The sequence below is a fragment of the Paraburkholderia dipogonis genome (assembly GCF_042680985.1).
Taxonomy (GTDB): Bacteria; Pseudomonadota; Gammaproteobacteria; order Burkholderiales; family Burkholderiaceae; genus Paraburkholderia; species Paraburkholderia phytofirmans.
The window spans coordinates 1-57,671 of the sequence record NZ_JBHUFR010000027.1 but is presented as its reverse complement, the minus strand read 5'-3'; the positions used below and the strand labels follow the sequence as shown (position 1 = coordinate 57,671).

Genomic DNA, 57,671 nt, shown 5'->3' with positions numbered 1-57,671 from the left:
TGTCCAAATAGCCCTTCATTACATTCGGTCCCCGAACCAGCAACTCACCTTCTTCACCCACGTTGACGTCGCGCATACCGACGGGTTCAACAATGCGAGTTGCCACGCCTGGCAGGGGCAAACCACATGACCCGTAAGGACGAGTGCCGGTCGGCCAGTTCATGGTGACCATGGTGGACGTCTCCGTGATTCCGTAGCCATCAAGAAGCTTCACGCCAAACTGCTTCTCAAAGGCCTGGTTTGTAGCCGCTGGCAGGATTGCGCCGGCTGACACACAAAGTCGAATACCTGGAAGCACGTTCACGGCGTTGCCATGCGCTCCTTCCAACAGATAGTGGAACATGGTCGGAACGCCTGGCATCACGGAGAATTCGCCGCTTGCAAGGAGCTTAGGCACTTCTCTCGACGAGTACCGGTCCATCAAATATTCAGACGCGCCCACTGCCAGTATGCTAAGTACCGCAAAGTTAAGAGCATACGAATGATATAGTGGTAGGCAGTTCAGAACACGATCGTTTTGATTCAGACCGGCTATTGGTGCCCAACAGGAAGCCGTTACCCATAACATGCTGCGTGTTGTGAGGAGCACCCCCTTCGCCTTACCAGTCGTACCCGAGGTGTAGACCACAAACGCGGGCACGTCGAGCGTATCAGCATCCAAAGGTGTGCCCTGTACTTTCTCTTCAACTATTCTTCTGTATTCGGTCCCAATCACGGGTGCTGTACCCCATTGAACCGTGACGTATTCCTTGAGCGAAGGAATCCCCCTGCCGAGCTTCCTCACTTCCAGTTCTCTCGAATCGCTCGTTACGACGGCTACGCACGATGCGTCCGTCAGCCTGTACTCGATTTCAGGAATCGTGGCGTCGTGACTCACAGGCACGGCGATGCCGCCAGCTCGTACGATAGCCAGGCAACTTACAACCCATTCAACTGAATTCGGCAACAGGACGGCTACGCGATCTCCCGGCGCTACGCCAGAAACCTGAAAGTGCACGGCAAGTCGCGCCGTAACTTCCTCGAGTTGCCGGTAAGTCAGGGACGACCGTTTGTCCTCAAACGAGAGTTTCTCGGGTCTTTCTGTGGCATGCCGCTTCAGCAGTTCGTGAACTGGTGCGATTAGTTCTGTTTGAATCATGACTGTCTCCTGGGGGATGTAGCCAGCGACGATGTCGCAATGCAAACCATCCCCTGTCCTGATGGGTTCACCAGTGTGCGCTTCAGACCATGCTGAAACCGCCGCTGATGCTAATGACTTGACCGGTGATCCAGCTACCCTTATCGGAGGCTAGAAGTACGGCCATGGGCGCCACATCTCCCGGCTGCCCCAGCCTGCGCAATGGGTAAAGCTTGGTTAGCTTTTCGCGGTTGGCTTCCAGAAACTCCGGATCGTGCGCTGTCTCGATCAGGCCAAGAGCAAGCGCATTTGCAGTCGTTCCAGAACGGGTTTCACGCGCGATGGACTTCATCAATGCAATATTGGCGGCGCGCGCGGCAGCCCCAATGGCCAGTCCAGACTCGCCCACCCGCGAAGAGTCCCCCATGACGCTTATGATCCGACCACTGCCCTTTTGCGCTTCAAGATGTGGCAATGCGGCGTGGGTGCAATTCAGGGTGCCATACAGGCACACGTCAATCTGTCGGCGCCACTCCTCTGGTGTGCTGTCGGCGAAACGCTTGCGGATCACAAGGCCAGCATTGTTCACCAGGATGTTGAGTCCACCGAATGCCTCGACGGTCTGCGCAACCATGTCGTCCACCGCCCGACGGTCGGAGATATCGCAGCCAATGGCCAAAGCTTTGCCCCCTGCGGCTCTGATCTCCGCCACAACCGACTCAGCTCCGTCACGGGAGCCGTGATAGTTCACGACGACACTTGCGCCCTCGGCGGCAAGCCCGATCGCGATTTCTCTTCCAACGTCCCGAGCGCCGCCAGTGATAAGGGCGACCTTCCCGTCCAGTTCAAACTTCATTTAATTCTCCTCTTTGCGTTTAAGCGACGTTGATTGGATAAGCTGGAAGATGCGCTCTGGAGTGACAGGCAGTTCGCTGATTTCGATACCTAGCGGAGAAAGCGCGTCGGCCACTGCGTTGGCAATCGCCGCTGGGGAACCAATGGTTCCGCCCTCGCCCATTCCGCGGAACCCGCCAAGGGTGTTCGGCGCTTCGGTATGCAGGTGAACCATCTCCAGTTCTGGAACCTCAGGCGCAGACGGCAGCAGGTAGTCCACCATGCTCGCGGTAAGCAACTGACCGTCTGCGTCGTACACGACCTCCTCGAGCAGCGCGGCACCGACTCCCTGCGCAAGCGCACCCCGCGTCTGGCCTGCGACGATGAGAGGATTGATGATTCGGCCGCAGTCCTCGGCAATGACGTATCGCTGGATGTGCACCGCGTAAGTCTGCGGGTCGACCTCAACCTGCACGAGGTGCGTGGCCGAACTGGTCGTGCCGACGACCGGGTCGTAGACACGCGTGACACACATTTCTTCGCGCACATCGGCCGGGACCCTTCCCATCTGCGAGTACAGCGCACGGGCAAGTTCCGGAAAAGTGATCCGTTCGTCCCCTGCCTGCACACGAATCGAACTGTCGACGCATTCGAGATACTCGACAGGACTATCGAGTAAGTGAGCAGCGACCCGCAGCATGCGCTCGCGAAGCTCACGCGCTGCCAATATCCCCGCCCCGCTACTGATGACTGCAGTGCGGCTGGCATAGCTACCCGTACCGTGTGGCACGGTCGAGCTGTTGCCCGTAATAACGCGAAGGTCTTCGAGGCGCGCACCGAGCTCATCGGCGAGTACTTGCCCAAGTGTGGTTTCATGGCCCTGGCCATGCGAGGCACAACCGAACGAAGCAGTAATTGAGCCCGTCGAATCAAGCTGGATGACGCACGTGTCGGTTCCCGTGTTGATTGGCATCCCGGGAGATGCTGAGATGCGCGATCCGATTCCAGAGAGTTCCGCATAACAGGCAACGCCAATGCCGATCCATCGACCTTCAGCACGCGCCCTCGCCTGCGCTTCGCGGGCAGCGTCGTAGTCAAAACGCTCCATCGCGCCTTCAAGACCGCCCATGAAAGCAGACCTGTCCCACACGATGCCGACCGGCGTACGGTAAGGAAACTCCTCATCCCGGACCAGGTTCCGACGGCGAATTTCAGCCGGGTCAAGACCTAGGTGTTTAGCCGCCATATCCATGAGGCGTTCCATCGCGAAGGTGGAAGTCGGTCTGCCAACGCCGCGATAAGGCCCGGTAGGCGCCTTCGGCGTGGTAACTCCCCTGACGTGGCCGTGATATGCGGGCACGCGATATGGGCCCGGCAGAAAGCTGATTACCTGTACCGGCTCGATCCCGCAGGTCCACGGGTAAATGGAATACGCGCCCACATCACCAACCACGTCAGCACGCAGACCCAAGATCTGACCATGAGCGTCAAGCGACAACTCCGCAGTCACCAGTTCATCGAATGCCTGGCTGGTGGAAAGCAGATCTTCGAGGCGGTCGCCAGTCCACTTCACGCTTTTGCCGATTTTCCGCGCAAGAACGCATACGAGCATTTCCTCCTGGTAAAGCGACGTTTTGCCACCAAAGCCTCCGCCGACGTCGGGTGCTATCGTCGTGAGGCGGTTGCCTGGTATGTCCAGCAGGTCGGCCAGGGCGTCGCGGATGATGCCCGGCACCTGACTGGACGTGTATAAAGTGAGCGCGTCTCGCCCTGCGTCAACCTCAGCGAGATAGCAGCGCGGCTCCATGGCTGCCGATGTCTTCCTGTGAAAACGGAACCGGCCCCCGACCAGAACAGGAGGATTAGTAAACGCCTGTTCGATCTCGCCGCGAACAAAGCTGCGCTCGACGAGGACGTTGCTTTCGAATCCCTCGTGCAGCAGAGGAGCGTCCTCCAATGCGGCGGCCTCCGCATCTGTGCAGACCGGTAGAGGTTCATATTCCACCTCGATGGCGTCCCGCGCGTCCTCCGCGAGATAACGGTTCTCCGCCAGGATCGCAACGACAGGCTCACCAACGAAATGCACTTTCCCATTCGCTAGCGCATGGATTGGCGTGGGCTGATAACCACTCATACGGGATACAGCAAGCGCTGGCTTGATAAGCCGCTCGATGTCCTGCCACGTGTAGACGCCGTAGATCCCGCGCATCCCTCTGGCAGCGTCCGCGTGGATTGCAACGATTCGCGCATGCGGCTGGTCACTTCGCAGGATAGCCATATGCAAAGCGTGACCACTCGGACGGTCATCGACATACCGACCCAGTCCAGTCAGGAGTCGGGCGTCTTCAACACGCCTGACGGGCTGCCCGACCAGCTTGTCGCGGGTCCGCTCGCGCACATCTGAATCCGGCGAAACGGGTTGGGCCCACCGATCGTTACGCTCACTCATATCGATCCTCCCCTTTACGCATTTCCGCCCATTGGACCGGGTCGTGGCCAAATATGACCTTTGCTCCGGACGCGGCAATACGTTGGACTTCGCGCAGTGAAGCCATCGCCAGGTCAGGGTTCCACGTGTTGCGCGGCATCACCTCGCGGTCGAGATTGGGCCTCATGGCAACTGCGTCCGCAGCGAGCAGGAAACTGCCATCCCGGCTCAGCGTCGCGACCGCGCCAAGGCTTCCCGGTGTGTGTCCAGGCAGAGGTACCAGAACTAACCTCCCGTCGCCAAAAACGTCATGTTCACCGTCAATGGCTTCGGTCGGCATGGGATGCTCCCAGTCGGCCGGGATGTATCCTTTCTGCACCGCGTCTGGACCCTGAGCAGCCTCCAGTTCCTTGTAGTGGCAGAAGAACGTGGCGCGTTTAAAAAACCCGTTGCATCCACAATGGTCAGAGTGCAGGTGCGAGTTGACCACGACGTCAATGTTATCCGGCACTAATCCTAGCGTTGCCAACTGTGAGACAACGTTGTCCTCGGGACCGCTCAAAGGCATCATTGCCTTGGCCATCGCGCCCCAACGGCCAGTCGCATCTACCGCGGTATCCGGATGGCATCCGGTGTCGAAAAGGACGTTGCCCTGCGCATGGCGCAACAGAACGCAGGAAACCGGCAAATCGATTGTCTCGGTGCGCTCCGCTTCCGGTAGATAAACGCTCTTGCGCATACGCAGTCGACCACCGTTGAGAATATGCATTTTCATGGTGTATCGTCCTTGCCGATTTTCTGGCTTCCTGCAGCATCGCGAAGCGCGTTTCGTCCGGTCACGCAGACGCGAACCGCCTCAACGATGCCTTGATAGCCCGTACAGCGACAGAGGTTCCCCGAGAGAACATCCCTGATCTCTTCATCGCTATCGAGCGGATATTTTTGCAGCGCATCTGCACAGCTGGCCAGCATGCCTGGCGTACAGAAACCGCACTGCAAGCCGTGATGCTCCCGAAAAGCTTCCTGCAAAGGACTGAGCGCGTCGACGGTGCCCATACTCTCGACCGTGCGGACTTCACAACCATTTGCACGGATCGCGAGCATCAGACACGACCGCACGCTGTCGCCGTCAACCATCACCGTGCATGCACCGCAAACCCCGTGCTCGCAGCCAACGTGGGTTCCCGTCAGCCCAAGCGTGTGCCGCAGATAATCGGACAGTAGAAGACGTGGTTCGACATGATCCTCGTGGACTTGCCCATTGACCAGGACCCAGAGAGGTTTGAGGGGGATTTCGGTATCACTCATTGAGCTACTCCCGCGGCGCGCTGCCACGCTTTGCGTGTGACACGCTCCATCAATACGCCGGCAAGATGACGGCGGAATTCAGGCGAAGCATGCAGATCGGTATTCGGTTGCAGCGAATCGCAGGCTGCATGGACGGCATCGGCCATCACCTCGTCGGAGAGCGCTTTCCCAGTCAGAACTGCTTCGGCTTCGGGACGGCGCATCGGCGTATCACCGACACCCATCATCGCGACGCGGGCCTCGCGGATCTCACCGCCCTGCACATCGAGTAACACGCCAACAGCTGCAAGCGCGAAGTCACCTGCGCGCCGCGCAAACTCATGGAAGCACCAGCCCATGCCAGCGGGCAATCCCGGGAGTTCGACACGGACGACAATTTCGTCATCATCCAACGCGGTCGTCAGCGGCGCGACAAAGAATTCGGATGCCGGGATTTCCCGTTCTCCCCGAACCGAACGAGCAACGATCACGGCGTCGAGAAGACGGCTCAGCATCGGCAGCTCTGCGGCGGGATCAGCGTGCGACAGACTTCCGCCGATCGTGCCGCGGTTCCGAATCGCGAGATGGGCAACGTTGTGCATCGTTTCCGGAATCACAGGAAAACGGCTTGCAACCAACGCCGAAGTTTCAAGAACTCGATGCCGCGTCAGAGCGCCGATCGTGAGTCCGCCGTCTCTGCGTTCGCGGACGTACTCGAGTTCTAGCAGCCTGCTGATATCGATGATGAGCGCCGGCCGGACGACCCTGAAGTTCAACATTGGCGTCAAACTCTGCCCACCTGCCATCAGCTTGGCATCATCGACGTTAGCTGCAAGCACCTCAACAGCTTCGTCGATGGTGTCGGGACAACAGTAGTCAAAAGGAGCAGGTTTCATAGTGATCCCGTCTAGCGGCCCTGAAACTTTGGCGAACGCTTTTCACCGAATGCAGCGCGCCCTTCGCGGTAATCTTCGCTTGCAGCTGCTGCGGCAATTAGCGCCTCAGATCTGACCAGATCGAGAGCGCCCGTGCCCATCGCCATCCCGTTGAGAAGGTATTTGGCGCCTGCCATGCTCAGCGGCGCATTGCCCGCCAGCGATGTGGCAAAAGCACGGGCCTCGGCCATTGGGTCACTTTTGGCAACCTGCTGCTTCGCGCCGATAAGGCGCTCCCAAAAAGACCGGCCTGAAGCAACCACGCCAAGGCCGGCGACCTGATCTACGAAACCGATTCTCAGAGCGTGGGGGGCGCCAAACCGCTGGCCGCCATATAGAATCTTCTTTGCTTCGGAGAGCCCGACCAGGGACAGCAGCTTGCGCGTTCCCTTCACGCCGTAAATGATCGACAGACGCGCGGCAGGTATTCCCATCAACGCGTCCTGACCCGCAAAACGGAAATCGCAGGACATGGCCAGATGGGCTCCCCCTCCCAGGCAGTAGCCCCGCAGTACTGCGACCGTCGGCTTCGATATGTTTGCGATGGCATCGCAACAGGCGTCAACGGCGACTTCATACGTCGTAGCCTGCGCGACGTCAGCGCGGACCTTCTCGAATTCGGCGATGTCGGCCCCGGCACAAAAGTCCGCGCCTGCGCCAGTTAGAATCACGGCGCGCACTTCCGGGTTGCGGTCGAGTGCGGCCATGATCGACGGCATCGCAAGCCACATCCCGTAAGTCATAGCATTTCGGCTGCCAGGACGGTTTAGCGTGACGACGGCGACCTGATCAGAAATCCAGACCTTGATCTTTTCTGAAGTCAACACGTCCATCACCGCTGCCTGCGCTTCTGCGGCCGGCACTGGTGACACGGGTGTTAGTACCGGCGCAAGCTGCGCAGGATCATCCCGCGGCGCCGCAGCACGCTCGGGCGCGGTTGGCGCTGCCGCCGCCTCCAGCGTCGACGCTTTCGCATTGGCTGCAGCAGGTGCAGCAACGGCTGCCGGCGCAGCTACTGGGGCCTCCAAGGTCGCGACTTCGGCTACCGGGGCCGAGAGTTCCTGCATGAAAGCGTGCATGCCAGCCGGTTGTCCGGCAGAGACCGAAGTGGAGTCTGACGCGCGGCCGTCCACCTGCTTGCGGAACAGTTCAAAGAAGTCATCGGCAGATTTACGTGCCGCCGCATCAATCATGCGGGAGCCGAGTTGCGCCAGCTTGCCGCCCACGTTTGCCTTCACTCCGTAACGCAGGAGTGTCACCGTCGGCTCAAGAGCGTCAAGCGACACCTCAATATCGGCACGCGCGAACCCCGCCGCACCGCCTGAACCTTCCCCAGTCAACGTGTAGCTACGCGGCGGGGCAATATTCGAGAGGCTGACTTTGCCAGCGAATCGCGCTTTGATCGGCCCGACCTTTGATACGACCGTTGCTGTGAACTCATTCTCAGCTGTGCTTTCGAGGGATTCGCACCCTGGAATACTCGCTTGCAGGACCGCGGGATCATTCAGCGCTTCCCACACGACTTCGCGCGCAGCCTCCAGCCTCGCTTCGCCGACCATTTCCATTATTGACTCCTCCGTCTCACAGTATGTTTTGCGCTTGCGATGAACTGGGCTTATGCGGCTATCGATTCCAGAACAGCACGCACGGCATCCGGAATGGGCACGGAGCGATTGTTTGCGCGCTCCACATAGACGTGCACAAACTGGCCAACCGCGGAGGCCTCGTCGGACTCGTTGCGGAACAGAGCAATTTCATATCGAACGCTTGAGTTACCAAGGTGTATCACCCTTAAGCCAACGTGGACGGTGTCTGGAAACGCCACTGAAGAGAAAAACGTACATTTCGTTTCGATAACGAGGCCAACGATTTTGTTGTTAGCGATATCGAGAACGCCTTGCTCGATCAGGTGGCGGTTCACAGCGGTGTCAAAGAACGCGTAATAGACAACGTTGTTCACGTGGCCGTACACGTCGTTATCCCCCCAGCGCGTCGGCAATATCGTGAAGTGACGGTATGCTTCACGACGCGTCGGCCTGGCCTTCTCGCTCACAGGACCTCCTCGTAGATCGACTTAGCATCTTCGATGGCAATTTCTCTCGGATTGTTTACGAGGAGGCGCGTCTGACGCATCGCATCTTCGGCCAATGCGGTGATGTCGGCGGCCGCAATGCCGACGTCCCGGAGGCGGGTCGGCAACGCCAATTCTGCCGGTAAAACCGCGAGACGCTCGACGAGCGCCTGAGCCTTTTGAGCCTGGGTTCCCTGGACATTGAGAATCACAACAGGCGCCAGTTCTGCGTAAAGCGATTCAGCCGCTTCAAGGTTGAAGCGCATGACCGCGGGCAGAACAAGAGAATTCGACAAGCCGTGTGGCACGTGAAACCGAGAGCCGACCGGATATGCGAGCGCGTGAACGCCGGCAACCGGAGCATTGGCAAACGCCAAGCCCGCGAGCATTGCCCCCAGCAGCATCCCCTGACGCGCCTCGCAGTTCGTTCCATTGGAACAGGCTTCGTGAATATTTAAGCTGAGCAGGCGCAGGGCCTCTCGGGCCAGGCAATCTGACACAGGATTTTTCAAACGCTTGCTCGTGTATGCCTCAATCGCATGCACCATCGCATCAATGCCCGTCGCAGCCGTCACAGCTGCAGGAAGACCCAGCGTCAGTTCAGCGTCCAGCACGGCAATGTCGGGCAAAAGAACGGGGGACACGACGCCTTTCTTCTCGCCCTCACCTGTCGTGACGATGGAAATAGGCGTCACCTCCGACCCTGTGCCAGCGGTTGTCGGCACCAGAATGAGTGGCAACCGGGGACCTTTCGCAACGCCGACGCCGTAGATCTCGTCGAGCTTCTCCGTCCCGTGCGCCAGAAGCGCGACAAGCTTTGCTACGTCCATCGAGCTTCCGCCACCGAGCCCAATGACGCCGTCAGCACCCGATTGGACCGCGGCATCTGTCGCTGCAAGAATCACGTGCGCGGGCGGATCCGCCTGTACGTCACAGTAGATCGTTACCGCGATCTCTTCGGCAGCGAAGCTGCGCAGCGCCGACTTGGTCAAGCCGTTGTCCACCACACCTTTATCCGTCACCAGAAGAATATTCCGGCAGCCCAAACGCGTGGCAATCTGGCCCAAACGGGCGGAAGCGCCGGGTCCGACGACGGTGGAACGGGTCGACTGGAATTCAAAACTGATCACGATATCTCCTTGGCCTGACGAGCATCGTGAAAATCTCGATGCGCGCGTTAGTCACTTGCATAACAAGACTATAATTAGCCAAGACTCACTTTGCAAGCGGGTTTTCCCTCGCCCGGGAACCGTAAGACTCTCTCACATCTTCTGATCGCGCATCCGTCTGATTACTTAAGTTTCCCTCGAAACACATGCGCAGACGGGCATCAGGGCGGGGAATGGCGTCGAAGCTGCGGCTGTCAGTAGGCCCTGACAACGCATTGCTCCAGATCATGCAAAGGTAACTTGCATTACTCGTTCCAATCGTGACACCATGGAGATGCTCGCGCTATAAGGTTCGGCGAGCGGGGATCGAGGGGGACTATGCCGAATGGGCAGTATGATTGGTTCGACTCGACGGGGCGGCGGACCGGAGAGACAGAGCCGTGGCGCTTCACCTACTCGTCTAAATGGAGACCCCTATGAAGATCGTTATCAACAGGGAAGTAGGCGCGTTTAACTTGAGTGACGAGGCCGCGCGTCGCTATCTGCGGATGAGTGGGCGGAGCGGGACGCACAGTGAGTCAGGTGTGACGTTGTCGCGTCAATTCGCCCACCAATATGCGCGCCGCAGCGACCCAGTCTTAGTCGAAGTGGTAGAGAAGATGGGACCCTCGGCAAGCGGAGACGATGCTTGCCTCGAAGTCGTTGAGGTGCCTGCCACTGGTTGGCGCCTTCTCGACGTTTGCGGCATTGAGTGCGTCGTACCCGACGCTGATGCACAAAGCGCGTCGACGTCGCAAGTCCGCTAGCAGCGTCTGTGGATTGAGACTTCCCCCTCAGGTGTGTGCGCGACTGCGAGAAAGGTGCAACCCACCTGCCGATTGACAGTGGGAAGAAGCAGCAGTATTTGTCGCCAAGACATCGCATACCGCGTCGGCCCACTAATTTTTGGAAGTGCCCACGGGCGCCGACGCGCAGGGAAGGCGCGCAATCCCCGGCCGCTCTCAGCAAGACCCGGCAGAGCAAATGTCGTTGCTATGCGGCATCAAGTTCGGGAAGCATATATCGCAGGACATAGCCCATTTCTCGCGCATCCAGTTCGTTTCCACACTTGTCACAGACCACAATAGCGTGGAAATCCTGGTCGCATTCCCGGTGTCGAAGTTTGAGGGGCGGCTTACCGCCGGAGAGCCACTTATCGCCCCAATGCATCATGATGAGCATCGGACCGTACAGCGCTCGCCCCATCTCCGTGAGGCGATATTCGTAGCGCTTCGGGCCTTCCTGATAAAGCGTCTTGCTGGCGACGCCCTGCTCCACCAAGCGCTGCAACCGGTCAGCAAGTATGTTGGTAGCGATGCCCAACCGCGTCTGGAATTCGTCGAAACGTCGAACCCCGTAAAAGAACTCGCGAATGACCAGAAAGCTCCAACGATCTCCAATGATCTGAAGAGTTCGAGCTACAGAACACGGCCGCACCCGCTCTAGCACGGTGGGGTCGGAGGCACGGCGCGAACGCTTGCGGTCTTCATTTCGTGCTGCTTCACCCGCACCGGCACCATCGCGATAGTGCACCTGACGCGGATTAATCTCGCCGTGACAATGCGAACATGCCACACGCGGATGGCACTCACATCCACAAGGTTTATGGATGAGCTTCAGCGGCGGAAGTGCGTCACCGCTCAGCCATTGATCCCCGAAGGCGAGGAGTCCAATCATCGTGGCGTAGAGGTCGCGGCCCTTGTCAGTAAAGCGGTACTCATGACGAGCCCCGCCCGTCGAAGGAATCTGCTTTCGCAACAACCCGAGGCCAGTGAACTTCTTCAGTCGCTCCACAAGCGTGGTCCGTGGAACCTGCAAAAGGCTCTGGAACTGTTCAAACCGTCGCACGCCAAAAAAACACTCGCGCAAAACGAGAAATCCCCACGGATCCGAAAGGATTTCAACAGTGCGCGCGACGGACGAGTAGCGCTCGACGGAAGCGAAACGGGCGTCCGAGGCGCGGTGACTGTCAGCTTCAAGTGTTGCGGGCTTTGCCATAAAACCTATCGATATCTTCTGGACGCGGACCACCGCAATCTCATATTTTACTTCACGCTGCGTGGGCCGATTGAGCCGGACTTTCCCGCATCTGGTGCCCCTGCAGAACCGGTACGGAATGCCGCATTGCAGTCATCTCCGCAAGAATGGATACAGCAATCTCCGGGGGCGTTTGTGCGCCGATGTGAAGCCCGATTGGCCCTCGAAGTCTTGCAATGTGGTCGTCGCGAAGATCAAACAAGCGTAGCCGTGCGCGCCGCTTCGAATTGTTCGCCCGGGAACCGATGGCTCCGACGTAAAACGCGTTGGAGTTCAACGCCTCGATGAGCGCCAGATCATCCAACTTTGGGTCGTGTGTGAGTGTGACAACGGCGGTGTGCCGATCCAGTCCAACGCGAATCAACAGATCGTCCGGCATCTCACGAGTTATCTGTGTATGCGGAACGGGCCAGTCGGATGCATACCCCTCCCGCGGATCGCACACGATGACGTCATACCCAAGGGGGACAGCCATACGCGCGACGTACTCTGATAACTGACCCGCCCCTACGATTATCAGACGGTATTGAGGCCCGTAGACTGTTCGCAAGCTTTGTCCGTCGAATTGGACGTCGCGAGACCTACTGCACTCACGGACAGCAGCGCGCCCGCTGCTCATATCCAACGTGCGCCCAACGACAGCACCACGCCCGGTCAACTCCAACAGTCGCTCAAGGCCAGATGCAGGCCCGACGGGCTCCACGATCAGCTTCAACGTGCCACCGCACGGAAGCCCGAAACGATGCGCCTCATCGGCCGATACGCCATACGTCACCTCACAAGGCAACGATTTCGGCAACTCGCCCGATTTGACTCGAAGAATCAGATCGTCCTCGATACAGCCGCCTGATACCGACCCTTTGAGAATACCGTCACCTCGAATGACGACCATCGACCCGAGCGGTCGCGGCGCCGAACCCCAGGTCCGGATCACAGTTCCCAACGCGACGGCCTCGCCAGCCCGGTGCCACATGACCGCCGCACTCAGGACATCCCTATCCATACTGTCCATGATCTCCTCGCCAAAGTCTCCTCATCTGCAGTATAGTCTATTTATGCAAGTCACAGGATAGACGATGAAACTGACTTCCTCAAACGGGCGGACAATCGCGGGCGGCCACCAACAGGCCGACGATCGGGCGGACAGAGACGGCAGTGTGGAGGATGCGCAGGATTCGCTCCTCCGAACCGTCGGCAGCCGGGTTCGGGCGCTGCGCGCGCGGCATGCGCTTACCAGGAGGAGCCTCGCAGAACACGCCGGCGTATCCGAACGTTACCTGGCGAAATTGGAGGGAGGTTCGGGCAATGCTTCGATCCTGGTACTCCGCAAACTTGCGGTCGCGCTTTGTTGTGAGCCGGTCGACCTCTTGTCATCAGAAGATACAGCAGGCCAGGAGGAATGGGGCGAACTCCAATCAATGCTCCGCGGCAAAAGCAGCGAAGAGCTTCGGGCGTTCCGCCAGATTCTTGACGGTCTAACCAGTCGGTCCGTGGCGCAGGACCCGCAGCGGACCGAGCGGATCGCTTTGGTAGGCCTGCGAGGCGCCGGGAAATCTACCCTAGGGCGGATGCTTGCCGAAGAAAGAAAGTGTTGCTTTATAGAGCTTAGCCGCCTGGTAGTTGAAATAGCCGGGTGTCCGGTCCCGGAAATTTATGCGCTGTACGGCGAGGCAGCCTATCGGAGGTATGAGCGCAGAGCGCTCGAACACGCCATCGAGAAATATCCTCGCGCAGTAATCGCAGTGCCCGGCGGCCTCGTTGGCGAAAGCGAGACGTACAACCTTGTACTTAAGCATTGCTTCATCGTTTGGCTGACCGCCAGCCCAGACGATCACATGTCTCGGGTCATCTCGCAAGGCGACCTGCGTCCTATGGTCGGCTACAACGAGGCGACCGACGACCTGCGTCGTATCTTGGCGTCGAGACGCGACAAGTATGCACTAGCGGATCTTACGCACGACACCAGTAAAATGGCCCTGGTTGAAACGTATCTCGCTTTACGCGACCGAATCGAACAAACCCAGATGCGGAATTCGAAGAACACCGCGGATACATCCAAAGCGTCACACGGAGAAGAATTCCGACCGCAGCGTCAATAGAATTATGAACGCATAGTTTGAAGCAGCGCGGATGGGGCAATCAGGTGGCGCGTTGCAGTCGTAAGTCAGCCCGTTAAACAATGCGGTTCAAAAAGCGCCGATTTGGGGTAACACGTGAGCCCGAGCATCACGTGACGCAGCCAGGGCCGGGTGACCGGCAACTGGAACAGAACCTAGTCATCGGGCGCCGTCAGAGAGAACGCAACATCGAGCGCGTCGCTCGCCTTGCCCCGTAGCGCGTAGACAAACTTGCCATTCACGCCGAGCCTGGCAGACAGTTCACTGATCGTTTCCGACCCCGCCAGCGCCTGAACGGCCAGTTGCTTGCGTTCACTCTCAGGCAGCCGCTTCGCTGCCGCGCCAGCCGATTGATTCATGCATGCACCACGACTGAAAAAATGGGCTGTCATTATCGGCCGTGACAGCCCCATCAGGTGGCTCGCCTGTTACCCTGGTTTGAACCTCGCCCCCTCAATCATGTCCGGCGCGCGGCCCGGACCGCTGAATCGGCCAGCGTCCGCTCGAAGAAGCGGTTGCTCGGGATCCAAGCGTCGTCGTCCGGCGTGCGCTGGATGCAACCGGCCACTTCCAGGCGCTCCATGAGACGCTTTGAGGCGGCCTTGGAGGCAAACCCCATCACCTCGGCGATGCGTGACATGGAGAGGATGCGTCGATTGTCGGCGAAGTAGTCCTGCAGGCGGCCGAGGTACTCGGCGTCCTTGTTGGTCGGTGGCGTGGCGGCTCCCATAGTGTCCGTTCGTACACACCGATAGTGTCCGGGCGGACACTTGTCAACCAAGTTTGCGTCGGGTGGGGATAAGGAAAGTCACACAGAGAAAATAGTCAAAGCGACAATTCTGTAGCAAGCGACTCACGGCGGCCGATCTCGACGTTACGCGCGCGAGTAAGGCATGATCGCGACGAAGGTAAGTTGATAGATCGGGCTGTATCCGGCTGTCGGGCGATTGCGGGTGCTCTACTTGCCGGACAGTCTGTCTGCCAGGTTCCAGGGCAGCAATTCGTCGATGCAGTTGATCTTGTGATTAGCGATATGGGTCATGACATATTCGAGATAGGGGTGCGGATTGATGTCATTGATCTTGCAGCTTCCGATCAGACCGCGTAACCACAGACGCAACCGCGCAGCCGTGTATCTGGTTAGACAGCCGTTACGAAAGACGCGATCATCGATTGCCGCGTCTGCTACGCGCTGATGCAGATCGCGAGATCCGAGGCGCCTCATGTTGCGCGACCGGCCGCCACGTAGGGCCGGGCACGAAATGCCATCGCCGGTCGCGTGAGCCTAGCGCGTGGCGTTGCCGACGCTGAGAGGTCCGTCGACCTGATCGTCGGCAAGAATGGTCTACTCCCCGACCGAACGGCTAGATCTCGGCAGCCAGCTGCGGTAAAACGGTGAAAAGATCACCCACGATGGCGCAATCCGCCACACTGAAGATAGGTGCTTCCGGATCCTTGTTGATCGCAACGATCACCTTCGAGTCTTTCATACCCGCCAAGTGCTGGATCGCGCCGGAGATGCCCGCCGCGATATACAATTGCGGCGCAACGATCTTTCCCTTCTGGCCAACCTGATAATCGTTCGACACATAACCGAGGTCGACGGCCGCGCGTGATGCTCCGAGCGCCGCATCGAGCTTGTCCGCCAAGGGCTCCATCATCGCCGCGTAGTCCTTCGCGCTGCCCAGCCAACGACCGCCCGACACGATAGTCTTCGCACTCGTCAACTCGGGGCGGTCGGAATGCGTTAGCGCTCGGCTCACGAAGTGCGATATGCCGGCACCTTGCGTTGCGTCCACAAGTTCGATCGCCGCATTGCCGCCGTCCGGAGCGAGTGCATCGAAGGCGGTCGGACGAACGGTCACGACCTTGATCGGATCGATCGACTGCACGCTCGCGATCGCGTTGCCCGCGTGGATCGGCCGCTCGACCGTGTCAGGCGCAAGCACCGCGGTAATGTCGCTGATCTGGGCGACGTCGAGACAGGCCGCGATGCGCGGCGCGATGTTCTTGCCGTAAGCAGTCGCCGCAGCCAGGATGTGCGTGTAATTTTTCGCGATCGCAACGACCGTTCGTTCGACGTTCTCGGCGAGCCCGTCAGCGAGTTGCGGCGCATCCGCCACCAGCACTTTCACCACGCCCGCGATGTTGGCCGCAGCCTGCGCGACGCCCAGCACGCCGGAACCGGCAACGAGCAGATGCACGTCCCCGCCGATCTTTCGCGCCGCCGCCACGGTGTTCAATGTGGCCGCCCTGATAGAGCCGCCTTCGTGCTCTGCGATAACCAGTATCGTCATCCCGTTGCGAACGTGGCCTGCGGCCAACCGGCCAGAGCCGCTAACATCTGGCCGGTCTGGTTGCAGTCGGCGTCGATAGCCTGTTTGCCGAGGATGATGAGATCGGCCTTCTCCTGATCCGCCACGGCCTTCAGAATTTTCGCGACGGCCAACGGCTGCAATTCGTCCTCCGTTTCCACCAGAATCGCGCGGTCCGCGCCGATGGCCAACGCGGTGCGTAACGTTTCCTGAGATTGCGCCGTACCGCACGACACAACGACTACTTCAGCGGCAACGTCTGCTTCTCTCAGCTGGACGACCTCCTCGACGGCAATCTCGTCGAATGGGTTCATCGACATCTTCAGATTCGCGATGTCCACGCCAGTCTGGTCCTGCTTCACTCGGACCTTTACGTTGTAGTCAAGCACGCGTTTCACACAAACCACGACTTTCAAGACCCCTCCTCACTCCGGTTGATCCCAGCATCAGACGTAGATCGCGACCATTTCAGTTCAACGATACCACCTTCGCTGGGTTCATGATGTTCTCGGGATCCATCAGCCTCTTGATCTTGCGCATTAGTTCGAGCTCGACCGGATTCTTGTGGCCCGGCAGCTTGTCGCGTAGCGATACTCCGACGCCATGCTCCGCACTGATGCTGCCATGCAGCTTACGGGTGATGTCGTACACGACCGAGCTGACCTCGCTCGCTCGAACTTCGAATTCCTCGGCGCTGATGCGGTCGCGATCGAAGATCGCGACCGCATGGATATTGCCGTCGCCGAGGTGCCCGACGAAAGACAACTGCATGCCCGGCTGATCCTTCAGGGCGCGCTCCACTTGCCTAATGAACTCGGCGCACGAAGATACCGGCACCGACGTGTCGTGCGACAGCACTCGCCCGGTCGCGACATTCGCTTCTGAGACCCGGTGTCGGATCGCCCAGAACGACTCCTTCTGGCTATCCGATTGCGCGATGGCGGCATCCGCAACGATGCCGTTCTCCATCGCGTCCGAGAGAACGTTGAGCAGCAGTTCGTCGACCGGCGCGTCCTTGTCCGGATCCGTCAACTCGATCAACAGAAACCATGGCGCACTGCCGGTCAGCGGCGATTGCAGATCGGCGTGGGCGCAGACGAGATCGACCTGTAGCTTGTTAAGAATTTCGAACGTGGACAGCCGGCTGCCGCAGCGCTGCTTAACCACGGAAAGCACCAACAACGCGTCGTCGGCGGACGCAAGCGCGCAAAACGCGGTGGCTGTCACATGAGGCCGCGGATAAAGCCGCACTGCAGCCGCCGTGATGATCCCGAGCGTACCCTCGGCGCCGATGAACAGCTGCTTCAAGTCGTAACCCGTATTGTTCTTGCGTAGTTCCAGAATGTCGCCGAGGATGTCGCCGTTCGGCAGTACGACTTCCAGTCCCAGAACGTGATCGCGCATCGGACCGTAACGAACCACCTCGAGTCCTCCGGCGTTCGTCGCGATGTTGCCGCCTATCTGGCAACTTCCTTCGCTGCCGACGCTCAATGGAAAGATGCGATCGAGCTCGCTGGCAGCGGCTTGAATGTTCGCGAGAATGCAGCCGGCCTCGACGATCATCGTGTCGTTCACGACATCGACTTTGCGGACCCGGTTCATACGCGTCAAAGCAATCACGATGGCAGTTCCGGTAGCGTCGGGAATGCCGCCACCGACCAGTCCCGTGTTTCCGCCTTGCGGTACCACGGGGATCCGGTGCGTCGTCGCATACTGCAGGATCTCGCTGACTTCTTTCGCACTTCCGGGCCGAACCACGGCCGCGCAGCGGCCATTGAAACGCCCGCGCCAATCGGTCGTGAAAGAGGCGGTATCGCTTTCCTCGGTCAATACATTTTCACGACCCACGATATCGATTAGTTTTTGCAGATGCGTACTATCCACGATTGCTCCCTAGCCTGCGGCCAACAAGGTGTGTCGATCTCTCGCGTCGCCTCAGGGGTGACCCGTCTTGAAAGATTTGAAGGTACGGTCGGCCCGAGCGACGGACGTGTTCGAACGAGCTCGACCGAACGCGTTTACATGTTCGGATAATTCGGGCCGCCGCCTTCAGGCGTGACCCATACGATGTTCTGCGTCGGGTCCTTGATATCGCACGTCTTGCAGTGCACGCAGTTCTGCGCGTTGATCACGAGGCGTTCGCTGCCGTCGTCGTTCTTCACGAACTCGTACACGGCCGCCGGGCAATAGCGTGATTCAGGACCGGCATACGTTTGCCAATTCACGTTCACCGGCACCAATGGATCTTTCAGCGTCAGGTGAGCCGGCTGATTCTCTTCGTGATTCGTGTTCGAGATGAACACCGAAGACAGCCGGTCGAACGTGAGCTTGCCATCCGGCTTCGGATAGACGATCGGCTTGCATTGCGACGCGGGCTTGAGCATTTCGTGATCCGAGTGCTGGTGATGCAGCGTCCACGGCACGTTGCCGCCCAGCAGCTTCTGCTCGATGCCGACCATCAGCGTGCCGAGGTAGAGGCCCTTGCTCATCCACTGCTTGAAGTTGCGCGCGCGATGCAGTTCGGTGTGCAGCCACGACGTCTTGAAGCTCTCCGGATACGCGGTGAGTTCATCGTTCTGACGGCCAGCTTGCACAGCGTCGAAAGCCGCGTCAGCAGCCAGCATGCCGGTCTTGATCGCGGCATGCGAGCCTTTGATCCGCGATGCGTTCAGGAAGCCCGCATCGTCGCCCACCAGCGCGCCGCCTGGAAACACCAGCTTCGGCAGCGACATCAAACCGCCCGCCGTGATTGCCCGCGCGCCATACGACACGCGCTTGCCGCCTTCGAGCACGGGGCGGATCGCCGGGTGCGTCTTGTAGCGCTGGAATTCCTCGAACGGCGACAGATACGGGTTGGTGTAGCCCAAGCCCACGACGAAGCCCACCACCACCTGGTTGTTATCCATGTGATACAGGAACGAGCCGCCGTACGTGTCGTTTTCCAGCGGCCAGCCGGCGGTGTGCATCACCAGACCCGGCTTGTGTTTCGACGGATCGATTTCCCACAGTTCCTTGATGCCGATCCCGTAGACCTGCGGATCGGCGCCTTCGCGCAGCTTGAATTTATCGTTCAGCTGGCGACCGAGGTGACCGCGCGCGCCTTCGCAGAACAGCGTGTATTTGGCGTGCAGCTCCATGCCGAGCTGGAAGTTTTCGGTCGGCTCGCCGTCCTTGCCGATGCCGAGATTGCCCGTGGCCACACCTTTAACCGAACCGTCGTCGTTGTACAGGATTTCAGCCGCCGGAAAGCCCGGGAAAATCTCCACGCCCAGCGCCTCAGCCTGCTGACCCAGCCAGCGCGTGACATTCGCGAGGCTGATCACATAATTGCCGTGATTCTTGAAGTTATCCGGCAGCGCCCAGGTCGGAACGCTCTTCGAGCCGGTCTCGGTGAGGAACAGGAATTTATCTTCGGTCACATCCACCGTCAGCGGCGCGCCTTTTTCCTTCCAGTCGGGAATAAGTTCGGTGATCGCGCGCGGATCCATCACCGCGCCCGACAGGATATGCGCACCGACCTCCGAGCCTTTCTCCAGTACGCACACGCCAATCTCAGTGCCATGAGCCTGCGCCAACTGCTTTGCACGTATCGCCGTCGACAGCCCGGCCGGCCCACCTCCGACGATGACCAGGTCGTACTGCATCGATTCACGTGGTCCCGACTCTGAAACCGAAGACATGCGCATTACCCTGGAACAATGTGAACGATTCGTTGATATAACCTCGCTCGCTCTTCAAAGGTCGCACTCAGGTTGGATCAACCGAGCCACGAATAAACTCGAATTGATCGCCGAGGCGACCAAGCGAAGAGCGGCCTCCTCCATTCGTCCTGTGCGGCTTGACGGAGCCGCCACAGGACATCGCGTTACTGCGCGGTGTAGCCGCCGTCGATGTACAACTCGGTACCCGTGATGTAGCTAGCTTCATCGCTTGCGAGAAAGAGCACGCCATAGCTAATTTCCTCGGGACGGGCACCGCGTCCCATCGGCGTGGCGGCGGCGAATGCGCGGTTCGACTCTTCGCCCTCTTCGGCTGCCATCGGCGTCATGACAAGACCCGGACATACCGAATTTACCCGGATCCCGTCTTTCACGTACTGCAGCGCAGCGGCTTTAGTCATCATGCGCACCGCGCCTTTCGACGCCTGGTACGAGAAGAATCCCGCCCCGCCGACGGCACCGTTGATCGAACAGGTATTGACGATCGAGCCGCCGCCCGCTTTCCGAAGCGCGGCTACCGCGTGCTTGATGCCCAGAAAGACGCCCTGCTGGTTGATCGCCGTGATCTTGGTCCACGCGTCCACGTTTTCTTCGTGCGCGCCTTTCATCGAACCGACGATGCCGGCGTTGTTCAGCACGATGTCGAGACGTCCCCAGCGCCGCTCGACTTCTGACATCGCCGCAACCCAGCTCGCTTCGGACGTGACGTCCATGCGCATGTAGTGCACGTCATGACCCGCATCCCGCAGCTCGGCCGCCACTTTTTCGCCGGCTTCGTCGAGAACGTCGGTCATCAGAACTGCCGAACCTTCCGACGCGAAGAGCCGCGTATGAGCCTCGCCCATTCCGCGTGCAGCTCCGGTAATCAGCGTCACTTTCCCTTGCACTCGTTTCATAATTTCCTCTTGCTTGAATCTCGACATTGTTACTGAATAGCCCATCCACGACTGTCCTACGTTGGCGCACCGGGACAAACCTGTTGCCGCACAATGAGCCCGATACTCTTAATGATGGCTTCTGCCCAAGCGCTGGAATACCGCCGGTTTCGCGTATCGGAAGTACTGCGCCAACAGCATTCCGCCGGCCTGCACCGCCAGCAGACAATAGAGCATCCATACGTACTGGCCCGGCTCTCCTCCGGCCAGCAACTCGAAGTGCCGGGCGACCAGATACAGCAGCCCGATAAAGAATACCGACGAGATCGAGGGCGCCACACACGCCTTGAGAAAGCTGACGCCGAGTTCGCGGCCGGCCCGGAAAAACCAGAGCAGCGCCGAAACGTTCACGATGGTCATTAGAAGCATGACGCCCGCGGCAGCGAGTCCGGTCAACTGGCCATAGAGCAGATCCGGCTTTGCGCCCATCACGATGAACGGCACGAGCACACACAGCACCAGCAGTGAAACCGTCACCGACGCCAGATAAGGCGACGCATGCTTCCCATGTACTTTGCTGAGGTAGCGCGGAAGCGCACCGTCGGTTCCTAGGTTGTGGAGATAACGGGAAAGAACGTTTTGGGTCGACAACGCGGACGCGAAGGCAGAGGAAAGCACCAGAACCGAGACCACCAAATGAACGCGGCCGTTGACGAATTTGGAGAATGCGTCGATGAACATGGTGGCGGGCGCCTTCGTCGCGACCTCCTGCGCACTGGTGCCATAAGCCAGCACCATCGCGTAACTGCCGAACGTATAGAGAATCCCGATGAAAATCACCGAACCGTACGTCGCGACAGGAATGGTCCGGTCGGGCATGCGTACTTCGTCGCGGAAGAGCGCCGTCGCTTCGAAGCCGAGGAAGAAAGACACTGCGAACAATGTGGCGAAAGCGGCGTTGTTACGGGTGAGTTCGTGAGGGACGAAAGGCGTCATCGCGTCGACTTGATGCACGCCGCCCTTCAACGTCACGCCGAACGAAAACAGCAGACAAATTGCGACTTCGACCACCATCGCGGTAGTGAGCACCTTGGCCGACAGCTCGACATGCAGATAGCCGAGCACGCCGACCGCGGCCCAGTCCAGCAGCGTGTACATGTACCAGGGAAACGCCGAACCGGTTATCTCGCGCTGCAGGTCCGAGCAGGCAACGCCAAAAAACGAAGTCACGCCTGCGAGCAACAGGAAATACGACAATGCGGCGAGAATCCCGGAGCCCAGGCCGGTCGACTTGCCTATTCCGTAGCTGATGAAAGCGTAGAAGTCGCCGGGTCTTTTCACGACGTTGTTCAGCGTGACGTACCCGACCGAAAACAGCAACAACATGACCGTTGCAATCGCGAATGCAAGGGGCGTTCCGATTCCGCCGAACATCACGGAAATCGGAATGTACCCGGACAGTACGGTGAGCGGTGCGGAGAAGGCCAGAACGGTCAGCGCCAGTCCCACCGGACCCATATTCCCCGACAACTTCTTTGGCGCTTCGTTGGGCGCTCCATGGCCCAACACCACGTCATTCATCTTCATCGAAATCTCCTTGACCGCCATAACCTGGTGTGCGCCTCGACTTCAACGCTGCCGACAGATGCTTGTTTTGGGCTTTGGCCTGTCGGGCAGCGCTGCATGCGCGTCGCTTCCTGTCTATCTGTCGCTTCCTGTCCATCTTTATCCGATCGAGCGCGGAAGAACCGAGCCTGCGTCTTCGAGCGTGTGCATTCCGGATGCCCGTTGCTCGAAGGCTGCCCGCATGTCGCTTCACATGCCGGGCAGCCCAACGACGCGAGGTTTAGTCTTTCACGTCGACCGGACGCTTCAGTTCGGCCAGCGTTTCGGTCCTGAACTTGAGGTCCTTGATGCGAGGCAGCACTTCGGTCCCGAGCAGCTCGAAGTGACGGCGGTAGCGCGCCGCCTGATCGAGGTAGTCGAACGTGAACGTAATGACCGTGCCGAAGCCACCCGAGGCCTCCAGGTCGCGTTGCAGTTTCTTGACCACGGTATCGGGCGAGCCGACCAGCCACTTCTCGCGCGCGAGGTACTCGATCGGCACGTCTTTGGCGGTCTGCACATCCAGCTCCGGCACCATCACCGGCAGGAAGCCGCCGCGCTCGTAGCCCGGCAGCATCCACTCGCGATAAGCTTGCCCCATCGCGCCGTTCACCGCCAGATCCATCGCCTCTTCGTCAGTATCGGCGACCAGAATGTTGTGGGCAATGCGCCACTGGTTGCGGTCGGCCACGTTGTCCGCGCTCTCCGCGCCTTGCATATAGCGATACCAGTGGCCGGCCAGATATTCACGGCCCACATTGAAGCTCATCGGGATGTAGCCGAGCTTGCCCGCCTGCGTAAGCGTCTTCGACGCCGGGCTCAGGCCGGCCATGGCCAGCGGCGGGTGAGGCTTTTGATAGGGCTCCATGAACGGCCCCTGCTGCACCTCGTCATAAGCGGGAATCTCGAAGCTCCAGAACTTGCCGCGATATTCGAGCGGCCCCTTCTTCTCCCACACCGCTTTCATAATGTCCACGGCCTCGCGCATCATCTCGTTCGGATTGCTGTTGCCGTGAACCTTGTGATCGGACGGATAGGCGCCCGCGCCGATGCCGACCATCAGCCGGCCGCCGGTCATCATGTCCAGTTGCATCAGCCGATGCGCGAGCGCCACCGGATTGTGATTGGCCGGCACGTTCGCGCCCGTGGCCAGCTTGATTCGCGACGTCTGCATCGCTGCCGCGGCGAGGTACAACTCGGGGCTGCACACCGGCTCCCAGCGCATCGTGCTGTGCTCGGCCACCCACACTTCCGAAAGGCCGAACTCTTCGGCCCAGCGAATGCACTGCATATCCCATTCGAAACCTGCACGCAAATCGGTCTGCGGCGCACGAAACGGTACAACGAACAATCCAATATCCATCATCGACTCCAAACTAAACGTATCAAGGGGACCTTGTGTGACCATCTCCGCACTCCGGCGCGGCGCGAGAGCGGCCCACATCCGGCGGAACGGGTCCGTCCGGGCGGAGAACAAACGATTCGAGAGGGGCGCCGCCGCCGGGTCAGCCGGAGTGGTTCGCGACCTCGACCACTGCTTCCGACAGACGCTCCGCGAGATCCGCGACGACCGCCGCGGTCATAGGCGACGACAGCGCGACAAGGTTCGCCGGGGAAAGCAAAACGCCGCGGTCGTAGGCGGCCCACCACATGGCCTGTTGAAGCGCCGAGCTGTAGGGGGCGTCCTTCGGAAACGGACGTAGCAGCGAACCGCGGCCGCGCACTTCCCAGCCGACCGAAGCGATGCGGCTCGCAATCGCTTGTCGCGCGCCTTCGCCCAGCGCGTTCATCGTCGCAATGACCTCGGCGGAGAGCAGGCGCAACGATTCGACGCCCGCTGCCATGCTCATGGGATTACCAGTGAATGTGCCCGCATGAGGAATCGCGTCCTGCCGCGATGGGTCCAGCTCGCGCATCAGATCTTCCCGACCGGCAACGGCGCCGATCGGAAATCCGCCGCCGATCAGCTTGCCCGTCGTGATCATGTCCGGCGTCACACCGTATTCGCCGCTGAGTCCTCGATAGCCGAGCCGGAAGCTGATCACTTCGTCGACGATCAACACGATTCCATGGCGCGTCGCGAGCGCACGTGCCGTTTCGATGTAATCGGGCGAAATGCCGTACAGGGCCGCCCGGTTCGGCAGCAGATCGACGACGATCGCCGCGTAATGTGCCGGCCGTGCTGCAATCGCTTCTTCGAGTGCGGCGACGTCGTTGATCGGGATGGTCGTCACGTCGCGAGACACGCCCTCCGGCACGCCGCGGCTTTCTTTGGCGCCTTGCGCCGACAGCGCGACGTCGGACGAGCCGTGATAGCCGCCGCGCGTCATGATGCAACCGTCGCGTCCCGTGCTTGCTCGCGCGATCCGGATCGCGGTCATCACGGCTTCAGTTCCCGAATTCGTATAGCGGATCTGGTCCATTCCGGGCAGACGTTTCAACAGAAGCTCCGCGTGCTCCCATTCGTGCACGTTCGGAATGCCCCAGCACATCCCTTCGCGCATTGTTTTCGCCGCAGCGTCGACGATTCGCGGATGGGCGTTGCCGTGCACGAGCACCGTGAAGTTGTTGTTGGCGTCGATCAGTTCGCGGCCGCGATCGTCCCACACCTTGTAGCCGTCACCGTGCAGCGCGTAGGGTGCCGGCGCCCCGATGTAATACGTCGAGCGTCCCACGCCGCCGGGCAGTAGCGGGAGACCCCGGTTGCCGCGCTTTGCAAACTTGTCTTCCACTTTCATCCTTCCAAGGCCTTCGTCCGATGTAGCCATCATTTCCAGCGCTCCCGACGCAATGAGATGTCGACGCAATGTTCCGATGTCGCGTCAAATGCACGGCGTCAACCTGACCGTCGCGGTGTTACGGCTGTGTCCGAAGCAGGTTTCGCCGGGACAGATGCGATAGTCGATGAAATAAACCCATTCGACTGTCTCACCTTGAATCATTGCGCTGACACATTCGGAAGTTATTCGCTCAGAAAGCGTAAAGAAGGAGACGCTTGCATCGGACAACGTTACTTGGCGAACTCAGACTCTATTAGGTGTCGGTCGTTTCTACCGAAGCACATCCGGCGCATAGTACAGCGGGAGTGGCGTCATGGCCGCCCCAGCTGCCTCTGGACTGTCCCATGTTGAGACATGAGACGAATGAACGGCTCGATCATCGCGAAAAGGTAGCGTTTCGATTCTGATATTGCTCGAATTGCTGCATTTTCTTTCAGCCAACGCCCCGGTTCGCGAAACTCAATGATTTATGCCCGTTGACGGTCGAGATATGGCTACTTACGCTCAATCAACCGCATAACTGAAGTCGACCAAGGTACTGTATGAGTGTCTCGCCACTGGCATTCGGCCAGCCAGCCGTCAATCGCTCCGATAATGCCTCGCTTATCGAGCTTCGGGAGCAGTTCGTGACGGACCCGATCAATACGGATTTGTCGGCCCTGCGTCCGGTTATCGCCCGTTCCTGGCAACGAAGCATGCAGTCGAACGTCAGCACTGGAAAGCGCGTACTCGACGCGATGGCGGAGCCGGAGCTCGACGAACATTTTCTGCGTGCCGCGGAGCCGGCGCTCAAAGATCTCGAACGACTCTTCTCGGAAGCGAACGGCTGCCTGAGTGTCTGCGATCCTCGCGGCACGCTCGCCGTTTATCGGGGAGCGCATTCGATGGTCAAAGTCGCGGATCGGCTGTTCCCCACGTTGGGGGGCCAGATGTCGGAGAGCCTGCTCGGCACCAATTCGGATGGGACCGCCATCGAGGAAGGCTGCTCGGTGCAAGTGTGGGGCGGCGAGCATTTCAACGAAGCGTTCCAGGATGCCTGCTGCACCTCAGTACTCATTCGGGATCCGCTGCACCAGGGCATTCGCGGCGTATTGAGCCTGACGCTGCCGGAGCCCTTCGTCAGAGGCCTCGATCCCCGCACGGTCATGTTCATTCTCCAGGGTGCCGCGTCGGAAATCACCGGCGCATTGGCCGCGCGAATGGCGCCCGGCGAACAGGCGATGCTCGGCGCGTACTTGCGTGAAGTGCGCAAGCGCGGCGCCGAGGCCGTCGTGGTGATGGACGATCACACGACCATCGCGAGTCGAGCGGCGACGCAATTGCTAGAGCAGAGCGATTACGCGGTTCTCTCCGCGTTCGCGCGAGAAGCGAAGCAATACAACCGCCCTTCCGAACATCAGGTTGTGTGCGGGCCCGATCGGGTCCTGCGGCTTCAGGTTGCGCCGGTGAGCGCCGGCAACCCGAAAGCGGGATCCATCATCAAGGTCAAGAAGTTCGACATGTCGGACGCGCGGATTGCTGTGTCGTGCCCTGCCGTCCGCGGTTCGCGCTTCGGCGCGCTCTTGGGCGAGAGCTTCGCGATTCGCCGCGCGGTCGAAAGCTCGTCGGCGGCGGTGGAGCAGCGCATCGGCGCCTGTATCAGCGGCGAGCCGGGTACGGGAAAGAAGTTCATCGCGCAGATGATTGCGCAGCAGTTGCGCACGGATCTCGAATCGTTCGACCTCGGCCGTCGCGGCGACGCGGAGGCCCTCGCGCGGCACCTCGACGACGAGCTATCCGATGATTCGTGCGCGTTGCTGATCCATCGGGTCGATCTGGCGAGCGACACGGTGCTTGAACGACTCGTCGCCGCGCTCGCCGGCGTCGACCAGCCGCTGGTCGTCGTGACGGCCCGGCAGATCACGGACCGGCTGCTTCCGTTATTCGCCGCGGCCAAAGGCGTCGATATACGGATGCCGCCGTTGCGCACCCGGCGCGAAGACATTCCGCTGCTGGCGCAAAGTTTCGCGCAGAGTTCTCAAGGTGGGCGCCGGGTGTCCGCTCGCCTGCTTGACGTGCTCGCGTCCGCCGAATGGACCGACAACGTCCGCGAGTTGCGAGAGGTGATCGAAGGTGCGGCATTGCGCTCTACCGGGCCTGAGATTCGGGTGGACGATCTGACCGAAGTGCATAAGCGCGCACTGGCTCGCAGTCGGCTCAGCCCGCTTCAGCAGGCAGAGCTGCAGCAGATTCGCGACGCGCTGGTCGAGTCGGGCGGCAACCGCCAGCGCGCGGCCGCGATCCTCCGGATCGCACGCTCGACCTTGTACCGGAAGATCGATTCGTACGAGAGCCGCGGCTTCGATCTGGGTATCGCGATACATTGAGTCGCTATCGCGTGTCGAGCGGGTTCGATTAGCTAAGACTCGACGCACTATAAAACAACTGGCGGACATCGATCATCGATGTCCGCCCGTGTCATTATCGCCGGCGCGCTTTATCCTTCCCGGCGATTTGCGACAGACGATCCACCGCGCCGCAGTGGATCACATCTGTCAGCCAAGCAGGCTTCGCATGTGCAGCGGCACCTTTCGCGCCTGCTCGCGCGCGAACTGCTGAACGTACCACTTGCCATAGGCCTGCTTACCGGTCGAACCGCTTGCTTTCCAGCCGCCGAACGTTTGCGGCCCCGGAAACCATCCGGTGCATGCATGACCGTGAATGTTCACATCCACGCAGCCGGCTTCGATACGTCGTAGGAACGTTTGCGCTTCGGACTCGTCGCCGGTATAGATTCCGGCTGTCAGTCCGACGGAGAGTTGATTCGCCGCCTTCAGCGCTTCATCGAACGACGCGACCTTGCTGATCGTCACCAGCGGCAGGAAGTGCTCTGTCGTCGACAGCTCATGATCGGCGGACAACGATGAGATCACGACCGGCTTGACGAAGTAGCCCTCTGCATCCGCGCGTTCGCCGCCCGCGACTCGCAAGCCTGCCTTGCGCGCCGAGGCCACGACCCGTTCGAAACGCTCGGCAGTTTCCTTCGTGATCAGCGGACCGGCGAAGACGTCGGCCTCTACCGGATCGGCGATCTTGATTCCCTCGAGGCGCGCTTCGACGAGTTCGACGAGGCGATCGTGGACGCCCGGCGTAACGAGCACTCGCGACAATGCGCTGCACTTCTGCCCGATCAGATCGAACGACGAAAACACGATGCCGTCCGCAGCCGCTTCGATGTCGGCGGAGTCGGTGACGATGACCGGGTTCTTGCCGCCCATCTCGGCAATCACCGGCTTCGGGTACGGGCCCGCATTGAACTGTCGCATGATCGCGAGACCCGTTTGCACGGAACCGACGAACGACATCCCGTCCACCGACGAATTGACCAGTGCTTTGCCGGGTGCATCCGCGCCGTGCACGATATTGACGAGACCCGTGGGCAGACCCATCGCCTCGAACATCTCGTACACCGCTTGCCCACACCACGGTCCAAGATGCGACGACTTGATGACCGCGCCGTTGCCGGCGAGCACAGCTGCGATGGCCGGGCCCGCCGACAACGCCATCGGATAATTGAATGGCGTGATCACGCCGAAAACGCCGTACGGGCGCAACACCGACTGATTGCAGACATCGGGCGAACCGGGAACCCGTTCATCTTCGAATGCGCCGGGTGCGTCCGCGTAATCCGGATAGAACTTCAGGAACGCCAGCGTTTCCAGTACTTCGGCCCTAGCCGCGCCGAACGTCTTACCCGTTTCCACACCAAGGCGGGCAGTCCAGTCGCGCACGTTCGATTCGCCGAACGCAATGCCTTTGCGTACGAGCCGCACGCGTTCCACAAGCGGCACGGTATCCCATTCGAGTTGCGCCTTCCGGCTGGCCGCTACCGCTTCGAGAACCAGTGCATCCGATGCCTCGTGCGATCCGCTGACGATCGCGCTCGGAACAGCCGGGTCCTCGCGGTAGATCAGGTCACCTTCATAGATGCGTCGACCGTCGATGACATGAGGTACGACGTTAGGTTTTCCCTGTCGGATCGCGTTCAGATCCGCCGCGAATTGGGCATGGGTGAATTCTGTCATTCAGGCTCCGGGTAAAGATGCGAAAGCTGACCGTGCTCGACGATCCGCTTGGTCAATGGATTATAGGAAGCGTCGAATCCGCGCTATGTCTCAAATCGATACAGCCGTACGCGCTGCACTACGCGCATGAAAAGAGCGCCTGACGAAACTGCTTCGCGGGCGCATCGAACGGTATCGACGAGCAACGGGCCAAGCCTCTGGTGTCGAATGACGTGACCTTCGCCATCTGCACTGCCTTATGAACTTCGACCAGCGCGATCAGCTCCGCGGATGCGGATAAAACCGAAAAGTAACAACTAGCGGATGCGCTGCCGTTTTCGAGCGTATTCGACGACGTTCGACCTGCCCGATCGTCCGAACCGCCGCCATCGAGAAGATTGACGATGTGGCCCGTCGCGGCGCGCTCCAAGGTCCGCCTCAGATCGACCGAACCCCTCCATGTCTTCGCTTGCAGAATGCCGGACAGAACCGTTCTCAGACAGAGTGGTTTCATGTGCGAACCCCGTGTGATGCAATTGCCTGTTATCCGGCGTTTTAGAACCGATGGGTCAGGCCGAGTCGAACGACGGTCTGATTTCCAGTCGAGGACGGTGACATGGAGCCCACGATAGAGGCGTTGTCGAAGCCCGTACCGGTCCTCGCATTGTTGTGTTGAAACGCGCCCTGCAGATACACGGACGTCCTTTTCGACAGGTCGTAGTCGAGCATCAGCGCCGCCTGGTGCCAATTAGGAGCGAAACCGTCGGCAGCTCGTTGCAACCGCGCGTGAGTGAAGGTGTACGAGGCTGCCAGCCAGACATCTGGCGCGAAGAAGTACTGGCCGTTGAGTTCGACGTTGTCGAACTTCCACGACGTCCAAGCTGCCGAACCGACGTCAGTGATATAGATTCCGCCGGTCGGCGCATCGAAGCTCACATGGGAATAGGCGAGCGACACGTTCGATTCGTTGGAGAACGTGTACTTCACCCCGACGCCCGCATTGCTCTGCGCCGCTGCGACGAACGCGAGATCCGACGCCACCGCGCCGGGCAGCGTCGTTCCGCCATTGGTCTGATGCGAGTACGCCACCGCGGCCGACAACGGCCCGGTCGCGTAGCTCACGGAACCGCTGTACGCGCGATTGTTCGCGAAGCGCGTCGCGTTACTGAACGCATAGACAGCCTCGGCCTGCAGCCCTAGAAACGATGGCGATGCGTACTTGATCGCATTGTTGTATCGATAGGAGTAGTCCGCGTTGTCGTTGTCGAAGATATGCGCGGCCAGATCGCCCATCGTCGAACCCGCTGCTGTGAAGATGCTCCACGCATCGACCATCGCGTCGTATTGGCGGCCGAGCGTGAACGTGCCCACCCGTGTCGAACTGAGGCCCATGAACGCCTGACGCGCGAAGAGTCCGCCATACAGCGACTTTCCGCTATTGATGTCGAAGCCATTCTCGAGTTGCATGATCGCCGACATTCCCCCGCCTAGGTCTTCTGTTCCTTTGAATCCCCACATACTCGGCGCAGCATCGGCGCTGACCATCCCGTATCCGTTGTGCCCGCCGGCGTTGCTTGTGAAGTTGAAGCCGTTATCTACCGTTCCATAGAGCGAAATGCTGCTTTCAGCATGCGCAACGGTACTCATCATGAACGCGCAACTCAGCGTGATTGCTGTGTTCTTCATAGTGCTCCTGTCCGGACTTCGATTTTATACGTAGGATTACTTATCGATTGTGAAGCGTGAATCGTTCAATCGATTTCCGCATCCGCTTCGCGCCAGCATTGGGGTTTGTCCCTTGTTCGTCATCAAGCGAGTCATTCTATTTTTTATCGACAAAAAGGAGGCAACTGTCCGGTGTTGCTACATCCGACGGAAATCGTCGGTTCGCGCTTCGGGCAAGAATGCGCGCGATCGTCTTCCGCCTTGCCCGTCGGCGACGCATGAACGCGGAGGAAGTCTGCGGTCAGCCGTCTACGCGGCTGACCGGATGTCTGACGGTTGATCAGCGAACCACGTTGCGAAGACGCCCGATCTTCTCGATTTCCACTTCGACGGTGTCGCCCGCTTTTAGCCAGACTGGCGGCGTTCGCTTGCTGCCTATCCCTTCCGGTGTTCCAGTCGCGATGATGTCGCCCGGCTTGAGCGCGAGGAAGTACGAGATGTAGGAGATGATGTGCCGAATCGAAAAGATCATCCGTTCTGTGTTCGAGCGCTGCATGACCACGCCATTCACGCGGGTGCTCAGATCGAGACGTTGCGGGTCGCCGATTTCGTCCAGCGTGACCAGTGCGGGGCCGCACGGCGTCGATGAGTCCACCGCTTTGCCGGCAAGCCACTGCGTGCCCTTGTATTGCATGTCGCGCGCCGTAATGTCGTTCAAGATCGTGAAGCCTGCGACATACGAGAGCGCGTCGTCAGCATCGACATGACGACACGGACGGCCGATGACTACCGCGAGCTCGCCCTCGAAGTCCAGGTTCGACGTGATCGCCGTGCAATCGATGTCATCGTTCGGCCCGATGAGCGTGGAGGCGAACTTCGCGAACACGTCGGGCGCCTTGGGGTCGGCGCGCCCCGTCTCGGCGACGTGATCGCGGTAGTTAAGGCCGATGCATAGCACCTTCGCCGGGTCGGGAATCGGCGGCCCCAATCTGACCGCCCCGACGCGACCCACGCGTGCGTTGGGCTCGGCGCGAGCCGCAGTCAACAGTCGCTCGGACAGCGCGGGCAGTGCCTCCCCATGCCGCCGCAATAAATCGGCGATGGAACCGACCGCATCCGCCGCCGCGCCGGTTTGAGCGGTCAGGAGCTTGTCGATGTCGAATACGGAATCGTCGACGAGGATTCCAGGGCACAACGTCCCCGAAGCTTCGTAAGAGACTAATTTCAATTGGGTTCCTTGGATCGGAGCGATGTATCACCGCTACCGTTTGAACGATCTTCCTGTCACCCGGCGATAGCACGCCGAATCTCGGCGATCTTCAGCGCCGCATGAGCCGCCTCTCGTCCCTTCAAGACGAAGTGAGCACTAAAAATCGCATTGTGGTGGTCGGTTTCCTGGTAGTGATGCGGCGTCAGCGATACGGACAGCACCGGGACTCCCGTGTCCATGCCGGCATTCATGAGTCCGTCCACGACCGCTTGCGCGACGAAGTCATGCCGGTAGATTCCGCCGTCGACGACGAGCGCCGCAGCGACCACGGCCGCATATCGCCCGGTGCGCGCCAGATCGCGGGCCATCAACGGAAGTTCGAAGGCGCCGGGAACGTCGAAAGTCTCGACGTTCGCGCGATCGATGACTTCACAGAACCCATCCAGCGCCCGATCCACGATGTCGCGGTGCCAGTTCGCCTTGATGAACGCGTAGCGCGCGGCAGTCGTTGCCTGTCTGGACTGCATCAGCCGATCTCCGCAATCGTCCGGTACCGGCGCTGATGCCACATCAGGCAGTTGCGGTCTTCGTGTTCCGCGATTTCGACGCTGTCGACAGTGCCGATCAGAATGGTGTGCGAAAAACCATCGATCGCTTCTTTCAGCCGGCAGTCGAAGGTCGCTAGCGCCGTGCTTAGCAAAGGCGCGCCGGTAGCCCGCTGGGTCCAGTCCGAGCTCGCGAATCGATCCACGCCTTTCTGCGTAAATAAGGACGCCATGTCAATCTGTGAAGGCCGCAAGACATTAACCCCGAAGACCCCGCGCGCAACGAGTTCGTCATGCGCACTCGCGTTCTTGTTGATGCAGGTGAGCAACGAAGGCGGATCGGCGGAAAGGCTGCAGATCGCGGAGACTGTCAATCCCATTCGCTTTGCTCCGCTGCCGGTTGTTACGAGCGCAACCGGGCCCGGCAAATGCGACATCGCTTCCAAGAATAATGCGCGGACGTCTGGCTGCGCGACGTTTTCGACACGGGCATTCATGGATCATCTCCCTTCATTGCGGTTCTGAGTCTGCTGTAACGACCCAGTTTGTGTTGCGAACTGACGTCGCCAGCATGTCGTGGAGGCGCCAGCGAGTGAACCGATTCTGACTCAACCGGAGTTAGCTGACTGTCCCACCTTGGGTCAATACGTGAGCACCTGAACGATGGGCAAATAGAGCCCACCGATGTCGAGAGATGGTTAGTGGGCTTTTGCGGGGCATCCCGCTGGAGGTAGCTCCCGGCAACCAGCGATCGCTCCAGGGCGTACAGCGACTCCGCGACAGCTGGCCAATCCGCACTCTGACGTCGAGGTGCTCTGCCATTTGCGTGGATCGTCGACTTCAATGCTGTGTTACTCGATCTGCCTAGCTAGAGTCGGCCCTGCGCCCCGGGACGCATCGCCAAAATCAGTCCCAGCGTAACTACTTTGCAGGCAGGTGCCTGATCCCTCGAAAACAAGCGGTCAGCGCTGCTTGCGCGCGGTCGCCGATTGTCGCTGTCAGTTCCCGAAAGATATCCCTCAGGGCTGACTGCCCCGGTGCACAGCGCGTATCCCTCTGCCAGTGCCCGAAGATCGAATGGCTTCGCAATTTCTGCGCTTCATTCAGCTTTGCGCACAACCGGCCCGTAAAATCCCCAGCAGAGTTAGCTGTGCAAACAACGCTTGTGGATTTGCCACGAGGTGAGCCGATGGCTCTTCAACGCGGGATAGGTGCGCAAACCCGTCAGCGCCACGAAATCTGGCAAGCCCGAATCGACCCCGGTCCCGGCGCCGGCCGTAACAATCAGGCCGTCCGCCTCGCGTAACCATGTCGCGGCTCGTTTCAGTGTTTCGCGCTCTTCCATTCCGTTACCCAGCGGGTTCGAATCTTCGATGAGAGATTGAGTTAGATGGGCGCATCCCGTCAAGGTCCGCTCGGTCACGCCCCCGACACGACCGGTCACGTTGCCGAAACCGCCGGTCATGATCCCGAAACGGCCGGCCACATTCCTCCGAAATACGCACATGTGGGTCGGATTGTCGATCGCTTCAACGATGTCGGCATATCCTGGCAATCCACCGACGTCTTCCGGCGGGCACGCATTCTTCCCGTGCGGATCAGACAGATCACGGTTGGTACGCTTACGCCCACGAGTTGGGGATACCTCACCGCGTCGTATGCCGCGTGCCCGTGATCCGCAGCGTGCCGGCCACGTGGTCGCGCATCCGGCCCAGTTCGGCGAGTGCGCCGTCGATTGCCGATTCCAGCGTTGGCAACAGCGTCTGGCCTTCGGCGGTGGGCGCGACGCGGCGGCCGGTCCGCCGCAGCAGCGGGTAGCTGAGGTGATGGCGTCAATCGGCGCGAATAAACAGCCATTGGCTGCTTGAATGAGACGACAACCAGCTTGACGCGCGCCGTCTGCCACGCAATTCACGCCTCACAGCGTTCTAGAGTGGCGTCGTTCGTGGACCGGAGAGGTTTGACCTCGCGACGCCTTCGATAGCGGGTTATTGCCTTCGAGCGATATTGATCATTTACTCCTTATCGGCACGACTTTACCTGTTCGATCGCGTGTCCTGGCGGCGACATAGATGAACGGTCGACCTCATCTGCGAGAATGCGGTCGCGCAACTGATCTCAACTTCACGGCTTGGGCAAAAGGGCCGCCGCGTTTGCGAAAGTCTTCGGCATCCTGTCTTCCTCGACGGCATGGATTGAGACCTGCTGTCGCTCCTTGACAAGCTTCTCGAGAAATGCATCCATTTCATTTAGGCTGTCGATCATCGGCATGGCAGCGATAATGTGGTCACCTTGAGGATAATCCACGAACCACTTGGGATAATCAGGACCTGGGAACTTACGAAAATATGCAACAGGACCGTAGCCGGAGAACGGTCCTTCTACCTCGTCATACGTGACCAGTTGATCCTTCCCGCCGTGAAAGAACATAATTGGGGCGGGCTGGTTCTTGAAAGCGAGTGGCGTGTTCGCCTTCAGCCAAAATGCCCCTGCCATCGAGATTACTCCGGCGTATTTGAAACCCACAGGGAGATGCGTTCTCGCCAGTTCAGTTGCATTGGCAACGTTGTATTCGGCAACCAGAGAATTCGTGGCACCAGAGCTACCGCCCATGAGGACAATTTGATCTTTGTCGATATTCCAATCGTCTGCATGCTTCAGCACGAACGACGTGGCGTCAAACAGATCTTCCACGCTCCATTGGATAGCGCGAAGGTACATCTCGGTGCCGTTGGCCGGAGTAATCTCGTTCCTTTCCTTGGCGATCTTGATGCCCAAGCGGTAATCCAATGCGACCACGTCATAGCCCAATGACGTAAAATGTTCGAGCCCAGTTGTAAAGCCTTCGTCGTTCCGAGCGCCCCCTTCCCACCCCCCGCCGAACGAAAAGATTATGACTGGACGCTTGCCCGCCATTTTGGCGGAGTGTTCTACAAGGCGGTCCAGTTGCAGTTTTTGTCCATTCTTGGTGGCGTAAAGATAGGTTGTTCTCTGCACTTGGGAGGGCGAGGCAGCAATCTTTACTTGCGCCGTGTTGGTTTGCCCGTAAGCGGACGCGGTCGTAAAGAACGCGACGATGGCTGCGGTCCAAATAGAACGTTTCATCCGTTTTCCTGGCGATAGGTTGTTGATAAGGTTCATGTTATGCGCGATGTGCATAGTGAGCGCGTGACGTTCCATGACGCCAATTCAGATCAAAGGCTGGCTTGCGGCTCGGCGGACATAGAACGTGACTGCTTGCGACGAAGCGGAATGCCGCCGGATCATGAGCGGGTTACACGGCCCTGTGTCGGCGCAAGCAGCGGGTCCGTAGGCTTTCCGTAACAATCCAATCTGGGCGGCGCGACTCCCATCCAGCAATCGCCCGCACTGACAAAGTTCGCGCAGGTGAAACTGCCAAGTTCGACACGACCAGTCTGACAATCCTGGCAAAGACGCGCACTGGGTCATGAATTCATTCCCTCAGGACCTTTATGCCGATTCGCCCCATTTTGTGACTTCAGCCTCTTGCAAGGGATGTTTCGTCACCCCCTCCAGTCCGCCCGCTTCTATTTGACCTAGAAATGTCTGCAGTAACCGCAGCACGTAGTCACCCTCACCAATTGCTGCCAATTCCAATGCAGTTTTGTTCCCGAAGGCGGCCAACGGCGCTTGGGTGATCCACCTGAACACCGCATTGCGGTCAGGCTCAATCTCGTACGCGGAAGTTGCAATCTTCCGGACCATGCCAATCGCCGTATTACCAACAGCCTTGACAGGTTCTGCCGGCGGTGCGGCGGTGTTTTCTGCTGCTAGCTGTCTCATATCATTACGCCCCGAGATGATCAGTAATGGTGTCGGTCGTGACCCGAAGTGGCAACTCCTACGGCGGCGCCTGCTGCCGCGCCTAGTGCGGCCCCTTGCGCCAAGTTGCCTCCTGTTACGGCACTGATGACCGCTCCGCCGGCTGCTCCGAGAAGCGCTCCCCGGGCACCCGAGCGAGCTGTGTGCGGATCAACCTCGCACCCTGCCAGCAATGTAGCTACAGTGAGAACGATGAGTATTTTTTTCATGTGTTTTCCCAGTGGGTTGAGCGGCACTAGTAACCGACTCAGTTAATGATAAACGATAATATAATATCGTTCATCATTAATTTACGAGCTAGGAGTGTGTGACAGTTGGTTACTGGTTGCGATTCCATGCGACGATTGCACCTTTAAGGGAGGCGGGCAGGTGGAAAGCAAATTGAAAGAGTGGGGGCCCGGCAGCGGCATCTGGCGCCACTCAAATCTCAGGCCGATCACGTGGATGTTCGGCGCATGGGCGGTCTACTCGATAGTTTTTCAGCCTATACAGGTAGCGCTCGGCCTTGTCAATTCCACATGGAAGATAGGTGGCGGCCCAGGGATCCCGTACCTCCACTTTCCTATGTTGACGTTGGCAATCCTGATCGGCTCATGCTTGGCCAAGCTGACTGTCGTCATCGTGGTCTATAAGGCACTGCGACTGGTCTTCGGCAACGCTGGGCAGAACAACAAGTTGTTGTCGCGTCGGAACGCCAGTGCACTCCGACGGATTGGGCGTTTATTGCTCATATTTTCGGCTCTTGACCTATTGACCTTCCCCGTGGCGTACCTGTCTTTGGCACTACTGGATCCAAGAGTACAGTTCGAGGTCTCAGTTTTTTTGTTTTTAGCTCTCGTGACACCGCCCGACAAACTAGTACTTGCGGGCTTGGCACTTGGTAGCGCAGAAGTGTTGAAAAGAGGCGCAGCTTTGGACGAAGAAGCCAACCTGACAATTTGAACATGGCAATAATCGTCAACCTTGATGTCATGCTGGCGCGACGTAAGATGAGCTTGACCGAGCTTTCGGAGATTGTCGAGATAAGCCTTCCGAACCTGTCTGTGCTTAAGACGGGCAAGGCTCGCGCGATCCGCTTCTCTACCATGGAAGCACTCTGCGAGGCCCTCTCTTGCCAGCCGGGGGATTTGCTCGAATACGTCGCCGACGGCACCGGACCATGAGCGTGCGGAGCTGGAGCAGCAGGTCGAAACGCTTCGACGCGACATACGAAAGTTGGACCTCGAGCGCGACATCCTCAAGAAGGCGAACGAACTGGTAACAAAAGTGGGCATCGACCCGCAGCTCCTGAGCAACCAGGAGAAGACGATGCTGGTTGATGCCCTGAAACGCCTATGCGTTGCCGGAGTTGTTAGCCGTCCTGAGGCTTGCTCGCAGCTCCTACTTCTATCGCCGTGCACATCTGCTCGTCGCTGACAGGTATGCAGGCGCTCGTCGCGTCATCGCAGACACCTTCGAGCGCAATCACCGCTGCTACGGCTATCGTCGAGTCCGCGCGGCATTGAGCAGGCAAAAGGTCCTCATCTCGGAGAAGGTCGTGCGACGTTTGATGCGACAGGAAGGTCTGGCCGCAGGCACGACCGGACGACGTCGCTACTGCTCCTATCGTGGAGAAATAAGTCCTGTACCCGAGAAGCTCATCAATCGTGATTTCCGTGCAGCTACCGGCAAAGTCTCGGAATCGCGGCATAAACCAGTCCAGGATTTTAGCCGCATCCCCGTGGGTCAGGATTCGGTGCAAATCAACAGTCAGATCGACCGGTTGGCTCGCGCCAACACGTCCGACGAGAAAGAACGGCAAGTTGAACCTGCGGTCTAATCAGCCCCGGTCCACGAATATCATGGACCGGCGTTCCTCTGCTCTGAGAGTACTATCTATTCACAAAAGGATAGTCATGCGCACGACACGTTCTCGGGGCGTGCTTTATGACTGTGCCTCACACTGTGCGTCGTCGATGTTCAGAACTTGTGACGCAAGCCCACGACCACCACTCCTTGCGTACGTGCTCCCGCAGCAATGCCGGTGGACCCCATGGACGCTTCGGCCGGACCTTGACCGTTCTGCCCAATTGCGTGCTGGTACCCTGCAAAAGCATAAATATCGGTTCGCTTGCTCAGGAAGTAATCAGTTCCGATATTTACTTGATGGTACTTTGCCGACGAGTCACCCAAGGCCCGGGTGTAGTTATATGCACCGATTACCATGAAAGCTGGAGTCAGATAATATTGCGCGAATACCGAGCCGTTATAAAACCTCTGCGAGTCGCGGAACGAGGAAGCCGCATCCGGTGAGTATTGGGAATAACTAAAAGCCGCCCCGGTCGTGAATGATCCGACCACATGGTTTCCAGCAACCCGCGCGATATTGATCGACCTTGAACTCGCGTAGGCTGCGTTTACAGGCGAATTAATACGCTATCCGATGAGGTGGTGCCACGCTTACCGAGTGTTCCGTTCCCGTTGTCAATGTGAAGGAAGCCGCCGGCAACGCTAAAAGATCCACTCTGATAGGCCGCCGCTGCGCCCCAGGATTGCCCCGATCCCGAGGATCCAGCGACACCACCGAGTCCATACATGACCTCCGCAGACGCTCCCTTCCACGAAGGACTTGCCCACTTTACGGCGTTATTGAAACGCGCGCTGGAGTCGTAGTTGTCGATATCGCCCGGCGTGGCAAACCATCCACTGTATATATCAGCGGTGAGCCCCTGCTCCAAATCCGTCAGCGGGTCAAACTGCCTACCTAAGGTCAGCGTTCCGTATTGGCTGCTTGCGATACCGACGAACGCCTGCCGGCTAAACAAAACACCCGGCGTGGCGAACGAGCCGTTTGTGGGTTCTGTCGCGCTAACGCGGTGCGCCAGAATTCGCATTCCCTCACGGATCACGAACGAGATGGGCGAAACGAAGAATTCATCGCGCGCGACGTCTCCTGCGGGGATCGGCAAGGTTCTCAAGCGCTTGCACTATCCGCTGGACGTGATTCTTCTGTGTGTTCGCTGGTATGTGGCGTACTCGCTGAGCCTGCGCAACCTCGAAGAATGATATGAACGCCTCCCACCCGTGAGCGGTGGGGGCGAAGAAGGAAGGTGGACCCTCACGGGCCGACGGCATCAGAGTGCCCAAGGTGGAAGATCATGCAGCTCTTCACAGGAAAACCGGAGGGTCCGACATGAAGTTTGCGACAGTAGGTGTGGACATTGCAAAGAGCGTGATGCAGCTCCATTACATCGACGTGGAAACCGGCGAGATCGTGAACAAACCGGTCAAGCGTGTGGCATTTCTCGAACACTTTGCGAACCGGTCGCCGTGCCTGATCGGAATGGAAGCCTGCGGAGGCTCGCAGCACTGGGCGCGCAAGCTCACGGCGATGGGCCATCAGGTGAAGCTGATGCCAGGGAAGTTCGTGAAGGTTCCGGTGCAAATAGGCGGTCCGGACAAGATTTTAGTTATAAAAACGATCCCTAATCAACAAAACAGAACGGCTTCCCAGACTGCGGGTGCAGCAGTATCTTTGAGACCGAGCTTCGCGAGATTGAATTGGCTTTTGCGAATACGATGCATCAATTCAATGCCGGCCAAAGTGATCGCCGCGTTCCTGAAACGTTTGAAGCCGAGCATGACTTTCGTCCGGAACTTGATGTTGCGGTGATCCTGCTCGACCAGATTATTGAGATATTTCGAGGATCGGACCTTCGTGTCACTAGGCAGCAAGCCATCGGCCTTCATCTCGCGCACGGCGCGGTGCGAGGCTGCATAGCCATCAAGTGTGATTGTGTTCGGTGGCTGATCTTGATGTTTCATCGCCTTCCTGAAAAAGGCTTTTGCCGCTTGCACGTCGCGCTTCGCACGGAGCATGAAGTCAACCGTCAGGCCAGCCCGATCAACCGCTCGATAAAGATAGACCCACTTGCCGCGCAGCTTGAGGTAAGTCTCGTCGACTCGCCACGCCCGGCCGGTGGGTCTGCCAAAGCGGTTCCATCGTTTGACGAACTCCGGCGCAAAGCGCCGCACCCAGCGCAGGATCGTCGTGTGCGCCAGCGACAGACCCCGTTCTGTCATCATCTCGACCAGATCACGCAGGCTGAGCTTGTAGCGCAGATACCAGCGAACGCACAGAATGATCACATCTCGGTCAAAGTGACGGCCTGCGAACAGTTCGTCCAGGCTTTTCAGCTTGCTCATCGTCGGTTCTCAATTCGTTCAGCCCAACACCTTAACCGATTTGCCGCCGCGCGATTTGCACCAGATCCCTTTTTGATAACAGCCGGATTGCCACGCCCCGCCGGATTGGAGATACGAACCCGTCGAGGGCGGTCCGAAATGCTCCGCCTACGCGCGACGCTCATGCCGGGGAGCCAGTATTATTATGTCGACGATAATCGCTGGGCAGCAGCGGGCCGCTACAAGGCTCCTTTGCCCGCGCAGGAATTATCGCCACGTCAGACAAAGCACTCAAACCACTCATGGAAACACTTGATTCCGAGCCGCAAATCGTGGCGAATGGCCGCGGCGTGTCATTCGGCCTCGCAAGACGGGGCACCACCGTCGAATGCCTCATCACGATTGCAGCGCTCGAAGCCTGCTTCTGGCTTGAACCTCGCGCCAGCGACGCCCGGGTGCTGAAGACCTTCCGTGACGGATACAGCCGCATCCGCGCAATCGCCGAACGCAAGCTGCTCGCCCATCCCTGCGCACGCCTCGAACTGACGCCGGACGATTTCAGGCGCCGCTGATTGAAGCGAACGACGCTGGTTACGCCACATCGCTATCCGCAAGGAAATCTCGGGTTGCGCAAACTTCGCATGCCCTTTTTCACGCTGAGCGAAGTCGTCGCCTGCTATCCCATCCTGCTGCGAAACGGGGTTGCGGCGGAGCTGAGCTCGAGGCCGTGACCGCTTGACCGTTAGTTGCACCGCCGTCACCGCGGCGGGTTGCGAGGACGCGGCCAGCCGCAATATCCGTTGGGTTTCCGTGTTGGGCCTTGTGCCTGATGAACCCCTCGCCTGCGGCGATCGTCTCAGGGAAAAGTATCCGTGGCGGCGCACTGATGGGTTGGCGCTTTGGCCATTCAAAGGGCGGATGACGGCGCAGTCCGGTCGTCGGCGCCAGCTTTCCGATGCCGGCAACTCGGCCATTGCGGCCGTTGGGACCTAGTCATCACTACGTCCGCAATGTGGCCGACTGCGGCCGGCGGTTTCGCTTCGTCACCGAGCGACAGCTTTCTTGACCAGCGAACTCACACTCCCGACCCGTTTGAGTCACTCAGTCAGCATCGGCGCGAGTCCGCTCTCCCGCCGATATGAGACATTCGCAACCAGCGCGGTAGTGACTAGCATGACGGTCAAACCTGCAGACAGCAGACGATGCCTACTGGGGAGCATCCCTCTCCATGGTCGATAAGGTGCACGGAAACACCTCGACTCTCGCGTCATCCTGGCTCGTATAGCCCTGTCTTTTTTGCGCGAATGTGAGGCTGTACCAGGAGAACAGCAATTACGCTCAAACTTAACATTGTCAGGGCGAACATCAACCCAGAAGAAAATTGTCCGGTGCGGTCACGCAGAAAGCCAACCACTACGGGACTCAGCGCGGCGCCGGCCGTGCCAAACGCGTGAATCATCGCGATTCCAGCAGGGCGATTCTTTTCCGGCAAGACGTTCGCGACGAGGGTCCAGAACACGCCGTAGCCTCCGTATGCGCCGACCGCACAGACGATCAGGCCGCAAAGCGTCATAGCAGGCGCTCCACCATACAAAATAATGCTTAAGCCAAGCCCGGCCGCCACAGATGATGAGATGACGTGCCATTTGCGCTCGTTGCGGGCGTCGGAGCTTGCACTCCATATCGGCATGGCGATCGCAGCCGCAAGCGCAGGAAGAGCCGCAAGCCAACCAAAGTGTAAATAGTGACCTCCTGGATAGGCGTTTCGTAAGATCTGCGGTGTCCAGGTTGTCATCACACTCAAGGTAACAAAAAGGCCGAGATTCGCGATCGCTAGCAGTAGTAAGTCAGGTCCTACGATCCCGACGCCCCACCTACGATGCGATTGGATATTTCCACCGTGAGTTGAATCCCGCCTATCCTCTGTTCCGACGCGAAGAAGGGTTTCGAGAATTCGCTTGTCTTCAGAGGTAAGCCAGCTTGCGTACTTCGGGCGATCCGTCAGGTAGAAGATGGCTATGATGCCGAGAACGACCGATGGCAATCCCAACAGCAAGAACAGCCAGCGCCACCCTGCCATTCCGAACAAGCCATCGAAATCAAGGATTGCGCCAGAAAGGATTGACGAAACCACACCCGCTACTGGCATGGCCAGGAGAAACCAACTGTTCGCGCGCGCCCGATAAGCCGCCGGAAACCAGTATGTAAAGTAAAGCAGGAGGCCCGGAACCATGCCTGCCTCGGCGACACCCAGAAGGAATCGGATCGCCAGCAAGCTATTTGGCCCGACCGCAAATGTGGTCGCCGCTGAAACGAGCCCAATCGTAATCGCGATACGTGCCAACCACACGCGAGCGCCGACCCGAGCCATGATGAGATTGCTCGGGATTTCGCACAACACATAACCCACGTAGAAAATTGCCGTACATAGGCCAAACATTGTGGCCGTGAGCTTTAGCTCATGACTCATCGTCAACGCTGCAAACGCGATATTATGCTTGTCGATCTGTGCGCACAGCAGAAGCAACGCGGCAAACCAAAGTATGCGACGCGAGACTTTTCCAACTACTTCACGCTGGCGCTCGGGAGTTTCAATCTCATCCATTTGATTGTGGTGGGGGCGCTGCATCGATGAACCTCCTACATAGCGTACCAATCGAGCCAAAGTTCAGGACTCGGGGAAATTCCCTTCAGCTTGAGACACACCCAGTCGGACAGCCGTAATCGCGAATGTGCAAACCGGAGATTCAGCTGACCAATCAATCTGAAAACCCGAGCGACAGATTCAGTTCTGCGCGCCTTGACAGCCAGACGCCAGGGCGGTAACGCGGATCCCCATAAACATCCAGAAGCCCTTTCAGCACCGCTAGTATCCGACTGGCACCAATATGGTCGCCGAGCGCCAGAGGTCCACGCGGATAGCCAAGTCCCAGTCGAACCGCAGCGTCGATGTCTTCAGGTGTTCCAATCCGCTTCTGGGCGATTTCGCATGCTGTATTCACGATGCAGGCGATCATGCGCTGCGCTACGAACCCTCCGGAGTCGCGAAGGGTGGAAACCGGTGCGCCGTCGATCCCAAAGAGCGCCTGCGCGCGCGTAAGCATTTCTTCCGTGGTTGCCGGAGTGGGCATAATCACGCGCCGCGAACCGTTGCCGAATCCCAAAAGCGTGTCCACTGCCACGACACGCGTTGCGTCGAGTTCCTCTGATATCGCGCAAGTGGTCGCATCGTGGCCGAGCGGTGTAACGACAATCAAGGCGTTGTCACTCGGCTCACTGCTTGTCTCTACTTCGACGTCCAACGCCCGGAGCAACTCAAGCACCCGTCTCGCTTCATCGGGATGGCGATGGCTCACCCAAACCGGGGCGGTGCTCCATTGAGCCGTTCCCTGCGCGCAGATTGATTTCGACATCGTCGATGTGTCGGCATACTCGTAGAAGCCCGATCCACTCTTACGCCCCAACATCCCGCCCGCAAGACGGATCGCTGTAATCGGCGACGGGCGGAACCTTGGTTCGTCGTAGAACTGGCGATAGATCGACTCCATCACAGGATGCGATACATCCAGACCGGTTAGGTCCAGCAGCTCGAACGGACCCATGCGGAAACCCATCTGTTCACGCACGATGACGTCAACAGTCGGCTCGTCGGTTACACCCTCCTGAACGATGCACAAGCCCTCAGTATTGAGCGCACGCCCAGCGTGGTTCACGATGAAGCCAGGCATGTCGCGGCAACGGACGGCTGTATGGCCGAGTTGCCTGGCCAGCGAAACAAGCCAGTCGATCGTGGTGTCGCTTGAACGTAGCCCGCGCACCACTTCCACGACTTTCATGAGCGGCACCGGGTTGAAGAAGTGATATCCCGCAACCCGCTCAGGAAGACGACAGGTCGCGGCTATTGCGGTAATCGACAACGAAGAAGTGTTCGAAGCAAGCACAGCATCGTCCCGCACGACTTCTTCAAGTTGAGCGAACAACGAACGCTTCACATCCAGCTTTTCGACAATTGCTTCGACCACGAGATCGCAATCAGACAGTGCACCGATCGAGTCCTCCGGATGAATGCGGTGCAGTGCTTCCTGCGCTTGCTCCGAGCTTAGTTTTCCTTTTGCGGCCAGCTTGTCAAGAATGCTGCCGATGGCGGCGACGGCGCGACCCGATGCGGCAGGGTTGACGTCCATGAGTCTGACTTCCAGACCTGCCATTGCAGCAATCTGAGCGATACCCTGACCCATGGCTCCGGCACCGACGATTCCAATCTTTGCGTCCTGGACGTCTTTCATATCGGCCTCAGACCCGTTCGATCGCGATTGCGATGCCTTGACCCACGCCGATGCACATCGTGCAAAGCGCGAAGCGACCGCCGGTACGCTGCAACTGATAGCTAGCGGTCGAGACCAGGCGCGCGCCGCTCATGCCCAACGGATGGCCAAGTGCAATGGCGCCACCGTTCGGATTGACGCGCGGATCGTTGTCAGCGACGCCGAGCATGCGCAGCACGGCGAGACCTTGCGACGCGAACGCTTCGTTCAGTTCGATCACGTCGAACTGGTCAATGGTCATGTTCAGTCGTTTGAGGAGTCGCTGGGTTGCCGGCGCTGGCCCGAGACCCATCACGCGTGGCGCAACGCCCGCGGTCGCCAGCCCGAGGATTCGAGCGCGCGGCACAAGGCCAAAACGCTTCGCACTGTCCTCGTCCGCGAGGATGAGCGCGGCCGCGCCATCGTTCACGCCCGACGCATTGCCAGCCGTCACGCTGCCATCCGGACGTACTACGCCCTTTAGTTTGGCGAGCGCTTCCAGGCTTGTTTCGCGCGGATGTTCGTCCTGCGACACGACGATCGGATCGCCCTTTTTCTGAGCGATCGTCACGGCGACGATTTCCTGCGCAAGGGTACCGTCCTTTTGCGCACGCGCTGCTTTCTGCTGGCTATGTAAAGCGAACGCGTCCTGGTCGGCACGGCTCACCTTGTAGTCGTCTGCGACGTTCTCAGCTGTTTCCGGCATCGAATCGACGCCGTATTGCGTTTTCATCAGTGGGTTGATGAAGCGCCAGCCGATGGTCGTATCCTGGATATCGGCCTGACGGGAGTACGCGGAGGTCGCTTTGCCCTGCACGAATGGCGCACGGCTCATACTCTCCACACCGCCTGCGATGAGGAAACTTGCCTCGCCCGACTTGATGGCACGCGCGGCGACGCCGATCGCGTCCATGCCTGAGCCGCACAGGCGGTTCACCGTCGTTCCTGGCACGCCTTCCGGCAAGCCAGCCAGCAACGTCGACATGCGCGCGACATTTCGATTGTCCTCTCCAGCCTGATTCGCGCAGCCGAAGATCACTTCCTCGACCGCGTTCCAGTCGACATCCTTGTTGCGTTCCATTAACGCCCGCAGGGGCACGGCGCCGAGATCGTCGGCTCGTACCGACGACAGCGCGCCCGCATATCGGCCAATCGGTGTACGAATCGCGTCACATATGAAAGCGTCTCTCATGAAAATCTCCTGTAGTTACGCGACCGCACGCGCGAAATGCCACGAGGCCGCAGCATTGCGTCGGTTCCGTATCGATCACTTATCTGATGTCCGTCCGAGTGGACAGATGCGATATATAAGACTCAGGTCAAAACATTTGACGCATTCGACGATGCGCAAAAGCGGGCTCTACGCGCCGCGATATACCGGTCGGCGCTTCTCCAGGAACGCGCGCATGCCTTCCTCCTGATCGCTCGTGTCGAAAAGAAGCTGGAACGCCTTGCGCTCGAGAAGCAACGCGCCTTCTAGTGGCAGGTTCTGTCCTGCATTGACGATCTCCTTGATTGCGCTGACCGCGAGAGGTGGCATGCCGGCGATGGCGCTCGCCAGCTCAAGTGCCCGCTTCAACGCGAAGCCAGTTTCGGCAATCTCGGAAACGAAACCCATCGCGAAAGCCAATTCCGCATCAACCGGTTCACCAGTCAGGACCATCTTCATCGCCTGATATTTTCCGATGGTGCGCAGCAGCCGTTGCGTCCCACCCGCGCCGGGCATGATGCCGACGCGAATCTCCGGTTGACCAAATCGCGCGCCGCGTCCCGCGACGATCATGTCGCATGCAAGCGCTAATTCGCAGCCACCGCCGAGGGCGTAGCCTTCTACCGCCGCAATTACCGGCTTGCGACACGCATTGACGGTCCGGAACACACGGCCTGTGTCACGCGCCGTGTGCTCGCGAGACGTCATATGCAGCATCTCGTCGATGTCGGTGCCACCAATGAAGAAAGAGTCGCCGCCAGTCAGTACGACCACGCGCACATCCGGGTCAGCGTCTGCGGCAGCAAACGCCTCATCAAGTTGTCGCTTGACTTCAAGGCTAAGCGCGTTACGTCGTTCGGGGCGATCGATGCGAATGACTGCGATCGCCAGTTCAGGACGCTCGCAGATCACGACCTTTGCTGCGTCCGGTTCGGATGTATTCATAACAGCCTCAATTCTGAGTCGATCATCGGCCCTTGAAGACCGGCGGGCGCTTTTCCACGGATGCGCGTGTCGCCTCGCGCGCATCCTCGGTGTACATCAGCTTCGTGCTGTAACCCTGCTCGTGTTCATAGCCGGCTTCGAGCGGCATCGATTCGACGTCATTGAGCGCCTGTTTCGCGAAGCGCAATCCGAGCGGGCTTTTCGCTGCAATTTTTGATGCCAGCTTAAGTGCAGCTGGCATTAGCTCATCAGGCTCGACAACCTCATCGACGAGCCCTAGCCTGAGTGCTTCCTGCGCGCCAATCGGTTCGCCCGTGAAATACATACGCCGAAGCGCACCTTGCGGAATCAAACGACCGTGATGAGCTGCGCCCCCGCAGCGGCCAACATTGATTTCAGGCGTGCCAAAACGTGCGTTGCTCGCTGCGATACGGATGTCACATACGGTTGCGAGCACAGAGCCCGCGCCGAGGGCTGGGCCGTTGATCGCGGCAATGACGGGAATCGGGCAGCGATACACGGCGGAGAACGTCCTGCGCACGATGGCCGCGCGCTCGGGATCCTGCTCGGGCGTTGCGCTCAGGAATTCGTTCAGGTCCAAACCCGCGCAGAACGCGCGATTGCCCGCGCCGGTAAAGACGGCGCAATGCACATCGAGCTCTTTACCGAGGTTTTCAAACAGGTCGCCTATTGCGCAGTAATCTGCGAGAGTAATCGCATTGACCGGCGGCCGGTCGAGCGTGACGATAGCGACCCCGTCGCGCTTTTCGATATTCAATGACATGGGTATCCTTTCTTGAATGAAGAGCGCAATCAATCCTCGAATCGATAGAGACGCGCAGGGTTATCTACGAGGATGGTGTTCCGCAAGGAGGCGTCATCCACCCATTCATAAAATGTATCCAGCAAATCGCCCACATCCGGTGCGGCATCGCCCATCCGGACGAAAGGCCAGTCCGAACCCCATACCAGTTGTCGTGCATTCGCCTCGATCATGAGGTCGTGGAAAGGACGCAAGTCCTTGTAACCGGGCGCCTGCTTCGATACCCGGCAAAGAGCAAGCTTTACGCCGATGCGTCCCTCACGGAGCAACGCGAGCACATTCTGAAAGTCACGATGGCCAGTTCCAAGCGAAGGATCGAAGCACGTCATATGTTCGAACACCACGGACAGTCCTTCGCACTCAAGCGTCTCCGTAATCGCGGGCACATCGCTGCATCGTGCCCAGACCTGCGCGTGCCAGACGAGCGCCTTCATGCGGCTTGCGAGCGACAACGCAACGTCCAGCCCAACACTTCCTGCGAATGGCTTGCCGGTTTGCGGGCTCGGCATCTCGTTGAAGCGCAATGCGCGTACGCCGTTGCTGTCGAGGTGTTGCAACGCCTCGTCGGTCGCGTCGCGCTGGGTCACCGCGACGCCACGAATTCTTCCGCCACCCGCCTGGAGCGCCGCTACCAGCGCTTCATTATTGATTCCGTATGGCGCCGGTTGAACAAGGACGCCACGTTTGGCGCCAATCGTGTCGAGCATCGTGAGATAGGTCGCGCAAGGCGCGAGCGGCGGTGGATAGCTCGACGCTGTCGTGAACGGAAAGTCCTGATACGGGCCGAACACATGCGAGTGCGCATCGCAGGCATTATCGGGAAGCCGATTGCGGGGCGAGTGCGCCATCTTGGCGGGCACGACGTCGAGGGGGCGAAGAGGATCCGTAAAATTGCTCATGACGTCACTCTCCGCCGCCAGGTTCTGTGCGCCGCATCGATTCGCGCTCGGCAAAACGTGCGTGCCACGCGGCGAGCGCCGGATGCCCGTCGCGCCATTGCAAGTCCGGCAGGCGGAAGTCGTAGTAAGAAAGCACGCAGGCAATGGCGATGTCGCCGATCTGGATCGCGTCAAGCCTCAATTGCGATGCGAGTTTCTCCAGCGCATCGAGCGAAGCCGCCGATTTGACCTTGAAGGCCGCGAGCCATTCCGGTCGTTGTTGCGACTGAGGTTTGTTGCGCTCCTGGCGCCAGAGCAACAACACATCAAGCAAGCCATCAGCAAATGCCTGCTGCTGCAATGCGACGAATCGTTCGCGCCCCTCGGCGGGAAAGAGACATGCGCCGTCGTGCAACGTGTCGAGATATTCGCAGATCACCGATGAATCGAATAACGCCAAACCGTCGTCAAGCACGAGGGTGGGCAACTTGCTCAACGGGTTGTCAGGCAGCAGGTCGAGATTGGGCCTGTCCATGGCCACGGGAGAACGTACGCAATCGAACTTGTCGGCAGTACCCGTCTCGTACGCGCACACCATCACTTTGCGGACAAACGGCGAGCGCGGCGACCAATGCAGTTTCATGTACTTATCCTTCAGGAACGTTAAGGAACACACGAACCTGCCGAATCACATGATGCAGATACGACCCGTCTTTCGTGTTAGGTCAATTATATGGCCTTTTGACCTAAAGACACGAGAAATTAGGTGGGTGAAAACACTGATAACGCCTGGCCACGGACGCTGCGCCCAGCAGCGCCCGCGGCGCGCGCCTAGAGAGCGACCTTGATGTCCAGACGAATGACATCGCCCCGGTACACGCCGTTGCCGACAAAGACGATCGTTCCGTCGGCGTCAGTTGCGGTGCGATAGGCGTGCGCAACCGGCGCATTGAGCGGGATCTCAAGCATGCGCGACAGTTCCACGTCGGCGGTGCCGATAGTAATTGTCTGATGGATCTCCTGCAGCTTGAGATCGGGCATGTCGCGCAGTATGCGCATCGTCGTGTACTGCTTGAATGCGGACTTCGGGATGCGCCGGCTCAGGCGTTCGTCTATGTACGCATCGCCAAGGTAATAAGGCTGGCCTTCGCGCGAATGGCGTCGGCGCCAGTGCTGATAGGACGGTGCAAGCTTGCCACTGGTATGCAGGACGTTGGCGGGCATCACGCCCTTTTCTGTCTTCAGCAGCTCGATGGTTGCGCCTTCAGCGGCAAGCAGCAAGCCGGACAGATCGGTTGGCACCTCGCACCAGAGCTGGCTTTGCGGTTTCTGGATGACGAAGGTGCCCTTGGCGCGGAAGCGCTCGATGAGCTTATCCTCCTCAAGAATGCCAAGCGCCTGGCGAACGGTGGCGCGGGCGACTGCACATTCTTCGGCGAGTTCGTCGACAGTCGGTATCTGCTCGCCGACGTTCCACTGACCGGATTCGATGCGCCGCCTGAAAAGCGTGGCGAGCTGGATGTAGCGGGCAACTCCGCTCAGGCTGAAATCAATGGCTGGTTCTTTCAGGGCCGCCTCTGTACTCATTGCAACTCCGGATGGTGTCATATGGCCCTTCCGGCACGGCTGCTCCGGGCAGCCCGCACAGCGGGAACCCTCATAGTTTAATCGAAAGAACCAGTTGTCTAGCTTACTGACTTTTCTACCGACGTCTGTCAAGGTTTTTAGCCTGTTAAGCCGCGGCTCCCGGCATCGGCATTTACCGGCCGCCCGCCACAGAGCAGCGTGCAAGAGTCGGCAAGGCCTCGCCGGCTGAGCTCGAATGAGGGATGGGCTCGAGCGGCGGCGAGACATCGTCGGGCAACGGGATCTGATGGACATTGAGGGTCATCGACACCAGCGTGTAGTAACCAATCACCGCTCCGAGTTCCACTACGCCCACGTTACCCCAGCGGAGCATCACGCGTTGATAGACTTCCTCCTCCACGTTGCCGGTTTGTTGCAGTTGCCGCGCGAACTCGTAGACGTCGGCTTCCTCCGCATCATTGAAGACAGGCTGCACACCGGTCCTGATCGCGTCCAGGGCGGTTTGGCTCAGGCCAGCGCGCAAACCTGCTTCGGCGTGGATATGCCATTCAAGCTGGCTGTTCCAACGTCGCGCCGTGACGGCGATCGCGAGCTCGGTCAAACGCGGCGGCAAGGTCGTCCCATAGCGCAAGATTTCGCCGAAGCGTTGCCAGCGGTCGGCCAGTTCAGGACGATGCAGCGCGGCGCGCAAGGGACCGACGACAGTGCCGCGCGGTCCGTCGACGACGGCCTGGTAGACGCGCTCCTGCTCAGCGGTCATCGAGTCTGGAGAGAAAAGAGGAATGCGGGCCACGTTCAGTCCTTGAAAATTGATGTCATACGATCGGCTGGCTCGATGCGTAGGGCTCACCGGGACGCGATACCGAGTTCGCGCAACACTTCTTCCGTGTGCTGTCCAAGCGTCGGTGGGGCACGATCGAAGCTCAACGGCGAGTTGCGCAGTCGAATCGGACTTACCACCTGCGGAACGGTACCCGATACCGGATGAGGGAGATGGCGCAGCATCTCGCGGTGCTTTACCTGAGCGTCTTCGAAAACCATCGGAATCGTGTTGATCGGGCCGCACGGCACGGTGGCGGCGTCGAGCTTTCCCAGCCAGACGGCGAGATCGTCCTGAAGCAGCGCTTCGCGGATGATTGCGAGCAGCGGTGGAAGGTTGCGCACGCGCTGCGCATTGGTCGCGAAGCGCTCGTCGTCAGCCAGTTCGGGACGCGAGATGACTTCGCAGAATTTGCGGAACTGGCCATCGTTACCCACCGCGAGTACAAGGTAGCCGTCCCGGCACTTGAACACATCTTGTGGCTGTATGTTCGGGTGTTTATTGCCGTTGCGCGCTGGCGTCTTCCCTGAGACGAGGTAGTTCATTGCCTGGTTGGCGAGAAACGCGACCTGGACGTCCAGCATGGCGACGTCTATGTATTCGCCTTCGCCCGTTTCATTACGACGCGCGAGGGCCGCGAGAATGCCAACCGTCGCGTACATGCCTGTCATGATGTCGACAATCGGCACACCAACCTTCTGTGGGCCACCGCCGGGTTCGTCGTCCCGTTCGCCTGTCACGCTCATCAGGCCGCCCATCGCCTGAATCATAAAGTCATAGGCAGCATTTTCCGATCTGGGTCCATCCTGGCCAAACCCGGTGATGGAACAATAGATCAGGTCGGGCTTGACTGCTTTCAGGTCATCGTACGCGAGACCATATCGCTTCAGGGCGCCCGCCTTGAAGTTTTCGAGTACAACGTCGCAATGCGCAGCAAGCGCCCGCACGGTTTCCTGCCCCTCAGGCGTCGCAAGGTCAACTGCGACCGAACGTTTGCCGCGATTTACCGACAAAAAATATCCCGACTCCTTTGACGACGTGCCGTCGCTCGACTTCAGGAACGGGGGCCCCCAGGTGCGGGTGTCGTCGCCAACTTCGGGGCGTTCGACCTTGATTACGTCTGCACCAAGGTCCGCGAGAATCTGGCCGCTCCACGGCCCTGCCATGATGCGACTGAGGTCGAGAATCCTGATGTGGGAGAGAGGTCCGCTCATGATTTGTCCAATGAAAACCAATATTCGCGCAGCCGCGAAAATCATGCGACCGTGCTTCCATGAATTGTTGACGACGGCGGTCGGATGCAACGCCGGCCTTCCATGTGCCCGCGCCGATCGCGATGCTCTGTTGGCGGGGTATGCGTCGCATTGTGGACGGTTCTGCTGTCCGAGACTGCTCGTGAAAACCCTATAGGTCATGTTATTGACTTTTATGCCCGCGAGTTTTCTAATTCGTCCATCGACTGGGCTCGCTCGTGTCGATCTGTGAGTCAAACGAGGAGACATCAGTGACTATCCGAACATCCGCGTCGCCTACCATCGATTTATCCGCAGGTGCCACTGCGGATAACGCCGTCTACAAGAAACTGCTCTGGCGCCTGATGCCGCTCCTGATGCTGCTCTATATCGTTGCGTTCATCGACAGGTCCAATGTTGGCTTCGCGAAGTTGAACTTCCTGCGTGACCTGGGTTTGTCCGAAACAGTGTTCGGGATCGGGGCCGGGGTCTTCTACGCGGGATACATGCTTTTCGAGATACCCAGCAATATGCTGCTGGCGAAAATCGGCGCCCGGAAGACATTCCTGCGGATCATGCTTCTTTGGGCTGTTTGTTCTGCGGGGCTTGCAGCCATGTCCGGTCAGAACAGTTACTACCTTTGGCGGTTTTTACTGGGCGCTTCCGAAGCGGGACTGTTTCCCGGCATCCTGCTTTATCTGACCTACTGGGTGCCCGTCTCGCGCCGGGCTCGGTTTACCGCACTATTCATGGCCTCTATTCCCATTGCGGGAGTGATCGGCGGCCCGCTGTCGGGGCTAATCATGCACACGATGAACGGCGTCGCGGGACTGCACAGCTGGCGGTGGCTTTTCCTGATTGAAGGCATCCCTCCGTTGCTGCTCGTTTTCGTCGTGCTACGACTCCTGCATGACACGCCTGCAAATGCGCCGTGGCTCACGCCCAATGAAGTGGCCATTATCGAGCGTGACTTACGTGCCGACCGCGAGGCGACCGTTTCAACAGCACACAAGTCTTTCGGCCAGGCGTTGCTTTCTCCTCGTTTCTATCTGTTGACAGGAATGGGCGTCGCCCTTCTCGCAAGCACTTCGAACGTGTTTTTCTGGTTACCGACAATCATCAACCGCACTGGCATCACCGATTTGTGGACGATCGGCGTATTGTCGTCGCTCCCGTTTATCGCCGGGTTCGTTTGCCAGTATTTTGTGGCTCGACACTCCGACGCCCGCAAGGAGCGCCGCTGGCATGCTGCCCTCTCTGGTGTGGCTGCAGCGATTGGTTGGGCAGCTCTGCCGCTAGTGTCAGCGGACCCAGCATTGTCGGTTGTCGCGTTGATCGTTACCGCAGCCGGAACCTTCGCGGCGATGGGGCCTTTCTGGTCCATGCCGAGCCTGTATCTCAGCAAGGAAGCCGCGGCGGGCGGCATCGCTTTGATCAGCACGCTCGCCGGTCTTGGCAGCCTGGTCAGCCCGGGCATTGTCGGCTGGCTCAATCAGACCACTCACACGCTCGCTGCCGGTCAGTACTACCTTGCAGCGCTGATGATAATCGGAGCGACAACCGTTATCGCGATCGGCCGACACGACAGGCCCATAAAGACAGACCGCGCCTGAAATCGGCGCCGGCATGCCGGGAGTTTAATCCCTCGGCACCTCAAGCAATCACCCAGATGTCTACGCGAGACACCGTACCCCGGTCTCTCCATTGGCGAAGCGTTGCCGCCGTTTTCTAACAGATCTGAATACTGGAGACTATTAATGAAAAAGCATTTCTACTCGTTTTGCGCGATGGCTGCGGTTGGCACCTTTGCCACTGCTGCCTATGGTCAAAGCAGCGTCACCCTTTACGGCATTATCGATGTCGGTCTCAACTATCAGTCGAACGCCAATGGTGGACGGCTGTTTGCGATGACGAGCGGCGTAAACCAGGGCAGCCGCTTTGGGCTTCAGGGAAGCGAGGATCTGGGTGGAGGGCTTAAGGCCATCTTCCGGCTGGAAAACGGCTTCGATGTGACGAACGGGCGACTCGGTCAAGGTGGTCTGATGTTCGGTCGGCAAGCCTACGTCGGGTTATCGAACCCGTATGGCACGCTAACATTCGGCAGACAGTACGACTCGCTTATCGATTTCGTCAGTCAGTACTCGGTAAGCAATCAGTGGGGAGGATACATTTCTGCTCATCCAGGTGACCTCGACAACTTTAACTACAGCTTTCGTAGCAACAACGCGGTGAAGTTCACTAGCACAAATTACGCGGGCTTCTCATTTGGAGGCACGTACAGTCTCGGCGGCGTCGCGGGCGACGTGACCCGAAACCAGATCTGGTCCGTGGGTGCTGGCTATACTCACGGTCCATTCTCGGCGGGCGTTGCCTACCTCAACGCCCGCAACCCCAACACGAGCCTGTTCGGAGGAAACTCCGCCACGGCCGCAACGGCGACCGCCGCCAATGCAACGTCGCCGGTTTATCGCGGCTTTCTGTCCGCGCACTCGTATCAGGACATTGGTGCAGGCGCGTCATACACGTATGGTGCCGCCACATTCGGCGCGACCTACTCGAATATCAGTTTCCGCGGCATGGGCGATACCACTTCAGGGCCAAACCCGAGCCGGTACACGGGTAACGCGACATTCAACAACGCCGAGGTGAACTTCAGTTATCAGATCACGCCCGCGTGGATGGCCGGCGTCGCTTACGACTACACAAAAGGCGGCTCGAACAACATCAACGAAGGCGCGACCTATCACCAGGCCGAGGCCAGCACCCACTACTACCTGTCCAAAAGAACGGACGTCTACCTGTCCGCAATTTATCAGCATGCGTCCGGTGTCGATTCGACGAATCACGATGCAGTCGCAGCCATCAATGTCCTGACGCCGTCATCGTCTGACAGCGTGAAAGTGATACGTGTCGGTCTGCGTCACAAATTCTGACGAGGGCATCGACGGGGCTGCCTGGCAGGATCTCTCATCGACACAGTTCAAGCCTTCGATGGCGTCGCGCGCAGGCATTCTGCGCCTTACTCCGTATGCCCTAGTTCACTCAGCAACTTTGCGGCCGGCGTTGCCGACTTGCAGGGAGATAGAAATGCACAGCACTGAGAAAGTTTCCCGTATTGGCACCGTCACGGCTGCAGTCATCATTCTGTCCGGTGCGGGCGGTTGCGGCGGCCACATCGACAGCAATAACTCCACGCCCGACGCCCAGCAACTTGCCGCAAATTGTACGTCGCTTGCGTCGAAGGGCGGAGCATCGTCGTTCCCGGTGAGCGGTACAAATGTACTGAGCAGCGTGGTGGTTCCCGCGACCCCAACCGCGCCTCAACAGTGCCAGGTCGATGGCGTCATCAATCAACGAACCGGCGTCGATGGGCAAAGCTATGCGATCCATTTCCGTCTTCGTCTGCCGATCACGGGCTGGAACGGACGCTTCTACATGGGTGGCGGTGGCGGGACCGACGGAACGCTTGTCGACCCTTCCGATGTCGCGGCGTTGGGATACGCGACCATAGGCACGGACTCCGGACACGACAACGTCGCGGACAATGGGTTGAACGCTGGCGGCACGGCTTCGTTCGGCGTCGATCCTCAGGCCCGGATCGATTTCGCCTACAACTCCTATGATGAAGTAGCACGCACGGGCAAATCTGTCGTCGAAGCGTTCTATAGACACCCGGCGTCCTATTCCTATTTCGTAGGATGCTCGGAGGGTGGTCGCGAAGCTATGTTGATGTCGCAAAAATTTCCCACGTATTTTGATGGAATCGTTGCAGGTGACCCGGCGTTTCATCTGCCGCTTGGACCTATGAGCGGCCTGTATTCGACTCAGCTTTTCGCCGGTCTGGCCACGCGTATGGGGCTCACACTTTCAAACGGAGACCCCGCCATTGCCAAAACCTATTCCGATGCTGACCTAATGCTGGTGAGAGGTGCCGTTCTAAGTGCATGCGACAGCCTCGACGGACTGGCTGACGGCATCGTCGACAATCTCGCGGCCTGCACAGCGCCACTCGTCGAGGCGAAGTTGACTGAGGTCCAATGCTCTGGCGCGAAAACAGCTAGCTGCCTGACCGCCGATCAGATAACCACGCTAGAAAAAGCCTTTGCCGGTCCAGTAGATTCAAGCGGAAAGCAACTCTATTCGGACTGGCCTTGGGATGCAGGTGTGAGCGCGCAGTCGGGCACAACATATAGCCAGAACTGGCGCTCCTGGTGGCTCGGCACCTACACTTCGGCAACTAACAATGCGACCAAGCTCGTGTTCGCCCCCGCCGAAGCCGTTGCCTACACGACGCCGCCGCGCCTGCCTATCTCGGCTGCCGACGCACTGAGCTACTCGCTCGGTTACAACTTCAACACTGACCCGCAGACGCTCTACCAGACCTCGGGAATCTACACACAGTCCGCGGCGCAATTGTATTTCACCGACAACACCGATCTTTCCGCATTTAAAAGTCACGGCGGCAAGTTGATGCTGTACCAGGGAGGCTCCGACTCGTCGTTGTCGAGAAATGATCTGGTGAACTGGTACAACTCGATGAATAAAACGATGGGAAACAACGCTCAGATGTTTGCACGACTGTATCTTGTCCCGGGCATGAACCATTGCAGCGGCGGTCCAGCTACCGACAACTTTAATATGCTGCCGCAACTTGTGAACTGGGTCGAAAATGGCGTGTCACCGGATTCGGTCCTTGCCAGCGCAACGAACCCAGGATACTTCAACGTTGCATCGCGTACCCGCCCGCTGTGTCCTTATCCTAAACAGTCACGCTACAAAGGAGCCGGGGACATTAACGTTGCAGCGAATTTTTCCTGCCAGTAGTGGGTGAGTGGCAGCCAGCTTTGCTGGTTGCCACCACGGTCACACAGCATCAATTGTCGGAAGTCCGCTGATGACTCGATTTCGGCCACTCGAATAGGATCGACGAACGTCGCGAATTGGCCGGCAGTACGCGTCCACCCACCTCGCCGGAAAGCCGACGTTGAAAACGCCAACGTCAGCTCTGTAGAACGTTCACGGAACTGGTGCTCTCGGCCATCAAGCGCGATTCGCCAGTAGCGTCAGTGAGACGTTCCGTAAGCGCGCATTAGACGGCGTCCCTTGCGCATTGCCATGCGACATGCGTCAGGCC

General features: G+C 59.1%; 51 protein-coding genes and 5 pseudogenes (1 of these 56 running past the window's edge). 12 read left to right on the top strand and 44 right to left on the bottom strand.

Annotation, left to right across the window (positions count from 1 at the left end; genetic code table 11):
- The 9 genes from ACFSNN_RS31085 to ACFSNN_RS31040 form a co-directional block, all read right to left on the bottom strand.
- Nucleotides 1–1,138: the 5' portion of a class I adenylate-forming enzyme family protein gene (locus ACFSNN_RS31085; RefSeq protein ID WP_166799441.1), read on the bottom strand. It extends 443 nt beyond the left edge of the window; 1,138 of the gene's 1,581 nt are visible here — the first part of the coding sequence; its start codon is at nt 1,136–1,138; its stop codon lies off the left edge, out of view.
- An 82-nt stretch (nt 1,139–1,220) separates the two neighbouring features.
- Nucleotides 1,221–1,973, bottom strand: a complete 753-nt coding sequence (locus tag ACFSNN_RS31080; protein ID WP_134465954.1) for an SDR family NAD(P)-dependent oxidoreductase — start codon at nt 1,971–1,973, stop codon at nt 1,221–1,223.
- Complete coding sequence (locus tag ACFSNN_RS31075; RefSeq protein ID WP_244323209.1) at nt 1,974–4,400, bottom strand: xanthine dehydrogenase family protein molybdopterin-binding subunit; 2,427 nt, start codon at nt 4,398–4,400, stop codon at nt 1,974–1,976. It lies immediately after the preceding gene.
- A complete protein-coding gene (locus tag ACFSNN_RS31065; RefSeq protein ID WP_134465955.1) occupies nt 4,393–5,154 on the bottom strand; it encodes an N-acyl homoserine lactonase family protein in 762 nt (253 codons plus the stop codon). Before ACFSNN_RS31065 ends, ACFSNN_RS31075 begins: the two co-directional genes overlap by 8 nt.
- A complete protein-coding gene (locus tag ACFSNN_RS31060) occupies nt 5,151–5,687 on the bottom strand; it encodes a (2Fe-2S)-binding protein (RefSeq protein ID WP_134465956.1) in 537 nt (178 codons plus the stop codon). The genes ACFSNN_RS31065 and ACFSNN_RS31060 overlap by 4 nt, the downstream gene beginning before the upstream one ends.
- A complete protein-coding gene (locus ACFSNN_RS31055) occupies nt 5,684–6,562 on the bottom strand; it encodes an FAD binding domain-containing protein (RefSeq protein ID WP_134465957.1) in 879 nt (292 codons plus the stop codon). Before ACFSNN_RS31055 ends, ACFSNN_RS31060 begins: the two co-directional genes overlap by 4 nt.
- A gap of 11 nt (nt 6,563–6,573) precedes the next feature.
- A complete protein-coding gene (locus ACFSNN_RS31050; RefSeq protein ID WP_208949641.1) occupies nt 6,574–8,166 on the bottom strand; it encodes an enoyl-CoA hydratase-related protein in 1,593 nt (530 codons plus the stop codon).
- A 50-nt stretch (nt 8,167–8,216) separates the two neighbouring features.
- Complete coding sequence (locus tag ACFSNN_RS31045) at nt 8,217–8,654, bottom strand: acyl-CoA thioesterase (protein ID WP_377689230.1); 438 nt, start codon at nt 8,652–8,654, stop codon at nt 8,217–8,219.
- Nucleotides 8,651–9,802: an iron-containing alcohol dehydrogenase gene (locus tag ACFSNN_RS31040; RefSeq protein ID WP_134465959.1), complete on the bottom strand. Its 1,152-nt coding sequence runs from the start codon at nt 9,800–9,802 to the stop codon at nt 8,651–8,653. Before ACFSNN_RS31040 ends, ACFSNN_RS31045 begins: the two co-directional genes overlap by 4 nt.
- Nucleotides 9,803–10,257: 455 nt before the next feature.
- Between ACFSNN_RS31040 and ACFSNN_RS31035 the strand changes: the two genes are divergently transcribed.
- Entirely contained in the window at nt 10,258–10,587 is a 330-nt protein-coding gene (locus tag ACFSNN_RS31035) for a hypothetical protein (protein ID WP_134465960.1), read from the top strand.
- 226 nt (nt 10,588–10,813) lie between these two features.
- Here ACFSNN_RS31035 and ACFSNN_RS31030 read toward each other — a convergent pair whose 3' ends face one another.
- Together ACFSNN_RS31030 and ACFSNN_RS31025 are read right to left on the bottom strand one after the other, a co-directional pair.
- On the bottom strand, nt 10,814–11,818 hold the full coding sequence (locus ACFSNN_RS31030; protein ID WP_134465961.1) for a winged helix-turn-helix transcriptional regulator: 1,005 nt from the start codon (nt 11,816–11,818) through the stop codon (nt 10,814–10,816).
- A 52-nt stretch (nt 11,819–11,870) separates the two neighbouring features.
- A complete protein-coding gene (locus ACFSNN_RS31025) occupies nt 11,871–12,869 on the bottom strand; it encodes an XdhC family protein (protein ID WP_134465962.1) in 999 nt (332 codons plus the stop codon).
- A 64-nt stretch (nt 12,870–12,933) separates the two neighbouring features.
- Between ACFSNN_RS31025 and ACFSNN_RS31020 the strand changes: the two genes are divergently transcribed.
- Complete coding sequence (locus tag ACFSNN_RS31020) at nt 12,934–13,956, top strand: helix-turn-helix transcriptional regulator (protein ID WP_134465963.1); 1,023 nt, start codon at nt 12,934–12,936, stop codon at nt 13,954–13,956.
- Between the two features lie 173 nt (nt 13,957–14,129).
- Here ACFSNN_RS31020 and ACFSNN_RS31015 read toward each other — a convergent pair whose 3' ends face one another.
- The 11 genes and pseudogenes from ACFSNN_RS31015 to ACFSNN_RS30965 all read right to left on the bottom strand — a co-directional run bounded on the left by ACFSNN_RS31015 (nt 14,130) and on the right by ACFSNN_RS30965 (nt 25,259).
- Nucleotides 14,130–14,333: a hypothetical protein gene (locus ACFSNN_RS31015; protein WP_134465964.1), complete on the bottom strand. Its 204-nt coding sequence runs from the start codon at nt 14,331–14,333 to the stop codon at nt 14,130–14,132.
- A gap of 98 nt (nt 14,334–14,431) precedes the next feature.
- Nucleotides 14,432–14,704 (bottom strand): LexA family transcriptional regulator, encoded by a 273-nt coding sequence (locus ACFSNN_RS31010; protein WP_134465965.1) that lies wholly within the window; start codon nt 14,702–14,704, stop codon nt 14,432–14,434.
- Between the two features lie 228 nt (nt 14,705–14,932).
- Nucleotides 14,933–15,073: pseudogene (locus tag ACFSNN_RS31005) on the bottom strand (transposase domain-containing protein); the annotation flags it as partial.
- Nucleotides 15,074–15,338: 265 nt separating this feature from the next.
- Nucleotides 15,339–16,271, bottom strand: coding sequence for an electron transfer flavoprotein subunit alpha/FixB family protein (locus ACFSNN_RS31000; RefSeq protein WP_134465966.1), 933 nt, complete (start codon nt 16,269–16,271; stop codon nt 15,339–15,341).
- 2 nt (nt 16,272–16,273) lie between these two features.
- Nucleotides 16,274–16,705, bottom strand: a pseudogene (locus ACFSNN_RS30995) (adenine nucleotide alpha hydrolase family protein); the annotation flags it as partial.
- A gap of 52 nt (nt 16,706–16,757) precedes the next feature.
- A complete protein-coding gene (locus tag ACFSNN_RS30990) occupies nt 16,758–18,173 on the bottom strand; it encodes an FAD-binding oxidoreductase (protein ID WP_134465967.1) in 1,416 nt (471 codons plus the stop codon).
- Nucleotides 18,174–18,307: 134 nt separating this feature from the next.
- Nucleotides 18,308–19,969 carry an electron transfer flavoprotein-ubiquinone oxidoreductase gene (locus ACFSNN_RS30985; RefSeq protein WP_377689231.1) on the bottom strand — a complete coding sequence of 554 codons (1,662 nt, stop codon included), beginning with the start codon at nt 19,967–19,969 and terminating at the stop codon, nt 18,308–18,310.
- Between the two features lie 185 nt (nt 19,970–20,154).
- On the bottom strand, nt 20,155–20,904 hold the full coding sequence (locus ACFSNN_RS30980; RefSeq protein ID WP_134465969.1) for an SDR family NAD(P)-dependent oxidoreductase: 750 nt from the start codon (nt 20,902–20,904) through the stop codon (nt 20,155–20,157).
- Nucleotides 20,905–21,012: 108 nt separating this feature from the next.
- Nucleotides 21,013–22,470 carry an APC family permease gene (locus ACFSNN_RS30975; protein ID WP_166799442.1) on the bottom strand — a complete coding sequence of 486 codons (1,458 nt, stop codon included), beginning with the start codon at nt 22,468–22,470 and terminating at the stop codon, nt 21,013–21,015.
- Nucleotides 22,471–22,729: 259 nt separating this feature from the next.
- A complete protein-coding gene (locus tag ACFSNN_RS30970; protein ID WP_166799443.1) occupies nt 22,730–23,896 on the bottom strand; it encodes an LLM class flavin-dependent oxidoreductase in 1,167 nt (388 codons plus the stop codon).
- 97 nt (nt 23,897–23,993) lie between these two features.
- A complete protein-coding gene (locus tag ACFSNN_RS30965; RefSeq protein ID WP_208949643.1) occupies nt 23,994–25,259 on the bottom strand; it encodes an aspartate aminotransferase family protein in 1,266 nt (421 codons plus the stop codon).
- 551 nt (nt 25,260–25,810) lie between these two features.
- Here ACFSNN_RS30965 and ACFSNN_RS30960 point away from each other — a divergent pair.
- Entirely contained in the window at nt 25,811–27,634 is a 1,824-nt protein-coding gene (locus tag ACFSNN_RS30960) for a sigma-54-dependent Fis family transcriptional regulator (protein ID WP_134465972.1), read from the top strand.
- Between the two features lie 168 nt (nt 27,635–27,802).
- Here the strand turns inward: ACFSNN_RS30960 and ACFSNN_RS30955 are convergent, their stop codons facing one another.
- The 9 genes from ACFSNN_RS30955 to ACFSNN_RS30915 form a co-directional block, all read right to left on the bottom strand.
- On the bottom strand, nt 27,803–29,332 hold the full coding sequence (locus tag ACFSNN_RS30955; protein ID WP_134465973.1) for an aldehyde dehydrogenase family protein: 1,530 nt from the start codon (nt 29,330–29,332) through the stop codon (nt 27,803–27,805).
- Nucleotides 29,333–29,450: 118 nt separating this feature from the next.
- The gene (locus tag ACFSNN_RS30950; RefSeq protein WP_134465974.1) at nt 29,451–29,825 is read right to left on the bottom strand and encodes a hypothetical protein; all 375 of its coding nucleotides are present in this window, start codon (nt 29,823–29,825) and stop codon (nt 29,451–29,453) included.
- 41 nt (nt 29,826–29,866) lie between these two features.
- Nucleotides 29,867–30,997, bottom strand: a complete 1,131-nt coding sequence (locus tag ACFSNN_RS30945) for a porin (protein ID WP_134465975.1) — start codon at nt 30,995–30,997, stop codon at nt 29,867–29,869.
- Between the two features lie 319 nt (nt 30,998–31,316).
- On the bottom strand, nt 31,317–32,204 hold the full coding sequence (locus ACFSNN_RS30940; RefSeq protein ID WP_134465976.1) for a fumarylacetoacetate hydrolase family protein: 888 nt from the start codon (nt 32,202–32,204) through the stop codon (nt 31,317–31,319).
- Between the two features lie 56 nt (nt 32,205–32,260).
- Nucleotides 32,261–32,755 carry a 6,7-dimethyl-8-ribityllumazine synthase gene (locus tag ACFSNN_RS30935; protein ID WP_446686723.1) on the bottom strand — a complete coding sequence of 165 codons (495 nt, stop codon included), beginning with the start codon at nt 32,753–32,755 and terminating at the stop codon, nt 32,261–32,263.
- The gene (locus tag ACFSNN_RS30930; RefSeq protein WP_244323211.1) at nt 32,713–33,111 is read right to left on the bottom strand and encodes a flavin reductase family protein; all 399 of its coding nucleotides are present in this window, start codon (nt 33,109–33,111) and stop codon (nt 32,713–32,715) included. The genes ACFSNN_RS30935 and ACFSNN_RS30930 overlap by 43 nt, the downstream gene beginning before the upstream one ends.
- A gap of 764 nt (nt 33,112–33,875) precedes the next feature.
- Nucleotides 33,876–34,337 (bottom strand): IS1096 element passenger TnpR family protein, encoded by a 462-nt coding sequence (locus ACFSNN_RS30925; protein ID WP_377765339.1) that lies wholly within the window; start codon nt 34,335–34,337, stop codon nt 33,876–33,878.
- A gap of 518 nt (nt 34,338–34,855) precedes the next feature.
- Entirely contained in the window at nt 34,856–35,872 is a 1,017-nt protein-coding gene (locus tag ACFSNN_RS30920; RefSeq protein ID WP_377688930.1) for an alpha/beta hydrolase, read from the bottom strand.
- Nucleotides 35,873–36,202: 330 nt separating this feature from the next.
- Nucleotides 36,203–36,535, bottom strand: coding sequence for a DUF2384 domain-containing protein (locus tag ACFSNN_RS30915; protein ID WP_134465978.1), 333 nt, complete (start codon nt 36,533–36,535; stop codon nt 36,203–36,205).
- 408 nt (nt 36,536–36,943) lie between these two features.
- Between ACFSNN_RS30915 and ACFSNN_RS30910 the strand changes: the two genes are divergently transcribed.
- From ACFSNN_RS30910 to ACFSNN_RS30900, 3 genes and pseudogenes are all read left to right on the top strand, one after another.
- Complete coding sequence (locus tag ACFSNN_RS30910) at nt 36,944–37,516, top strand: DUF2975 domain-containing protein (RefSeq protein ID WP_134465979.1); 573 nt, start codon at nt 36,944–36,946, stop codon at nt 37,514–37,516.
- Nucleotides 37,517–37,518: 2 nt separating this feature from the next.
- On the top strand, nt 37,519–37,737 hold the full coding sequence (locus ACFSNN_RS30905) for a helix-turn-helix domain-containing protein (protein WP_134465980.1): 219 nt from the start codon (nt 37,519–37,521) through the stop codon (nt 37,735–37,737).
- Nucleotides 37,724–38,240 (top strand): annotated as a pseudogene (locus tag ACFSNN_RS30900) (IS3 family transposase); the annotation flags it as partial. The gene ACFSNN_RS30905 and the pseudogene ACFSNN_RS30900, both read left to right, overlap by 14 nt.
- Nucleotides 38,241–38,533: 293 nt before the next feature.
- On the opposite strand, the gene ACFSNN_RS30895 reads toward ACFSNN_RS30900, so the two are convergent.
- Nucleotides 38,534–38,914 carry a porin gene (locus ACFSNN_RS30895; protein WP_377688929.1) on the bottom strand — a complete coding sequence of 127 codons (381 nt, stop codon included), beginning with the start codon at nt 38,912–38,914 and terminating at the stop codon, nt 38,534–38,536.
- A gap of 56 nt (nt 38,915–38,970) precedes the next feature.
- Complete coding sequence (locus ACFSNN_RS30890; protein WP_244323215.1) at nt 38,971–39,522, bottom strand: porin; 552 nt, start codon at nt 39,520–39,522, stop codon at nt 38,971–38,973.
- Between ACFSNN_RS30890 and ACFSNN_RS30885 the strand changes: the two are divergent.
- Both ACFSNN_RS30885 and ACFSNN_RS30880 read left to right on the top strand, forming a co-directional pair.
- Nucleotides 39,470–39,616: pseudogene (locus tag ACFSNN_RS30885) on the top strand (IS6 family transposase); the annotation flags it as partial. The gene ACFSNN_RS30890 and the pseudogene ACFSNN_RS30885 overlap by 53 nt on opposite strands.
- A 130-nt stretch (nt 39,617–39,746) precedes the next feature.
- A pseudogene (locus ACFSNN_RS30880) lies at nt 39,747–39,986 on the top strand (IS110 family transposase); the annotation flags it as partial.
- 56 nt (nt 39,987–40,042) lie between these two features.
- On the opposite strand, the gene ACFSNN_RS30875 reads toward ACFSNN_RS30880, so the two are convergent.
- Nucleotides 40,043–40,759, bottom strand: a complete 717-nt coding sequence (locus tag ACFSNN_RS30875; RefSeq protein WP_134465981.1) for an IS6 family transposase — start codon at nt 40,757–40,759, stop codon at nt 40,043–40,045.
- Nucleotides 40,760–41,040: 281 nt separating this feature from the next.
- Here ACFSNN_RS30875 and ACFSNN_RS30870 point away from each other — a divergent pair, with 281 nt between their 5' ends.
- Nucleotides 41,041–41,310: a DUF1488 family protein gene (locus ACFSNN_RS30870; protein WP_134465982.1), complete on the top strand. Its 270-nt coding sequence runs from the start codon at nt 41,041–41,043 to the stop codon at nt 41,308–41,310.
- 695 nt (nt 41,311–42,005) lie between these two features.
- On the opposite strand, the gene ACFSNN_RS30865 is transcribed toward ACFSNN_RS30870, so the two are convergent.
- The 10 genes from ACFSNN_RS30865 to ACFSNN_RS30820 all read right to left on the bottom strand — a co-directional run bounded on the left by ACFSNN_RS30865 (nt 42,006) and on the right by ACFSNN_RS30820 (nt 52,519).
- Entirely contained in the window at nt 42,006–43,367 is a 1,362-nt protein-coding gene (locus ACFSNN_RS30865) for an MFS transporter (protein WP_134465983.1), read from the bottom strand.
- A 130-nt stretch (nt 43,368–43,497) separates the two neighbouring features.
- Nucleotides 43,498–45,123 (bottom strand): 3-hydroxyacyl-CoA dehydrogenase, encoded by a 1,626-nt coding sequence (locus ACFSNN_RS30860; RefSeq protein WP_134465984.1) that lies wholly within the window; start codon nt 45,121–45,123, stop codon nt 43,498–43,500.
- Nucleotides 45,032–46,234, bottom strand: a complete 1,203-nt coding sequence (pcaF, locus tag ACFSNN_RS30855; RefSeq protein ID WP_134465985.1) for a 3-oxoadipyl-CoA thiolase — start codon at nt 46,232–46,234, stop codon at nt 45,032–45,034. Before pcaF ends, ACFSNN_RS30860 begins: the two co-directional genes overlap by 92 nt.
- A gap of 168 nt (nt 46,235–46,402) precedes the next feature.
- Nucleotides 46,403–47,164, bottom strand: coding sequence for an enoyl-CoA hydratase-related protein (locus tag ACFSNN_RS30850; RefSeq protein ID WP_377747692.1), 762 nt, complete (start codon nt 47,162–47,164; stop codon nt 46,403–46,405).
- 55 nt (nt 47,165–47,219) lie between these two features.
- A complete protein-coding gene (locus tag ACFSNN_RS30845; protein WP_244323217.1) occupies nt 47,220–48,014 on the bottom strand; it encodes an enoyl-CoA hydratase/isomerase family protein in 795 nt (264 codons plus the stop codon).
- Entirely contained in the window at nt 48,011–48,973 is a 963-nt protein-coding gene (locus tag ACFSNN_RS30840) for an amidohydrolase family protein (protein WP_377747693.1), read from the bottom strand. The genes ACFSNN_RS30845 and ACFSNN_RS30840 overlap by 4 nt, the downstream gene beginning before the upstream one ends.
- A complete protein-coding gene (locus ACFSNN_RS30835; protein ID WP_134465988.1) occupies nt 48,924–49,541 on the bottom strand; it encodes a glutathione S-transferase family protein in 618 nt (205 codons plus the stop codon). The genes ACFSNN_RS30840 and ACFSNN_RS30835 overlap by 50 nt, the downstream gene beginning before the upstream one ends.
- A gap of 188 nt (nt 49,542–49,729) precedes the next feature.
- Nucleotides 49,730–50,485, bottom strand: a complete 756-nt coding sequence (locus tag ACFSNN_RS30830; RefSeq protein ID WP_134465989.1) for a GntR family transcriptional regulator — start codon at nt 50,483–50,485, stop codon at nt 49,730–49,732.
- Between the two features lie 172 nt (nt 50,486–50,657).
- Nucleotides 50,658–51,278, bottom strand: coding sequence for a carboxymuconolactone decarboxylase family protein (locus tag ACFSNN_RS30825; RefSeq protein ID WP_134465990.1), 621 nt, complete (start codon nt 51,276–51,278; stop codon nt 50,658–50,660).
- A gap of 53 nt (nt 51,279–51,331) precedes the next feature.
- Nucleotides 51,332–52,519: a CaiB/BaiF CoA transferase family protein gene (locus ACFSNN_RS30820; protein ID WP_134465991.1), complete on the bottom strand. Its 1,188-nt coding sequence runs from the start codon at nt 52,517–52,519 to the stop codon at nt 51,332–51,334.
- Nucleotides 52,520–52,809: 290 nt separating this feature from the next.
- Between ACFSNN_RS30820 and ACFSNN_RS30815 the strand changes: the two genes are divergently transcribed.
- The 3 genes from ACFSNN_RS30815 (at nt 52,810) to ACFSNN_RS30805 (ending at nt 57,361) form a co-directional block, all read left to right on the top strand.
- Complete coding sequence (locus tag ACFSNN_RS30815) at nt 52,810–54,150, top strand: MFS transporter (protein ID WP_134465992.1); 1,341 nt, start codon at nt 52,810–52,812, stop codon at nt 54,148–54,150.
- A gap of 144 nt (nt 54,151–54,294) precedes the next feature.
- Complete coding sequence (locus tag ACFSNN_RS30810) at nt 54,295–55,470, top strand: porin (protein ID WP_134465993.1); 1,176 nt, start codon at nt 54,295–54,297, stop codon at nt 55,468–55,470.
- A 154-nt stretch (nt 55,471–55,624) separates the two neighbouring features.
- A complete protein-coding gene (locus ACFSNN_RS30805; protein ID WP_166799445.1) occupies nt 55,625–57,361 on the top strand; it encodes a tannase/feruloyl esterase family alpha/beta hydrolase in 1,737 nt (578 codons plus the stop codon).
- The last annotated feature ends 310 nt before the right edge of the window (nt 57,362–57,671 follow it).

Coding starts and splice junctions, on each gene's coding strand:
- ACFSNN_RS30930 (WP_244323211.1), bottom strand. CDS start 33,111: ATGGGATTGACAGTCTCCGCGATCTGCAGCCTTTCCGCCGATCCGCCT.
- ACFSNN_RS30820 (WP_134465991.1), bottom strand. CDS start 52,519: ATGAGCGGACCTCTCTCCCACATCAGGATTCTCGACCTCAGTCGCATC.
- ACFSNN_RS31080 (WP_134465954.1), bottom strand. CDS start 1,973: ATGAAGTTTGAACTGGACGGGAAGGTCGCCCTTATCACTGGCGGCGCT.
- ACFSNN_RS30985 (WP_377689231.1), bottom strand. CDS start 19,969: ATGTCTTCGGTTTCAGAGTCGGGACCACGTGAATCGATGCAGTACGAC.
- ACFSNN_RS30805 (WP_166799445.1), top strand. CDS start 55,625: ATGCACAGCACTGAGAAAGTTTCCCGTATTGGCACCGTCACGGCTGCA.
- ACFSNN_RS30950 (WP_134465974.1), bottom strand. CDS start 29,825: ATGAAACCACTCTGTCTGAGAACGGTTCTGTCCGGCATTCTGCAAGCG.
- ACFSNN_RS30875 (WP_134465981.1), bottom strand. CDS start 40,759: ATGAGCAAGCTGAAAAGCCTGGACGAACTGTTCGCAGGCCGTCACTTT.
- ACFSNN_RS30870 (WP_134465982.1), top strand. CDS start 41,041: ATGGAAACACTTGATTCCGAGCCGCAAATCGTGGCGAATGGCCGCGGC.
- ACFSNN_RS31025 (WP_134465962.1), bottom strand. CDS start 12,869: ATGGACAGTATGGATAGGGATGTCCTGAGTGCGGCGGTCATGTGGCAC.
- ACFSNN_RS31015 (WP_134465964.1), bottom strand. CDS start 14,333: ATGAATCAATCGGCTGGCGCGGCAGCGAAGCGGCTGCCTGAGAGTGAA.
- pcaF (WP_134465985.1), bottom strand. CDS start 46,234: ATGAGAGACGCTTTCATATGTGACGCGATTCGTACACCGATTGGCCGA.
- ACFSNN_RS30965 (WP_208949643.1), bottom strand. CDS start 25,259: ATGATGGCTACATCGGACGAAGGCCTTGGAAGGATGAAAGTGGAAGAC.
- ACFSNN_RS30955 (WP_134465973.1), bottom strand. CDS start 29,332: ATGACAGAATTCACCCATGCCCAATTCGCGGCGGATCTGAACGCGATC.
- ACFSNN_RS30975 (WP_166799442.1), bottom strand. CDS start 22,470: ATGAAGATGAATGACGTGGTGTTGGGCCATGGAGCGCCCAACGAAGCG.
- ACFSNN_RS30980 (WP_134465969.1), bottom strand. CDS start 20,904: ATGAAACGAGTGCAAGGGAAAGTGACGCTGATTACCGGAGCTGCACGC.
- ACFSNN_RS30835 (WP_134465988.1), bottom strand. CDS start 49,541: ATGAAACTGCATTGGTCGCCGCGCTCGCCGTTTGTCCGCAAAGTGATG.
- ACFSNN_RS31020 (WP_134465963.1), top strand. CDS start 12,934: ATGAAACTGACTTCCTCAAACGGGCGGACAATCGCGGGCGGCCACCAA.
- ACFSNN_RS30945 (WP_134465975.1), bottom strand. CDS start 30,997: ATGAAGAACACAGCAATCACGCTGAGTTGCGCGTTCATGATGAGTACC.
- ACFSNN_RS31065 (WP_134465955.1), bottom strand. CDS start 5,154: ATGAAAATGCATATTCTCAACGGTGGTCGACTGCGTATGCGCAAGAGC.
- ACFSNN_RS31010 (WP_134465965.1), bottom strand. CDS start 14,704: ATGGGAGCCGCCACGCCACCGACCAACAAGGACGCCGAGTACCTCGGC.
- ACFSNN_RS31000 (WP_134465966.1), bottom strand. CDS start 16,271: ATGACGATACTGGTTATCGCAGAGCACGAAGGCGGCTCTATCAGGGCG.
- ACFSNN_RS31075 (WP_244323209.1), bottom strand. CDS start 4,400: ATGAGTGAGCGTAACGATCGGTGGGCCCAACCCGTTTCGCCGGATTCA.
- ACFSNN_RS31060 (WP_134465956.1), bottom strand. CDS start 5,687: ATGAGTGATACCGAAATCCCCCTCAAACCTCTCTGGGTCCTGGTCAAT.
- ACFSNN_RS30830 (WP_134465989.1), bottom strand. CDS start 50,485: ATGAGTACAGAGGCGGCCCTGAAAGAACCAGCCATTGATTTCAGCCTG.
- ACFSNN_RS31030 (WP_134465961.1), bottom strand. CDS start 11,818: ATGGCAAAGCCCGCAACACTTGAAGCTGACAGTCACCGCGCCTCGGAC.
- ACFSNN_RS30865 (WP_134465983.1), bottom strand. CDS start 43,367: ATGCAGCGCCCCCACCACAATCAAATGGATGAGATTGAAACTCCCGAG.
- ACFSNN_RS30905 (WP_134465980.1), top strand. CDS start 37,519: ATGGCAATAATCGTCAACCTTGATGTCATGCTGGCGCGACGTAAGATG.
- ACFSNN_RS30915 (WP_134465978.1), bottom strand. CDS start 36,535: ATGAGACAGCTAGCAGCAGAAAACACCGCCGCACCGCCGGCAGAACCT.
- ACFSNN_RS30920 (WP_377688930.1), bottom strand. CDS start 35,872: ATGAACCTTATCAACAACCTATCGCCAGGAAAACGGATGAAACGTTCT.
- ACFSNN_RS31050 (WP_208949641.1), bottom strand. CDS start 8,166: ATGGAAATGGTCGGCGAAGCGAGGCTGGAGGCTGCGCGCGAAGTCGTG.
- ACFSNN_RS30960 (WP_134465972.1), top strand. CDS start 25,811: ATGAGTGTCTCGCCACTGGCATTCGGCCAGCCAGCCGTCAATCGCTCC.
- ACFSNN_RS31035 (WP_134465960.1), top strand. CDS start 10,258: ATGAAGATCGTTATCAACAGGGAAGTAGGCGCGTTTAACTTGAGTGAC.
- ACFSNN_RS30970 (WP_166799443.1), bottom strand. CDS start 23,896: ATGGTCACACAAGGTCCCCTTGATACGTTTAGTTTGGAGTCGATGATG.
- ACFSNN_RS31055 (WP_134465957.1), bottom strand. CDS start 6,562: ATGAAACCTGCTCCTTTTGACTACTGTTGTCCCGACACCATCGACGAA.
- ACFSNN_RS30810 (WP_134465993.1), top strand. CDS start 54,295: ATGAAAAAGCATTTCTACTCGTTTTGCGCGATGGCTGCGGTTGGCACC.